Below are 56,212 nucleotides of genomic sequence, written 5' to 3' on the forward strand. Positions count from 1 at the left end.
AAGCTCCGCGAAGCCGCCCTCCCCTCCGACACCACGATCACGATCGGTCGCACCGACCTCGTGTTCCGCATCGTCCCCGTCGCCACCCCGTCGCGGTCGTCTCGCCCCGACGACGACGCGACCCGCGTGTTCGGAGCCCTCGGATGAGCGAACTGGTCCTGCTCCTGCTCCGCATCGGCTTCCTCGTGCTGATGTGGTTCTTCGTGTTCGGGGTCGTCTACTCCCTGCGCGCCGACCTGTTCGGGGTGCGGGCTCGGAAGCTCCCCGCCGAGGCGACAGCGGGAGCACCCGCCGCCGCTCCGGCCGCGGCACCGGCCGCTCCGCCCCGGCCCTCGTCGGCGCGACCGTCGACCGGTCCCGCCACCGTGGCCACGGCGAAGCGCCTCGTGATCACGTCCGGGCCGAAGGCGGGTCTCGAACTGCCCCTGGGCTCCGACGCGATGACGATCGGCCGCTCCAGCGAGTCCGCCCTGGTGATCCGTGACGACTACACGTCCAGCCATCACGCCCGGCTCCTGCTCCGCGGCGACACCTGGGCGATCCAGGACCTCGACTCGACGAACGGCACGTTCGTGGCGGGTCAGCGGGTGACGGGCGGCCCGGTCTCCCTCAGCCTCGGCACCCCGGTCAAGGTCGGCGCGACGACGTTCGAGCTGAGGGCCTGACGCCGGCATGGTCTTCGAAGGCTCGAGCGCCGCGATCTCCCACACCGGGAAGGTCCGCTCCAACAACCAGGACTCCGGGTACTCCGGGGCGAACCTGTTCGTCGTCGCCGACGGCATGGGCGGACACGCGGGCGGCGACGTCGCCTCCAGCATCGCCATCCAGCGCATGGAGCCGCTGGACCAGCCGTACTCCTCCACGGAGGACGCGCAGGCCGCCCTCCAGGCCGCCGCCACGACGGCCGCCGGCGACCTCATCCGCGCCGCAAAGGACCGCCCGGAGCTTGCCGGGCTGGGCACCACGCTCAGCGCCATCATCATGGTCGACGAGTACGCCGTCATCGGGCACATCGGCGACTCCCGCATCTACCTCTACCGCGACGACGCGCTGACGCAGATCACCGCCGACCACACCTTCGTGCAGCGGCTGGTTGACTCCGGCCGCATCACCCCGGAAGAGGCCAGGTACCACCCGCGGCGCTCTGTCCTCATGCGCGTGCTCAGCGACATGGACGCCGACCCCGAGCTCGACATGTTCGTCATGCATGCGCAGCCCGGCGACCGCTGGCTGCTGTGCTCCGACGGCCTCTCGGGAGTGGTGGACGAGGCCCGCATCCTCAAGGCCATGCAGCTCGGCCTCGCCCCGGGGCGCACGGCGGACAACCTCCTCAAGCAGGCCCTCGACGGCGGCGCCCCTGACAACGTCACGATCGTGATCGTCGATGTCGGCGGACAGCACCCCGTCCACTCCGGCACGGCCACGATCGTCGGCGCCGCGTCGAACCCGTCCGGGGTCTACGTGCCGCCGGTCCGCGCCCCGCGGAGCAACTGGCTGCACCCGGTGCGGCAGGCCGCGAACGAGCCGAGCCACTTCGAGCCGGCGCCTGAGTACCTCGAGGAGCTGATCGAGGAGGACCGCCGTCGCGCCAAGCGCCGTCGACTGGGCTGGATCGCCGGCGCGCTCGTCGTGCTCGCGATGCTCGCGTTCGCCGCCTTCGCGGCGTACAGCTGGACGCAGACGCGCTATTTCATCGGCGCCGACGAGGACAGCGTGGTGATCTTCCAGGGCGTGCAGCAGAACATCGGGCCGATCACGCTGTCGACCCCGGTCGATGACACGCAGATCCTCCTCGCCGATCTGCCGCCGTATCAGCGGGCCTCGGTGGAACGCACCATCAGCGCCCGCTCGCTCTCCGACGCGATGGCCATCGTCGACCGGCTCCGCTCCGGCGCCGAGGCGAACATCATCGAGCAGACGCCGCTGCCCACCCCGCTCCCCTCGCCGAGCGAGACGCCGTCGGGAGGTGCCGGATGAGCACCGACGTCCAGGCCGACACCACCGTCATCAAGGCTCTGCGCCGACTGCGCATGCCCCAGACGCAGCGCAACCGCGAGTTCTGGCTGCTCCTCTTCGCCTGTGCGATCAGCGGTGCCGCCCTCACGCTCGTCCAGCTCGGCGCTCTCGGCACGATCGACCCGATGATCCTGGCGATCGGCGGCGGGCTCGCCGCCCTCGCCTTCGCGCTGCACGTCGTGCTCCGCTTCGTCGCCGCCGACGCCGACCCGTTCGTGGTCCCGATCGCGACGCTGCTGACCGGCCTCGGCGTCGCGATGATCTATCGGATCGACATCGCGTTCGGGAACACCGGGTGGAACGCCTACTCCACCAAGCAGCTCGCGTGGACGGCCATCTCGCTCGCCGGTGCGATCGCGGTGGTCATCCTGCTGCGCAACTACCGGATCCTCTTCCGGTACACCTACATCTTCGGCCTCGCCGGCATCCTCCTGCTGCTGCTGCCGTTCGTGCCCGGGCTGCGGATCCCCGATGCGAACGCCCAGGTCTGGGTGTCGCTGGGGGGCATGTTCGCCTTCCAGCCCGGCGAGCTCGCCAAGATCTGCCTCGCGATCTTCTTCGCCGGCTACCTCGTGCGCACCCGCGAGAGCCTGACGTCGGTCGGCAAGCGGGTGCTCGGCATCACCTGGCCGCGCATGCGCGAGCTCGGTCCGGTCCTCGTCGTGTGGCTGGTCTCGCTCGGCATCATCGTCTTCCAGCGCGACCTCGGCACCGGAACGCTCATCTTCGGCATGTTCGTGGCGATGCTCTACGTCGCGACGGGCAAGACGAGCTGGGTGCTGATCGGTCTCGGCCTCGTGGTGGCCGGCGTCGCCGTCGCCTCGCAGATCCTCAGCTACGTGCAGGGCCGCTTCGTCAACTGGCTGTTCCTGTTCGACTCCTCGAAGGTCGACCCCGACGGCGCCGGCTACCAGCCGATGCAGGGGCTGTTCGGTCTCGCCCGTGGCGGTCTCATCGGCACCGGCTGGGGCCAGGGCCGCCCGGAGATCACTCCGCTGGCGCACAGCGACTACATCATCACGAGCCTCGGTGAGGAACTCGGCCTCATCGGCCTGTTCGCGATCCTCTGCCTCTACATGGTGTTCGTCAGCCGCGGCGTCCGCATCGGCCTCGCCGGTCAGGACGACTTCGGCAAGCTGCTCGCCACGGGGCTGTCGTTCACGATCGCCCTCCAGGTCTTCATCATGGTGGGCGGCGTGACCAGGGTCATCCCGCTGACGGGTCTGACCACGCCGTTCCTCGCTGCCGGCGGCTCCTCGCTCGTCGCGAACTGGCTCATCGTGGCGCTCCTGCTCCGCATCTCCGACGGCGTCCGCCGTCAGCCCCGGGTGGTGATCGGCTGACATGACCAAAGAGCTCCGCAGACTCAGCATCGTCATGCTGTTCATGTTCGTCGCGCTGTTCGCCGCGACGAGCTGGATCCAGGTCGTCGAGACCGATGCCCTGTCGCAGAACCCGCACAACAAGCGCACACGACTGGACAGCTACGAGATCCAGCGCGGCGCGATCATCGTCGACGGCACGGCCATCGCCAATTCGGTCCCGAGCGACGACCAGTATCGATTCCAGCGCGTGTACACGGACCCGGGCCTGTGGGAGCCCGTCACCGGGTACTTCAACCCCGCCCTGGGCTCGGCCACCGGCATCGAGGAGGCGATGAACGCCGACCTCTCCGGCACCGGCTCGAACGCCTTCTTCGCCGAGATCGAGCGCATCCTCTCCGGCCAGCCGCAGCGCGGCTTCAGCGTCGAGCTGTCGCTGAACACCGCCGCACAGCGCGCCGCCGTCGAGGCCCTCGACGGCCTGCAGGGAGCGGTCGTCGCGATGGACCCGAAGACCGGACGCATCCTCGCGATGGCATCCACCCCGGGTTTCGACACGAACCGCATGGCGACGCACGACGCGAACGCGGCCAACGCCACGTACGACGAGCTGGTGGCCGATCCGGGCAAGCCGCTCTCCAACCGGGCGATCGCGGGCGACCTCAACCCCCCGGGATCGACCTTCAAGATCGTCGTGGCGGCCGCCGCCTATGCGAGCGGGGACTGGACTCCGGAGTCGACCCTGCCCAACCCGACCTCGTACACGCTCCCCGGCTCGAACAATCGCGTCTCCAACGCCTGGGGAGGCGCCTGCGGGCCCGGGGACACCGTCACGATCGCCGAGGCGATCCGCCTGAGCTGCAACATCCCCATGGCCGAGCTCGCGGTCGAGCTCGGCGACGACACGATCCGGGAGATGGCGGAGAAGTTCGGCTTCAACCGCAGCTTCGACACGCCCCTCACCTCGACGCCCTCCAGCTACCCCCAGGGCCTGGACGACGCGCAGACCGCGCTCACCGGCTTCGGGCAGGGACAGGTCACCGCGACGCCGCTCCAGATCGCCATGGTCTCGGCCGGCATCGCGAACGACGGCGTGGTCATGAACCCGCAGATGGTGGATGCCGTGATCGGCAACGACCTCTCGGTGATCCGATCGTTCGACAGCACCGAGTTCGGCCGCGCGATGGACGCCGACGTCGCCGACGACGTCACCTCCGCCATGGTCGCGAGCGTCTCAAACGGTGCGGCGCAGGGTGCAAGAATAGACGGGGTCGACGTAGCCGGTAAGACGGGAACGGCGGAGAACGGAAACAGGCCGCACACGCTGTGGTTCACGGGGTTCGCCCCCGCGGACGACCCCGCGGTCGCGGTAGCGGTCGTCGTCGAGAACGGCGGCGGACAGGGTCAATCAGGAAGCGGGGACACCATCGCCGCTCCGATTGCGAAGAAGGTCATAGAGGCGGTGCTGGGCAGATGAGGCCGACGCAGGGTGTGTCGTTCGGTGGTCGCTACGAGCTGCAGTCGCGTATTGCGATCGGCGGCATGGGCGAGGTGTGGGAGGCGACGGATCACGTCATCGGTCGCACCGTCGCCATCAAGATCCTCAAGGACGAGTACATGGGGGACCCCGGGTTCCTCGAGCGGTTCCGCGCGGAGGCGCGTCACGCCGCGCTCGTCAACCACGAGGGCATCGCCAGCGTGTTCGACTACGGCGAGGAGAACGGCAGCGCGTACCTCGTCATGGAGCTCGTGCCGGGTGAGGCCCTGTCGACGATCCTCGAACGGGACGGCTCGCTGAGCGCGGACAAGACGCTCGACATCGTCGCGCAGACCGCTTCGGCGCTCCAGGCCGCGCACGCCGCGGGTCTCGTGCACCGCGACATCAAGCCGGGGAACCTCCTGATCACGCCCGACGGTCGGGTGAAGATCACCGACTTCGGCATCGCCCGCATCGCCGACCAGGTCCCGCTCACGGCGACCGGGCAGGTGATGGGCACGGTGCAGTACCTGTCGCCGGAGCAGGCGTCGGGTCACCCCGCCTCCCCCGCGACCGACACGTACTCGCTGGGCATCGTCGCGTACGAGTGCCTCGCCGGCAAGCGCCCCTTCACCGGCGAGTCGCAGGTCGCGATCGCCATGGCGCAGATCAACGAGCAGCCGCCGCCGCTGCCGCCGACGGTCCCGATCCCCGTGCAGAACCTCGTCATGGCGATGATCGCCAAGAAGCCGGCGGATCGCCCCTCCTCCTCGGCCACGGTCGCCCGTGCGGCTCAGGCCCTGCGTCGCGGCGACCTGAACTCCGCAGCCATCGCCGTGCCCGCCATCGCGACGGGCGGCATCGCCGGGGACGACGACGCCACGCGCATGCTCACCGCGACCGGTGACGACGGCACGACACGCATCCTCCCCACCACCGCGCAGCTTCCCACCGACGAGGCCGCCGCGGAGGAGCAGGAGAAGAAAAAGAAGAAGAAGAGCGCTTGGACGTGGCCGCTCATCGCGCTGCTCGTGCTGCTGCTCATCGTGGCCGGCGGCACGCTGTGGGCGCTGTTCGGCCCTCAGACCAAGGACGCGGATCCCGAGCCCACCGGGAGCTCGAGCCGCACCCCCACGCGGGTCGAGTCCGAGACGCCGACCCCGCCGCCGACTCCTCAGGAGACGCGGGTCGACGTGACGGCGCTCAACCTCACGGACATGGACTGCGCCACCGCCACGGCGACGCTCAAGGAGGCCGGCTTCAGCGACATCACGTGCGCCGACGGCGACCCCGCGCCGAGCGACGGCGAGGTGGGCAAGGTCTACCGCGTGCAGCCCTCGGGCAACGTCGCGACGACCACCCCGATCGCGTTGACCGTCTACGCCGGCCGCACGCCGCTCCCGACGCCGACGGACAAGCCGACGATCACCGGGGACCCGGTCGCGGGCAGCACCGTCACCATCTCCTGGGGCACCGGTTTCACGTGCCCCAGCGGCACGACCCTGTCCGGCTACGTCGTCTCGCTGCAGAACGGCACGTTCGCCGCGGGCGGTCCGAACTTCCAGCCGACCCAGCGCAACGCGCAGGTGACGGTCGGCGATGCCGTGGGCCAGCAGCTCATCGCCACCTACCAGGGCCTGTGCTCGGGTGGGGACCAGCGGACGTCGAACGCCTCGCCGCCGCTGTCCGTGACCATCGTCGCTCCGGAGGACGGCGAGGGTGACAGCGGGGAGAGCACCGAAGGGTAGCCTGAATATCCAGTCCAGCCGCAGTCGTTTCCAGGGGGTTCATCCGTGTCCACAGAGCCACGAGTCATCGCGGGCCGGTACCGCGTCGACGAGCTCATCGGGCACGGCGGGATGGCGAAGGTCTACCGCGGGTACGACCTGACCCTGGGCCGCGAGATCGCGATCAAGATCCTCGATCCGGAACTCGCCCGCGACACCAGCTTCCGGACGCGGTTCCGTCTCGAGGCCCAGTCGGCATCGCGCATGTCGCACCCGTCGATCGTCCGTGTGTACGACGCCGGCGACCCCTCGACGGTCGACAGCTCCTCCGACGAGCCGCCGTACATCGTCATGGAGCTCGTCAAGGGCACGCTCCTCAAGAAGATCATCGCCGACGGTCCGGTGCCCGTCGAGGACGCCGTGCGCTATGTCGACGGCATCCTCGAAGCACTCGACTACTCGCACCGCGCCGGCGTCGTGCACCGCGACATCAAGCCCGGCAACGTCATGGTCACCGACAAGGGCCAGGTGAAGGTGATGGACTTCGGCATCGCGCGTGCGGTGTCCGACTCCTCCTCCACCGTCGCCGAGACCACGCAGATCATCGGCACCGCCGCGTACTTCTCCCCCGAGCAGGCCAAGGGCGAGCCGGTCGACGCGCGTGCGGACCTCTACTCCACCGGGGTCGTGCTGTACGAGCTGCTGACCGGGCGGCAGCCGTTCCGCGGGGAGTCCCCCGTGGCCGTCGCCTACCAGCACGTGAGCGAGACGCCGGTGCCGCCCTCCGAGGTCAACGAGGAGTCGCCCGCCGCCCTCGACCCGATCGTCCTCCGCGCGCTCGCGAAGGACCCGTACCAGCGGTATCCGGACGCCGCGCATTTCCGCGCCGCCCTCGACGCCGCGGTGACGGGTGCCGCACCCACGCGCAAGCAGATCGGCGCCCTGACCAGCGAGCTCTACGGACCGAGCCCACGGCAGGCACAGGAGACCGCACGATCACTCCGTCAGCTCAGCACGGACACGACGATGGCCCGCACGCAGTCGGGTCCGCCCGTCGCGTGGATCTGGGCCGGAGTCGCGCTGCTCGCCGTCCTCCTGGCCTCCGTCCTGTTCTGGGTGTGGACGATCAGCATGCGGCCCGCCGACGTGCCTAGTACCTCGCGCGTCGTCCCCGACCTGACGAACGTCGCCTCGGAGCGCGCGCAGGACGACCTCGCCGAACTCGACCTCTCCTCCAAGATCGTCATCGAGTCGAGCCCTTCGATCGCCGAGGGCAACGTCATCCGCACCGACCCCGAAGGCGGGGTGTCCGTCGAGCAGGGCTCGACCGTCACGCTCTACGTGTCGTCGGGCGAGGAGACGGTCGTCGTGCCGAAGCTGGAGGGCATGTCCCTGGATGCCGCGACGAAGGCCCTCCAGGACGCCGGACTCGAGCTCGGCACCGTGACCCAGCGCAACGACAAGGGTCTCGCCGCCAACACGGTCATGACGGCCAGCGAAGAGGAGGACGCCGAGGTCGCCCCGGGCACGGTGGTGAACCTCGAGGTCGCCAGCGGCAAGATCACTCTGAACAACGTCGTCGGCTGGTCGATGGAGTCGGCCACGCAGGAGCTCGAGGATCTCGGGCTCACCCCGGTGCCGACGGAGGCCCCGGAGTGCCCGGCGACGGATCCGGCGACGGTGCACTCGATGTCCGTCGCGCCGGGCGACGTGCCCGTCGGGTCGTCGGTCGAGCTCCGCTACTGCACCGGATCCTGACGCGAGACGCGCCGCGGCTCAGCGGGTCAGCGGATCGAGGCGGCCGGAGCGGGCGACGGCCTCCCCGTCGCCGGCCAGCTCGAGCCAGTTCGCGAGCAGCCGATAGCCACCCCGGGTGAGCACGCTCTCCGGATGGAACTGCACCCCGTGCAGCGGCAGCGTCCGGTGCGCGAGGGCCATCACGGTGCCGTCGGGCGCGGTCGCGGTGACGATGAGGTCGTCGGGGAGGTCGTCGGCCGACAGGGCGAGCGAGTGGTAGCGCCCGACGTCGAACGGCGACGGGAGACCGGCGAACAACGCGGAACCGTCGTGCCGGACCGCCGAGACCATGCCGTGCATCACCGCGGGTGCCGAGCGGACGGGGGCCCCGAGCGCGGCCCCGATGACCTGGTGCCCGAGACACACGCCGAGCGTCGGCACGCCCCGCCGCATCGCGAGCCGGGCGGCCTCGACCGAGACCCCGGCGTCGCCGGGGGACCCGGGGCCGGGCGAGAGGAGAAGGGCGTCGTGGGAGTCCAGCATCCGTTCGACCGCCACGGCATCCGTCGCATCCGACTCCACGAGGGTGGTGTCCGCCCCGAGCTCCCGGAGGTAGCCGACGAGGGTGTGCACGAAGCTGTCGTGATTGTCGACGACGAGGACGCGCGTCATTCGACGTCGACCTCGCCGGGCGAGATCAGGGGGCTGACCCAGGGGAACACGTACCAGAACAGCGCATAGAGCACCGCGGCGATCACGACGAGCAGGATGAGGACGCGCAGCCACCACGGACCGGGAAGCAGGCGCCAGAGTGCGGCGTACATGGGTCTTCTCTCTCCTGGGGGCGGATCACACCGACGGCGCGGCCGGCGGCGGCGGGGGTTCGGTCAGGGCCGGCGGCGGCCCTTCGGCTCGCGGTTGGAAGCTCTCGAACACCCCGTACGCGACGATGCGCTCGGCGAGCGAGTACAGCGGTGAGCAGGCCGTCAAGGTGATGTACTGCTCCCCCGTCTGCTGCTCCGGCATCTGCGGCACGTCGGCGAGAACGTCGGTCTGCGTCGGCTTCACGTACTCCAGGGTGCGGAACCGGTAGGTGTACCAGCCGTCAGGGGTCTCCACGACGATCGCGTCACCCACGTGCAGCTTGTCGAGCTGGTTGAACGGCTTCCCCCAGGTCGTGCGATGGCCGGCGAGCGAGAAGTTGCCGACCTCTCCCGGCATCTTCGACTGCGTGTAGACGCCGATGCCCTTCTGATCCAGGGTGCGCGCCCGACTCGTCCCCCCATAGATCCCGAAGTTGTAGTCGGCGCCGAACCGGGGGATGTGCATCTGCCCGAACCACTCGCCGTCGGCCGGCGCCGCCGGGACCGGGGCCTGATAGACCGTCTCGCCGTCGTCCGTCTCGACGAGGGGTGGGGGCTCGGGTGCCTCGCCCGCGGCGAGCTGCTGGGAGATCGCGGCGCCCTCCTCGTTCTTCTGGGCGGCGATGATGATGTCGCCGATCCACATCTGCCACGCGACGAAGAGGAGCACGACCACGCCGGCGGTCAGGAGGAGCTCGCCGAGCACGCTCGCGAAGGTGGCTCGCGACCGTGGTCGCTGCCGCCGTCCGCGCCGCCCCCCAGGCACGACAGATGCAGTCATGGGCGTGATCATATCCGCCCGACCTGTGCACCCGGCATGCCTCCTCCCCGTTCGCGGCATCCGCGGCTCGTCGGCGCCGAGGTCTCCCGGGTACAATGACGGCATGGCACGTGACCGCAAGACCGAAGAACCCGCCGTCGAGCGCGCCGAGGGCGACGCCGCTCCCAACGCCGTCTGGTTCAAGCCGGTGATGATCGGCTTCATGCTCCTCGGCCTCGCCTGGATCCTCGTCTTCTACATCTCGGGCATGCAGTTCCCCATCCCGGGACTCGACAACTGGAATCTGGCCATCGGTCTGGGCATCGCCCTCATCGGATTCCTCATGACCACCCGCTGGCGCTGACCGGCCGGAACGACAAGAACCCCTCGCCTCTTCGGCGGGGGGTTCTTTCGTCTGTCCGGCAAGGCGGAAGTTATCCACAGGTTATCCCCACACTGGGGAGAATTACACCGATGTTATTCACAGGGGTTAACAACCCTGTTAACAACTCGGGATCAGGCCAAAAGGAGCAACGGCGGCACGACGGCCACGACGACGAGCAGCAGGACGACCAGGGCGGCGAGGAGGACGATCTGCCAGGTCCGCTGATCCCGGCGCTTCGTCCGCACGTAGACGAGCGCCACGAGAGCACCCGTGATCGCGCCGCCGAGGTGCGCCTGCCAGGAGATGCCGCCGGCGAAGAACCCGAAGGCGAAGTTGATCCCGAGGATGACGAGGATGCCGGTGACGTTGGCCCCGATGTGCCGCCCGATGATCAGGAGCGATGCGAGAAGCCCGAAGATCGCGCCGGAGGCGCCGACCGTCCACGTCTCCGGCGCGAGGAGGGCGACCGCGACGGAGCCGCCGAGACCGCTGATCAGATACAGCGCGAGATAGCGGACGCGACCGAGCATCGGTTCGAGATTCTGTCCGAGCATCCACAGGGCGAGCATGTTCAGCGCGAGATGCACGAAGCCGCCGTGCACGAACAGCACGGTCAGCAGTCGCCACGGCTCGAACGGCAGGAGGGAGAGGTTCGGGTAGAGGAACGGCGCGTAGAAGCCGAGGGCCTGGATGATCGGGGCGTTGAGCCCGGGGATGAGCTGCACGAGGCCGATGAACGACGTCACCGCCAGCAGCACGTACGTGACGACGGGTCTGCCGCTGCGCACCGCCCCCATGGTCGTGGCACCGCCGCCGCGCCACCGTCGCGCGGCCTTCTTCTGGGCGGGGGTGCGGTTCTTGCGTTCGGCGTCCATGCACTCCGGGCAGATCACGCCGACCGCGGCGGGTGTCTGGCACTCGGGGCAGATGGTGCGCAGGCATCGCTGGCAGAGCACGAAGGACTGCCGATCCGGATGCCGGTAGCAGAAGTTCTCACGATTGTTCGTGAACTCGGGCGTCGTCATCCGGATCGGCCGTCGCTGTCGTCAGGCGGCGACGATGTCGATCGACTGCAGCACGACGGGCTCGATCGGGCGGTCGCCCGCAGCCGTCGGGACCGCGGAGATCGCGTCGACGACCTTGCGCGACGCGTCGTCGGCGACCTCGCCGAAGATCGTGTGCTTGCCCTGCAGCCACGGCGTCGGGTCGGTCGTGATGAAGAACTGCGAGCCGTTCGTGCCCTCGACCTTGCCGGTGATGGCGTTGCGGCGGAGGCCCGCGTTGGCCATCGCGAGGATGTAGGGCTCGTTGAAGTTGAGCTCGTTGTTGATCTCGTCGTCGAAGTTGTACCCCGGGCCGCCCACGCCCTGGCCGAGCGGGTCGCCGCCCTGGATCATGAAGTTCGGGATGATGCGGTGGAAGATGACGTCCTTGTAGAGGGGACCCTCGCCCGGCTTGCCGGTGGCGGGGTGCGTCCACTCCTGGGAGCCGTCGGCGAGACCGACGAAGTTCTTGACCGTCTTCGGGGCGTGGTCGCCGAAGAGGTTGATGACGATGTCACCGTGGTTGGTGTGCAGAGTTGCGACGTGGGAAGCGTGAACCATGCCTTCATTCTCGCAGAGCTTCCGGTGAGCGGGCCGGGCATGTACAACGCAGGAGCCGATGATGCAAGGGGCGGGCGATTCCCTCGCCGCATCCAGCCTCTCGTGGCAAGATGGGGAACCCGTACTCCAATGGACAGGAGAGCATCGTGAGCCTCAGCCGCAAGCGGAAGAAGCAGCTTCGTCGTCTTCAGAAGGACGCGAACCAGCTGTGGGAAGACCAGCAGGTGCTCGTCGGCCACGCTGCCGACGTCGCTCGTGAGGCGGGTCGCCAGCTCGGCAACTTCAATCGCGAGCAGATCGTCCCGGTGGTCCAGGACACCTACAACCGCCGCGTCGCCCCGGTGGTCGACCGTTCGGTGAAGGCCGGCAAGCACGTCGTGGACGACAAGGTCGTCCCCATCGTCGGCGGAGTCGTGGGCACCGCGCTCACCGCCTGGGACGTCGCCAACGCGAAGCGTCACGGCGTCGAGTACAAGGCCCGCAAGGCCGTCTCGCAGAAGAAGGGTCCCGGTCTCGGATCCGTCATCGCCATCGTCCTGGGTGCTGCGGCTGCCGTCGGCGTGCTGTACGCCGCCTGGCAGGCGCTGCGGGCCGACGACGAGCTCTGGGTCGCCGACGACCCGCTGTCGGCTCCCGACGCGTGACCACTCCCGACCCGCACGCGCGGGTGAGGGATGCTGCGGCCGCCCGCGGACTCGACATCGAGATCCGCGAGCGGCCGCAGGCGCGTAGCCTCGTCGAGGCCGCCGAGATCCTCGGCATCCCGCCGTCCGGCATCGTGAAGACCCTCGTGGTCAAGCGCTCTGACGACACCTATCTGTTCGCGCTCATCCCCGGTGGGCGGTCCATCTCGTGGCCGAAGCTGCGGGCCGTCGTGGGGGTGAACAAGCTCCGCCTGCCCGAACCCGAGCTCGCCCTCGCGGCGACCGGCTACGAGCGCGGAACCATCGTCCCGATCGGCAGCACCACCGACTGGCCGGTCTACGCCGACGCGTCCATCGTCGGCGAGCGGGTCGCGATGGGAGCGGGCGCGCACGGCTACAGCCTTTTCGTCGACGCCGACGCCCTCATCGCCGCATACGGCGCGACCGTCGCCGACATCTCGGTTCCCGAGGAACGCTGAGGATCCTGCCGCGGCTCGTCAGAGCAGCCCGGCCATCCGCAGCGCGATGTCGACCAGCCGCACCCGCTGCAGGCCGGCGACGGCCGAGAGTGCGAACCACTCCGCCCGGTCGGTGGAGCCGTCCGTCTCCCAGCGCAGCTTCCCGCCGGTGACCTCCGCGCGATAGACGATCCGGAGGGTGTGCAGGGGATCAGGCGACTTCTGCACGCGCCGCCCGGCGGGGATGACACGGGAGTGGATGCCGAGGAGTGAGCCGACGCGGACGGTGTAGCCGGTCTCCTCTCGGAGCTCCCGGCGCACGGCATCCTCCGGGGCCTCACCGGGTTCCAGTCCCCCGCCGGGAAGCGTCCACGCGATGCGCCGACCCTCCGTCCACCGCGCCAGCAGCAGGCGTCCACCCTCGTCGGTGACGACCCCGTATGCGGCGACGCGCAGGTCCATGCGTCACACCCTATCCGGGTATCGAGCTGTCTCCCGCCGCGTGACGACGGGCGCGATCGATCAGGAATCGAGAAGCATGGCACCGCGCGCCGTCCTTACGCTGGGAGCATCATCCGGGCCGCACGAGAGGAACATCATGGCTGACACCGAGAAGAACTTCACCGCCGAGGAACGCGAGGCCATGCAGGCCGCCGCGAAGGAGGCGCGCACCCGACGTTCCCGTGCCAAGAAGTCGCCCGAGGAACTCCGCGCCGCCGGAGAGGCCGATCTCAAGGAGGCCGTCGCGAAGCTCAGCGACGAGGACAGGCTGCTCGCCGAGAAGCTGCACGCGCTGGTCACCGAGGTGGCGCCGGAGCTCGTGCCCCGGACCTACTACGGCATGCCGGCGTGGGGCCGCGACGGCAAGGTGCTGTGCTTCTTCCAGCCGGCTGGCAAGTTCAAGGTCCGCTACGGCACCTTCGGTTTCGAGCCGATCTCGAACCTCGACGACGGGACCGTCTGGCCGACCGCGTACGCGGTGACCGCGCTCACGGAGAAGGACCTCGAGTTCCTCGCCGGGCGCATCCGCCAGGCGATCAGCTGATCTCGAAGAGGGTCTGACGCCGCGGGGTCACGCGCGTTAGCGTGGTGCCTGTGAGCACCCTTCCCTTCTCCGCCGCCGTCTACGCCCGCCGCCTCGAGCGCGCACAGGAGCGCGCACGGACCGCCGGCCTCGACGCGATCATCGTCGGTCCCGGCCCCGACCTGCAGTACCTCCTCGGCGTCGAGGGCGACACCATCGAGCGCCTGACCGCCCTCGTGCTGCCACCGCACGGCGCGGCGACGGTCATCGTCCCCCGGATGGAGCTCGCCAAGGTGCGCAGCACGGCCGTCGGCGAACTCGGGCTGGCGGTCGCCGACTGGGTCGACGGCGACGATCCGTACGCCCTCGTCGCCGCGGCCACCGGTCCCGTCTCCCGCGTCGGTGTGTCGGATGCGCTTCCCGCGCTGCACGTCGTGCCGATCGGTGAGCGCCTGCAGGCCCGGCTCGAACTCGCCACGCCGGTCCTCCGGGAGGGGCGGATGACCAAGGACGAGGAGGAGATCGCCGAGCTGCGTCGCGCCGGCACGGCCATCGATGCCGTGCACCGCCGCGTGCCCGGCTGGCTGCGCGCCGGCCGCACGGAGCGCGAGGTCGCCGCCGACATCGCCGCGGCGATCGTGGAGGAGGGGCATCGGACGGTCGAGTTCGTCATCGTCGGGTCGGGGCCCAACGGGGCCGACCCGCACCACGAGGTCTCCGACCGGGTCATCGAGGACGGCGATGTGGTGGTCGTCGACATCGGCGGTGCCGTTCCGAGCGGCTACAACTCCGACAGCACGAGGACCTACGTCGTCGGAACGCCTGATCCGGCAGCCGCGGACCGGATCGCCACCCTCGTCCGGGCACAGCAGGCGGCCGTGGATGCGGTGCGCCCCGGGGTCACGGCGGAGGAGGTCGACGCGGCCGCCCGCTCGGTCCTCACGGAGGCGGGGCTCGGCGACGCGTTCCTGCATCGCACGGGTCATGGCATCGGCGTCTCGGTGCACGAGGAGCCCTACATCGCCCCCGGCAACGACCTCGTGCTCCGCGAGGGCATGGCCTTCAGCATCGAGCCCGGCATCTACTTCGCCGGCGAGTGGGGAGCCCGCATCGAGGACATCGTGGTCGTGACGGCAGACGGGGCCGAGCGACTGAACACGGCGCCGCACGAGCTCACGACGGCCGACCGGTGAGCGAGAGGATGGTGGAGCCTAGGAGATTCGAACTCCTGACATCCTGCTTGCAAAGCAGGCGCTCTACCAACTGAGCTAAGGCCCCGTGAGGGAATTCTTGAATTGAAAGGGTGGGGCTACCAGGACTTGAACCTGGGACCTCTTCATTATCAGTGAAGCGCTCTAACCGCCTGAGCTATAGCCCCGTCAACCTCCAGAACTTTACCGGAGTTTCGGCGAAAATCCGAATCGAGGGCGAGGACCCCTTCCGGGATCCTCGCCCTCGGCCGATTCACCGTCCCGGCTCGACGTCCACACTGCCGGCCGCCACCGACACGTCGATCGTGCGGCGCGCGCTCGGGGACTCGTCGACCCGCGCGTTGAAGGAACCCGCGTTGACGTCCTGACTGATCCGATACTCCACATCGGGGAGGGCCAGGTTCAGGGACCCCGCGCTCACGTCGATCGTGGTCGTCGTGGGCGCGTCGCCGGTCAGCTCCACCGTCAGATCGCCCGCCGCGATACCGAGATCCGCCTGGTCGACGCCGTCGAGAAGGACGTCCGCGCGTCCCGCGTTCATCTGCACGTCGAACGCCGTAGCCGCACCGGCGACGTCGAGGGATCCGGCGTTGATCTGCACCTCCAGGGTGCCGAACTCGCCGGACACGTCGAGGGCACCGGCATCGAGCGTGAGACTCGCGTCGAGATCCGACCCGCTGAGCTCCTCGGGCAGGGTGAGGACGGCGCGCTCATCGTCGCCGAACCAGTTGCCGAACCACCAGCCGAAGGCGGGTCGAGGGCTCCGGACGACGAGCTCGTCCGCCTCCCGCTCGAATGTCCATGAACCCCGCCCGTCGGTCACGGAGAGCTCCGCTGCGTCCACATCCCCGAAGTCGATGCGGACCATGCTCGCGTCGGCGTCCAGATCGATCGCGGTGACGCCGTCGACGTCCACCGTCTGCACCGAGTCCGGTCGGCTGGAGGAGAAGAGGGTGCCGGTCGCCGCGACGGCCGCCGTGCCTCCGGCTCCGAGGAGGGCGATGCCGCCGACCACGGCGGTGGCGATCATCACCGCCGTCGCTCCGGACGAGCGCTGGGGTCCCGGCGCGCCGGGCGCCGGCGTGGGTGAGGCCGCGGGCGGCGGCGGGGGAGGAGTGACCGGGGTGTGGCCGCCCTGCGCTCCGGTGTTGTCGGTGGTCATCGTGAGACTCCTGTCTGGCCGTTCGACGGCGTCGTGCCGCCCGTGTTCTCGAGGTGGGCGAGGGCGGCGAGCACGCGGCGGTTGCCCGACTCGTCCTGTTCGAAGCCCAGCTTCTGGAAGATGGAGGTGATGTGCTTCTCGACGCTCGCCCCCGAGAGGAACAGGAGGCCGGCGATCGCCTGGTTCGACTTGCCCTCGGCGAGCAGGGCCAGCACGGTGCGCTCCCGCTCGGTGAGCCGCATCATGCGGTCGTCGCGGTTCCGGCGGGTCAGGAGCTGGGCCACGACCTCCGGGTCCAGCACCGTGGCGCCGTCGGCGATGCGCTGCACCGAATCGATGAACTCGGCGACATCCGCCACCCGGTCCTTCAGGAGGTAGCCGAGGGGTCCGCCCTGGGCGGCGATGAGGTCGGACGCGTAGCGCTCCTCCACGTACTGCGAGAGCACGAGGATGGCGAGCGCCGGGTGCACGGCTCGGAGATCCAGCGCCGCGCGGATGCCCTCGTCCGTGAAGGTGGGCGGCAGCCGCACGTCCAGGATGCAGAGGTCGGGCGTGGTCGAGACCACGGCCTCGCGAAGACCGGTCGCGTCGGTGAGCGCGGCGACCACCTCGTGGCCCGCGTCCTCGAGCAGTCGCACGAGGCCCTCGCGCAGGAGGACGGAATCCTCGCAGATCAGGATGCGCATGGCACGTTCACCTCCAGGCTGGTCGGGCCGCCCTGCGGGCTGTCGAGACGGAAGGTCCCGCCGGCGGCGAGGATCCGGTTCGCGATGCCGTCGAGGCCTCCGCCCGGGATCACCTGGGCGCCGCCCAGGCCGTTGTCCTCGACCCGCGCCCAGAGGGTGTTCCCCTCACGGAGCCGGACGGTGACGCGCGCTTCACTCGCTCGGGAGTGCTTCGCCGCGTTGGTCAGCGACTCGGCGATGGAGAAGTACACCGCCGCCTCCGCATCGCGCCCCGGCCGCGCGGCCCCGGAGCCGTACCCCTGGGTCCCTGAGCCGCCACCCTGGTTCCCTGAGCCGCCACCCTGGGTCCCTGAGCCGCCACCCTGGGTCCCTGAGCCTGTCGAAGGGTCCATCCGCACGTCCAACTGCACGGGGATGGGGGAGCGGCTGGCGAGCGCCGACAGTGCGGCGTCCAGGCCGCGGTCGTCGAGCACCGACGCGTGGATGCCTCGTGCGAGCTGCCGCAGCTCGGTGATCGCCGCCTTCGTCGACGTGTGCGCCTCGGAGATGAGTTCCTTGGCCGCGTCGGGGTCGGTGTCGATCTTCTGCTGGGCGAGCCCGAGAGTCATCCCGACGGAGACGAGCCGCGGCTGGACGCCGTCGTGGAGGTCGCGTTCGATCCGCGTCCGTTCCAGATCGGCCGCGCGGACCGCTCCCTCACGCTGAGCGGTGGACGCCCGCACGCGCTCGGTGAGCTCGACCTCGCGAGCCCGGGCGACGATCGCCAGAGCGAGTGTGCGGGCCAGGAGCGCGAGGCCGACGATGCCGGCTGCCGACGCGAGCGCGCCGAGGATGCCGATCAGCGGCGCCCAGGACACCGGGATCTGCCCGCCGCCGAAGGGGCCGATGATCGTCTCGGCCGACGTCAGCGGTGCGAAGGCGATGATGAGCGACCAGAGGAAGGCCCAGAACAGCCGGAGCACCACGAAACCGAGGACGGCGGTGATGGCGAAGTTCGCGACCGCCCGCCACATCCGTCCGTCGATGGCCTGCCGCCCGAGGGAGCGGAGCCAGCCGCCGAAGCCGGGCCGGTCCCGCGGCTGGAGCCGCAGCGGGGCGTTCGGCACCCGGTACAGGCCGGCGACGCGTGCGATCTCGAACCAGCCGACGCCGAAAAGCGCGTACACGAGGCCCACGAGCACCACGATGCCGACGCCGAAGACGAAGAGGAGGCCGAGCCCGGTGCCGAGGAGCCCGCCGAGCATGCCGAAGATGCCGCCCCCGATCACCCCGACGCCGGCGAGATGCAGGATCGTGAGGGGGATGCGCAACGGCGGCTTCACCGTCGCAGCGGCCGCGGGAGTCGCAGTCTGTGTGGTCATGCTTCCACGGTAGGGCCGCCGCGCGCCCGCGCCCACGGAGTCAACCGGACACTCGCGTTCGGGTTTTCCCTACCCTCACCCGTCGAAACCCCGCTCTATCGCCGAAACCCCGGCCTGCATCGGTGCGCAGGCCGGGGTTTCGGCGGAAAGACGGGGCGTCGGAGGCTCAGTTCGACATGAAGCCGACGAGCAGCCCGCCCGTGACCTTGACGGCCAGGTTGTAGATGCCCGCGACGACCGCACCGAGCACCGTGAACACGATGAGGTTGAGGATCGCGACGACGGCCGCGAACGCCATGACCTGCGGCAGACCCACCAGCTCGGACAGCGGGATGGCGCCATCGGTGAAGCTGCGCACGAACTCGTCGGCGGTGGACATGATGCCGGTGGCCTGCAGCACGAGGAAGATCAGGAAGAACGACACCATCGTGACGACGGCCAGCGCGACCGCTCCGAGGAAGGAGAGCTTCACGGCGGACCAGAAGTCGACGTAGACGAGCCGCAGACGAACCTGCTTACCGCCGGTCTTCCGTGTCGACTTCTTCGCCAGCTTGTCGGCCACTGTGCTCATGCGTCTGTATCCTCGGGTGTCTCAGTCGTCTGGGGGGCCTCGGCATCGGCATCCGGCTCGGTCTCCTCTTCGGTGAGACCACGCTCGCCGTTCCGGGCGATGGCGAGGATGCGGTCGGCCTCCGTCGTGCGGGCGAACACCACTCCCATGGTGTCGCGACCCTTGGCGGGGACCTCGGCCACGGCAGAGCGTACCACCTTGCCGCTGGACAGAACCACCAAGACCTCGTCGTCCTCGGACACGATCAGACCGCCCGCGAGAGTGCCCCGATCGTCGTTCAACTTGGCGACCTTGATGCCGTATCCGCCACGTCCCTGGACGCGGTATTCCTCGACGGCGGTGCGCTTGGCGTAGCCCCCGTCGGTGACGACGAACACGTACTTGCCGGGTGCGGCGACCGAGGCGGACAGCAGGCTGTCGCCCTCGCGGAACTTCATGCCCTTCACACCGGCGGTGGCGCGACCCATCGGGCGCAGCGCCTCGTCGGTCGCCTGGAAACGCACCGACATCCCCTTGCGGCTGATGAGGAGGATGTCGTCCTCGGCGTTGACGAGGAGGGCGCTGACCAGCTCGTCCTCGTCGTTCAGCCGGATCGCGATCACGCCGCCCTGGCGGTTGGTGTCGTAGTTGTCCAGACGGGTCTTCTTGACCAGGCCCTCGCGGGTGGCGAGGACGAGGTAGTCGGCCACGGCATAGTCGCGGATGTCGAGGACCTGCGCGATGCTCTCGTCGGGCTGCAGCGCGAGGAGGTTCGCGACGTGCGTGCCCTTCGCGTCGCGCCCGGCCTCGGGGACCTCGTACGTCTTCGCACGGTAGACGCGGCCCTTGTCGGTGAAGAACAGCAGCCAGTGATGGGTCGTGGTGACGAAGAAGTGCTCGACGATGTCGTCGGCGCGCAGCTGGGCGCCCTTGACACCCTTGCCGCCGCGGTGCTGCGAACGGTAGTTGTCGCTGCGCGTGCGCTTGATGTACCCCTCGCGGGTGACGGTGACGACCATCTCCTCTTCGGCGATGAGGTCTTCCATCGACACATCGCCGTCGAAGCCGTGCAGGATGTGCGTGCGCCGCTCGTCGCCGAACTTGTCGACGATGGCAGTGAGCTCCTCGCGGATGATGGTCCGCTGCCGGCCCTCGTCGGCGAGGATCGCCTTGTAGTCCGCGATGAGCGCCTCGAGCTCGTTCGCCTGGTCGATGATCTTCTGGCGCTCCAGTGCGGCGAGACGACGGAGCTGCATCTGCAGGATCGCATCGGCCTGGATCTCGTCGATGTCAAGGAGCTTCTGCAGACCCTCGTTCGCATCCTGGGTCGTCTGCGACCGGCGGATGAGCGCGATGACCTCGTCGAGCGCGTCGAGCGCCTTCAGATAGCCGCGCAGGATGTGCATGCGCTTCTCGGCCTCGTTCAGCCGGAACTGCGTCCGTCGCACGATCACGTCGATCTGGTGGGCGATCCAGTTCGAGATGAAGCCGTCGATCGCGAGCGTCCGAGGGACGCCGTCGACGATCGCGAGCATGTTCGCGCCGAAGTTCTCCTGCAGCTGCGTGTGCTTGTACAGGTTGTTCAGCACGACCTTGGCGACCGCGTCGCGCTTGAGCACGACGACGAGGCGCTGACCCGTGCGGTCCGACGACTCGTCACGGATGTCGGCGATGCCGGTGATCTTGCCGTCGCGCGCGAGATCGCCGATCTTGACGGCGACGTTGTCGGGGTTCACCTGGTAGGGCAGCTCGGTGATGACCAGGCAGGTCCGCCCCTGGATCTCCTCGACGTTGACGACGGCGCGCATCGTGATCGAGCCGCGACCCGTCCGGTACGCCTCATGAACGCCCTTGGTGCCCAGGATCTGCGCACCGGTCGGGAAGTCCGGTCCGGGGATGCGCTGGATGAGCCCGTCGAGAAGCTGCTCGCGGGGGAGGTCCGGGTTGTCCAGCGCCCACAGCGCGGCGTCGGAGACCTCGCGCAGGTTGTGCGGAGGGATGTTGGTCGCCATGCCGACCGCGATGCCGACCGAGCCGTTGACGAGCAGGTTCGGGAAGCGGGACGGCAGGACCGTCGGCTCCTGGGTCTGGCCGTCGTAGTTGTCGGCGAAGTCGACCGTGTCCTCTTCGATGTCGCGCACCATCTCCAGCGCGAGAGGAGCCATCTTCGTCTCGGTGTACCGAGGCGCCGCCGCTCCCATGTTGCCGGGCGAGCCGAAGTTCCCCTGACCGAGAGCGAGCGGGTAGCGCAGCGACCACGGCTGCACGAGGCGGACGAGGGCGTCGTAGATCGCCGAGTCGCCGTGCGGGTGGTACTGACCCATGACCTCGCCGACGACGCGGGCGCACTTGGAGAACGACTTGTCCGGGCGGAACCCGCCGTCGTACATGCCGTAGATGACCCGGCGGTGCACGGGCTTGAGACCGTCGCGGACGTCGGGGAGCGCACGGCCGACGATGACCGCCATGGCGTAGTCGAGATAGCTGCGCTGCATCTCCGACTGGAGATCGACCTGGTCGATCTTGCCGTGCTCGTGGCCCTCGGTGATGTCGGGGCGTTCTTCGTCAGTCATGTGTCTTTCCTGGTTGGCTGAGCTTGTCGAGGCGTCGGGTCCCCTGGCACACGCTCGAGGACCCCGCGGTGATCAGATGTCGAGGAACCGGACGTCCTTGGCGTTGCGCTGGATGAAGCTCCGACGCGACTCCACGTCCTCGCCCATCAGCACGCTGAAGATCTCGTCCGCCGCGGCGGCGTCCTCGATGGTCACCTGGCGGAGCGTCCGGGTGGTGTGGTCCATCGTGGTCTCCCACAGCTCCTTGGCGTTCATCTCGCCGAGACCCTTGTAGCGCTGGATGCCCGCGTCCTTCGGGATGCGCTTGCCGTTCTCCAGGCCGTAGGCCAGCAGCGCGTCACGCTCGGCGTCGCTGAACACGTACTCGTGCGCCGCGTTCGACCACTTCAGGCGGTAGAGCGGGGGCATCGCGAGGTACACGAAGCCGGCCTCGATGAGTCCGCGCATGTAGCGGAACAGCAGCGTGAGCAGCAGGGTGGTGATGTGCTGGCCGTCGACATCGGCATCGGCCATCAGCACGATCTTGTGGTACCGCGCCTTCTCGATGTCGAACTCCTCGCCGATGCCCGTGCCGAAGGCCTGGATCATCGCCTGGACTTCCTTGTTGCCGAGCGCCTTGTCGAGACGCGCGCGCTCGACGTTGAGGATCTTGCCGCGCAGCGCGAGGATCGCCTGCGTGTGCGGGTCGCGACCCTGCACCGCCGAACCGCCGGCCGAGTCTCCCTCCACGAGGAAGATCTCACTGATCGACGGGTCCTTGCTCGTGCAGTCCTTGAGCTTGTCGGGCATGGCCGCGGACTCGAAGACGCTCTTGCGACGGGCCGTCTCGCGCGCCTTGCGGGCGGCGAGCCGCGCGGTCGCGGCGTCGATCGCCTTGCGGATGACGTTCTTCGCCTGGTTCGGGTTGCGGTCGAACCAGTCGCCGAGCTGGTCGCCGACCACCTTCTGCACGAACGCCTTCGCCTCGGTGTTGCCGAGCTTCGTCTTGGTCTGCCCCTCGAACTGGGGCTCGCCGAGCTTGATCGAGATGACGGCGGTCAGTCCCTCGCGCACGTCGTCGCCGGAGAGGTTGTCGTCCTTCTCCTTGAGGAGGTTGTTCGCACGGGCGTAGCGGTTGACGAGCGTGGTCAGCGCCGCCCGGAAGCCCTCCTCGTGCGTGCCGCCCTCGTGCGTGTTGATCGTGTTCGCGTAGGTGAACACGTTCTCGGTGTAGGACGTGGTCCACTGCATCGCGACCTCGAGGGAGATCTTGCGCGCCGTGTCCTCCGACTCGAAGGCGATGATCTCCTCGTTGACGACCTCGGCGTGACGCACCTTGTTCAGGTACTCGACGTAGTCGACGAGGCCACGCTCGTAGAAGAAGACGTCGCTCGGCTGCTTCGTGACCGCCTGGCCGTCCTCCTCGGTCTCGTACGCGGAGTCCGGACGCTCGTCGGACAGCTCGATGCGCAGTCCCTTGTTGAGGAACGCCATCTGCTGGAACCGGGTGCGGAGCGTGTCGTAGTCGAACTCGACGGTCTCCTGGAAGATCTCCGCGTCCGGCCAGAACGTGATGCTCGTGCCGGTCTCGTCGGTGGCCTCGCCCTTCTCGAGCTTCTGCTGCGGGACGCCGCCGTCTGCGAAGCTGTGGCGCCAGACGAAGCCCTTCTGCTTGACCTCCACGTCGAAACGGGTCGACAGGGCGTTCACGACCGAGGAGCCGACGCCGTGCAGACCGCCGGAGACGGCATACGCGCCGCCGCCGAACTTCCCGCCCGCGTGCAGGATCGTGAGCACGACCTCGACGGTGGACTTCGACGGGTCGGACGAGTGCGGGTCGACGGGGATGCCACGACCGTTGTCGACGACACGCACCCCGCCGTCAGCGAGGAGGGTGACGAAGATCGTGTCGGCGTAGCCGGCCAGCGCCTCGTCCACCGAGTTGTCGACGATCTCGTAGACGAGGTGGTGCAGTCCACGCGGACCGGTCGATCCGATGTACATGCCGGGGCGTTTGCGGACGGCCTCGAGGCCCTCGAGGATCTGGATCGAGTCGGCGCCGTACTCACCGGGCTGCTGCTTCTTCGGTGCGGGTGCCGCCGATCCTCCGGCCTGTGAGCCCGACGAAGCGTCGTTGTTCGGTTCCGTCTCGTCAGCAGGGGATTCAGGCGTCATCAGAGGGCATTCTCCAGATCGATATCTCGAACTCCCATTCTAGCGGGGTTTCGAGTCGAAATGCCGCTCAACGGCCGCGTGTGGCCCTCTGAGCGTTTCGGACCCCTCGCATGGTGCCCTACCCGTAGGTATCGCGCGGGCCCCGCCCTGGAACGGCTCTGGGACCCCATTTCCACGAGGGGACGTCCGGTCCGATGAAGCGGAGGTTCTCCACTCCCGCTTCCGGATACCGTCGACCGATCTCGGTGAGGATGGTCGCGCGCATGAACTGGAGGTTCTTCGCCCAGGCCGTGGAATCGCATTTGACCGTGAGCAGCCCGCGCTCGAGCGACACCGGTTCCGAGTGCTTCGCGGTGTCCGCCCCGGCGAGGTCGGCCCACTGGCGGACGAGATCTTCTCGGGCGAGCGTCGTCTCCCAGCCTGACTCGCGGCTGAGCGTGTCGAGGACAGCGCCGAGGCTTCCCGGATCGCGCCCGGGGGTGAACGGCGCGTTGTCGTCGTCGACGGAGATCCGTCGTTTCCGCTTCCAGTTCTTCGCGCTGGGCTTCAGACCGCGCAGGCGCAGGTAGGTGGCCACGGTCTCCGGCGCCTCCGCCGGAACCGCACTCTCGGTGACGACATCAGTCATGCTCCGCACCCTCCTCTCCCTGCGACCGGTCGCGTTCGTCGGTGATGGTGCCCGCCGCGATGCGGACCACGTGAGCATGGAGCACGTCGGGGATATCCTCCTCCACCGCCGCGGTGACCACCACCTGCTCGTAGCCCGCGGTGAGGGTGGCGAGCCGCTGGCGGCGATCCGCGTCGAGCTCGGCGAAGACGTCGTCGAGGATGAGCACCGGGTCGCCGGCGGGGGACTCGCTGCGCAGGAGCTCCGCGGAGGCGAGACGCAGAGCAAGTGCGACAGACCAGGACTCGCCATGCGAGGCATAGCCCTTCACGGGGAGGTCGCGGACGCGCAGCACGAGATCGTCGCGGTGGGGTCCGGTGAGGGTGAGGCCGCGGTCGAGCTCGTTCGATCGCTTCGCGGCGAGGGAGGCGCGGAACATCTCGGCGATGCGGCGGGTGTCTCCCCGCACGTCGTCGACGGGGGCGGAGCCCTCCGTGTCGTCCCGATCGTCGTCGTCCTCCGGATCGCCGCCGGCGACGGACAGCGCCCAGTCCAGTTGCGGCCGGTGGTCCGCGCCCGCGATCGCCGCGTAGGCGTCGGCCACCGGCTGCTGCAGGTCGGCGGCCAACCGCTGCCGCGCGGTGATGATCTCCGATCCGAGGGACACGAGCTTGTCGTCCCAGACGTCCAGGGTACTCAAGGCCTCACCGCGGATGCCGCGCGCCCGTGCCGACTTAAGGAGGGCGTTGCGCTGCTTGAGCACGCGGTCGTAGTCGGCCAGTACCGCGGCGAGACGCGGGGTGCGCTGGATGAGGAGCTGGTCGGCGAACCGGCGACGGGCCGACGGGTCGCCCCGGACGATCTGGAGGTCTTCCGGCGCGAACAGCACGACGTGCGCGTAACGAGGGAGCTCGTTGGTCTTCGACGGGGAGCCGTTGATACGGGCCTTGTTCGAGCCCTGCCGATTGAGCTGCACCTCGACGAGCACACGCCGCTCCCCATGGGAGAGCCGCGCCCGGATGACGGCGAAATCCTGGCCGTCCCGCACCATCGGCGCATCGGAGGACACGCGGTGCGACCCGAGCGTGGCGAGGAAGACCACCGCCTCGGCGAGGTTCGTCTTGCCCTGACCGTTCCGTCCGACGAGGACGTTCGGCCCTCGGTGCAGGGCGAGTTCCGCGGTCGCGTAATTGCGGAAATCGACCAGGCTGAGGTGCTCCACAATCACGGAGCCAGCCTACCTTCCGGGTCGGACACTCCCTCGAGGCGAGAGCTCGCGCTCAGCGCAGGAGCAGGTTGGGCTGCAGCAGGTACTTGAACGAGTCCAGGCCGGCCTGGTCGACCGAGGTCTGGCTGGTGATGAGGACCGGGCTGAGCTTGTTGGCGTTGTCGCTGGAGGTGAACGTGACCCGCACGAACTCGCTCTTGACCGCGCCGAGCGCTTCGATGAGGTACTGCGGGTTGAGCCCCAGCGTCACCTCGTCGCCACCGGAGAGGATCGCGTCGACCGACTCGGACGCGCGGGCGTGCTCGCTGCCGGACGCGTCCATCGTGACGCTGTCGGTCGAGAACGTGAAGCGGAGCGGAGCGGCACGATCGAGCACGAGGGACACGCGGCGGACGGCCTCGATGAGATCGGCGGTGTTGACGACGGCGTAGTGGTCGGTCTGCTCCGGGAAGAGGCGCCGGACCGGGGGGAAGTTGCCCTTGATGAGCAGCGAGGTCACGGTCTTGTTGCCGGCGGTGAAGGCGATGATCTCGCGGTCACCTGCCCCCGAGAAGGCGATCTGGATCGTGCCGGCGTGACCGAAGGTCTTCCCGACCTCGACCAGAGTACGGGCGGGGACGAGCGCGGTGGCCTCGACGGCCTCGCCGTCCCACGGTACGTCGCGGAGCGAGACCCGGTAGCGGTCGGTGGCGACGAGGCTGAGCGTGTGACCGGTGACCTCGAGCTGGACACCCGTCAGCACGGGGGTCACGTCGTCGCGGGATGCGGCGAAGCCGACCTGTGCGATCGCGGTGCCGAACTCGTCGGCCGGGACGACACCGGAGGATCCGGAGACCTCGGGGATCGACGGGTATTCCTCGACCGGCATGGCGGCGAGGGTGAAGCGCGCCGAGCCGCAGGTGACGGCGATCCCGCCGTCATCCTCGACGGCGATCTCGATGGGAGCGTTCGGGAGGCGGCTCGCGATGTCCGAGAGCAGACGACCGTGGACGAGGATCGTGCCCGGGGTCTCGACCGTCGCCTCGATGGTCGTCCGCGCGGAGGCCTCGTAGTCGAAGGCCGAGAGCGTGAGTCCGGAGCCGTCGGCCTCGATCAGGACTCCGGCGAGGATCGGCTGCGGATTGCGCTGGGGGAGGAGCTTGACGACGAAGGACACAGCCTCGCTGAAGACATCGCGGTTGACCTGAAACCTCACGGGTGCTCCCTTGTCGTCGAACATGACGGGTCGTCGTCGGGTCCTGCCAGTGCAGGGAATCCCATGCTAGCCCCACAGTCCTGCGCTTCCCTACGCCGGAGGTCTTGTCATGCCTCGGACGGTTCTCCCCACCGTCTGGTGATCGGATCGCACCCTGAATGACTTAACTCCTTAACGGTGTTAACAGCTGTGGATACTGTGGATAACTCGGTGGAAAGCAGGCGCGAGTAGGGAACTACAAGGCTGTCACTTGTGGAGACCCTGAGGAATCCGCGGGTGGACAGGCGGTGGTCAGCATTCCGCGGTCCCGCGGTTATCCACAGGTTTCCCCGATCGACCCACATTCGAGACGGCGCGTTCCACGGTCATCCACAAGTTATCCACATGTGCATAGACGCATCTATCCGGCCCTGCCGATGGCCGTGGAACGCCGAGAGGGACGCCGTCCGGATATCGGATGCGGCGTCCCTCTCGTGTGCGCAGGGCGTCAGCGACGGCCGAGCTGCGTGGTGATCTCGGTCACCTGGTTGTAGATGGAGCGACGCTCCTTCATGAGCTCGCTGATCTTCTTATAGGCATACATGACCGTGGTGTGGTCGCGGTTGCCGAAGAGCTGGCCGATCTTCGGGAGGGAGAGGCTGGTCCGTTCGCGACAGAGGTACATGGCGATCTGCCGGGCGGTGGCGATCTGCTGCGAACGGCTGGAGCCGTAGAGATCGTCGACGGTGAGCTTGAAGTACTGTGCGGTGGCCGTGATGATGTCGGTCGGCGAGATGATGTTGTCCTCGGCCGTGTCGATGATGTCCCGCAGAACGGTCTGGGCGAGGGAGATGTCGAGCGCCGAACGGTTCAGGCTCGCGAACGCCGACACCCGGATGAGTGCTCCCTCCAGCTCTCGGATGTTCGAGGACACCACCGTGGCGATGTACTCGAGCACCTCGTCGGGGATGTGGAGGGCCTCGCTCTGCGCCTTCTTGCGCAGGATGGCGATGCGGGTCTCGAGATCGGGCGCCTGCACATCGGTGATGAGGCCCCACTCGAAGCGGCTGCGCATGCGGTCCTCGAAACCGGTCAGGTGCTTCGGAGCGACGTCGCTGGTGATCACGACCTGCTTGTTGTGGTCGTGCAGCGTGTTGAAAGTGTGGAAGAACGCCTCCTGCGTCTCCGCGCGACCCTGGAGGAACTGGATGTCGTCGATGAGGAGGATGTCCACGTCGCGATAGCGGGCCTGGAACGCGGCACCGCGGTTGTTGGCGATCGAGTTGATGAAGTCGTTCGTGAACTCCTCGCTCGACACGTACCGCACCTTGACCCCGGCGTAGAGGGACTGCGCGTAGTCGCCGATGGCGTGGAGGAGATGGGTCTTGCCCAATCCGGAGTCGCCGTAGATGAAGAGCGGGTTGTACGCCTTCGCCGGCGCTTCGGCCACGGCCACGGCCGCGGCATGGGCGAACCGGTTGGACTGGCCGATCACGAAGTTGTCGAAGGTGTACTTCGGGTTGAGGCGCGACTCGTGACGCACAGCCGTGGGCTGCTCCATCGGGGATTCGGCGCGTGCCGGCTCCTGCCGACCGAAGTCCGCCACGGCGATGGGTGCGGTGGGCTGCTCGGCCAGCTCATGGTTCACGACGACCCGGTACGAGGTGACCTCCTCGCCGACGTGCGCGAGGGCTTCCATGATGGGCAGCCGGAGGCGCTTGTTGATCTGGGCGGCGGTGAGGTCGTTCGGCACCTCGAGGTACAGCGTCGCCGACATCACGCCGGCCGGCACCGCGAGACTCAGGAACCCCTGGAGCTGGGGGGTGACGCGGTCGTCGGCTTCCAGCAGCTCCTGCACCGTGGTCCAGATCGGGACTTCGGGCTGGGCTGGTGAGGACATGGTGCTCCGGACGACGGATCGGGTCGGGGTCGACATGCCGTTCCCCTGTGGATAACTTCGGATGCCACGGTAGTCACACCGGCTCCGAACGGCAACCTGCCCTTGAAAACACGCGGGCGTGTTGGATGTGGTGGACGCGTGCCGGTTGTGGATAATGGCTGTGCGGTACGCGTGGAACGACAAGCGGTGCAGGCTGCAGATTTGCCCTGTGCGCCGCCAAGACGTACCCTTAATCGGTTGACTTATGCCTGTACGGCAGTTCCCTATGTCTCCGGTCGAAGTGAATCCGGTGGCAGCATTCCCGGAGTGATCTCATGAGCAAGCGCACCTTCCAGCCCAACAACCGTCGTCGCGCCAAGAAGCACGGTTTCCGTGCCCGCATGCGCACCCGCGCCGGCCGTGCCATCCTCTCGGCACGCCGCGCGAAGGGCCGTACCGAGCTCTCCGCGTAAGCAGCTGTGCTCGCCCGCCCGTTCCGTTTGACCCGCGGGAGCGACTACCGACTGGTCGTTCGACGCGGATCGCGTTGTGGCGGAGCCCGCGTCCTCACCTCGATGTTGTCGACGGGCGAGAGCAGAGCGGCACGGTTCGGTTTCATCATCAGCAAGCAGGTGGGCACGGCCGTCGTGCGCAACACCGTCCGTCGGCGACTCAAAGCCGTCTGTGCGGAGGCGCTCCCGGGTGTTCCTCAGGGCACGGATGTCGTCATCCGTGCCCTTCCTGCGTCGGCGACGGCGTCGTATGCGGAGCTCCGCAGTGATGTGCATCGCTGCCTGGCACGACTCGCGCCGGTCGAGGCCGCATCATGACCGCGTTGCCGGCTTCGTCGGTGGGCACGGGAGAGTTGCACGGACGGGACGTGCTCCGGAGCGTCCCGCTCCTTCCGCGCAACGCCGTGCTGGCTTTCCTCGCGGGGTACCGCAAGGTGGTCTCGCCGATGTACGGGGACGTGTGTGCGTACTACCCCTCCTGTTCCGCCTACGCTGTAGGTGCGGTGCAGCAGCACGGCGCCGTGCGGGGGGCTCTGCTCTCGGTGTGGCGCATCCTCCGCTGCAATCCCTGGTCTCGCGGAGGCGTCGACGACGTCACACCGCATCGACACTTCCGCTACGACCTGACCGCACACGGTTTCGTCGTCCCCTCCCGAAAGGACTGATCGGTGGGTCTTGACCTTCTGTTCGCCAGTGCCACCCCCAGCCCGGAACCGGCATCCGGCGGATTCGATCTGCTCGGCACGATCCTGTGGCCGCTGAAGTGGGTCGTCGAGCTCATCCTCGTCGCCTGGCATTGGCTGCTGACCGCCGTCGGTCTTCCTGCGGCCTCGGGCATCACCTGGGTCCTCTCGATCGTCGGCCTCGTGATCGTGGTTCGTGCAGCGCTCATCCCGCTGTTCGTGAAGCAGATCAAGAGCCAGCGCAAGATGATGGAAATCGCTCCTGAACTGCGAAAAGTTCAGGAGAAGTACCGCGGCAAGAAGGACCAGCTCTCTCGTGAGGCGATGAGCCGCGAGACGATGGCGCTGTACAAGAAGCACGGCACGACGCCGATGTCGAGCTGTCTGCCGCTGCTCGTGCAGATGCCGATCTTCTTCTCGCTCTACAGCGTGCTGAGCGACGTCAGCAAGCACGCGACGCAGGGCATCGGCGGTGTCGGGCTGCTGAGTCCGGAGCTCACTCAGGAGTTCTACGACGCCAAGCTCTTCGGCGTCGCCTCGCTGCACGAGAACCTCGGCAATGCGATCGAGGCCCAGAACGTCACGGCGATCGTCATCCTCGTCACCCTGGTCGTCCTGATGATCGCGTCGCAGTTCTTCACCCAGCTGCAGATCATCTCGAAGAACCTCTCGCCGGAGGCCAAGACCGGCCAGGCGTACCAGATGCAGAAGATCATGCTCTACGTTCTGCCGCTGGGCTTCATCTTCTCGGGTGTCTTCTTCCCGCTCGGCGTCGTCGTGTACTGGTTCATCTCGAACCTCTGGACCATGGGTCAGCAGTTCCTCGTCATCCGTGAGATGCCGACTCCCGGCTCCGAGGCCGCCAAGGCGCGCGAAGAGCGCCTGGCGCGCAAGGGCAAGGCCATCGACTCCTCTGGCAAGGTGGTGCCGATGTCGGTGTACGAAGCCGAGCAGCAGCGTCTGCTGGAGCAGGCGGAGAAGGCGAAGGCGGAGGCCCCGAAGCGGCAGCAGCCGGTCGGCAAGAAGCGCGCGAAGAAGAAGGGGAACGCGTCATGAGCGAGGTCGTGACCGGGAACACGGAGCCCACCGTGGCTCAGCTCGAGAACGAGGGGGACGTTGCGGCGGACTACCTCGAGGAGCTGCTCGACATCGCTGACATCGATGGAGACCTGAACCTCGATGTCCGTCAGGGACGTGCGTACGTCTCGGTCGAGGCCGAGGGTGATGGCCTCGCGCTGCTCTCCGCTCCGGACACGGTGCAGGCGCTGCAGGAGCTCACGCGTCTCGCCGTGCAGAACAAGACCGGCTCGTTCTCGCGTCTCATCCTCGACATCGGAGGATCCCGCGACACCCGGCGCCGTCAGCTCGTGACGCTGGTCGAGGCCGCGGCCGCCAAGCTCGATGAGGGCTCGTCCCAGGCTTCCCTGCCGGCGATGTCGAGCTACGAGCGTAAGCTGGTCCACGACATCGCTGCCGAGCGAGGGCTCGTCTCCGAGTCGTACGGCGAGGGCGCGGACCGCCACACGGTCCTGCGTCGTCACTGACGTACGGAAGGCGAGTACTGGCGGGTGTCTGAGACGAGCGATTCCGGTGAGAAGACCGTCGAGCAGGAGCCGACTGTCGCTGCCGACCTGTTCGGAGACCGCCTGGAGATCGCTCGGCGGTTCACCGACTCACTCGCCCGTGAGGGGGAGGAGCGAGGTCTGATCGGACCGCTCGAACTGCCCCGCTTGTGGACCCGTCACATCCTGAACAGCGCGATCGCCGCACCACTGTTCCACGGCTCCGTGGCGGACATCGGGTCTGGTGCCGGACTGCCCGGTCTGGTGCTCGCCATCGCCCGCCCCGACGTGTCTTGGACACTGGTGGAGCCGATGGAGCGTCGGATCAACTGGTTGACCGAGCAGGTGAACGACCTCGGGCTCTCGAACGTCACCATTCTCCGGGCGCGTGCGGAGGACGTCCGTGCGAAGGGTGCCTTCGACGTCGTCACGGCTCGTGCGGTGAGCGCACTGCGTACCTTGATTCCGCTGACGGCTCCGCTGGTGCGCGATGGTGGTGAACTCACCCTCCTGAAGGGTATGAACGCCGCCAACGAGATCGAGGCGGCACGGAAGCAGATCGCGAAGTTCAAGCTCTCCGACGTTCGGGTCGAGGTTCTGGGTGAGGGACTACTCCCCGAGACGACTCGGGTCGTTCGCGCTCACGTGCGCTGAGCGCGTCGCCGTTTCACGTGAAACATCGCCGTTTGGGCGGTTCTCCTTCGTAGGCGCTACCTCTCGATCGACTGAGCCGACGTGGTCGTTCTTGCTCACGCATGGTGTCAGCCCCCGGCACGCGATGTTTCACGTGAAACAACGACGGGTCTTCGGTGGGGTGCGGTAGAACGCCTCTCACCAACTCGAAGGCGCGGGGTCGGGACTCGCGGTCACGAGCTGCATCGACAACGAAGGTATCTCGCCTGCTCCCGTCGCGATGACGTGAATCGGTGACGGCTCTCTGTCTGGCACGGTTATCGGGATCGCTGGGCTCGTTGGTAGGGCGAAGAGGCCCATTCATCGCGGGAGCATCTTCAGCGAGGTGGTCGGGGGGAGTGTCACGCCCTGGGCGGCCCACCTGGGAGGGGAGAGGTGTCTATAGGCGGTCTCCGACTCTTCACGGACTACGTGTGGGGGGACCGGTGGGCGTCCGCGGATCGAGCACGGGAGCGTGGGGAGCGGCCCAGGCCGGCCTAGAGGTCAAAGGTGGTGTGCTCCTGGGACCTCATCGGTGCACTCCTCGTCCAGTGCCGTTCCGCTCGACACCGGTGCCTGCCGTGCTGGTGAGTCAGCAGTGGGAGGGCTGCCGTCGTCACGGGCGCGATGTGGCGCTGCGGATCGCAGAACCTCCAGCGAGCACGACGCGCGATGAGGGGATCATGGTCGACCTAGTCGCATCGGAAACACCACCGTTTCACGTGAAACGTCGTTCGATTCGCTGGGGACGAGTTGTCGCGCGCTGCGTACCTCGTCCACTGACCGCCTCTGACCGTTTGACTTGCCGCATTCGGAAGTGGAGAAGGCGTCTCAAAGCGAATCAATCTTGCTGCGCGTTTCACGTGAAACATGCTGTCTATGGGATGCCTCCCCACAGGGCCCGGATGCCTGTCGTCGCGCTGACGAGCACCGTTCTTGCGTAGGTGCGCGGGAGGTGGTGACGGTGCGCCGGGTTCTGCGCCCTTGGTAGGAGTCGGCGCGGTGTGCGCTGGATCCTGCAAGATTCTGTGGGAGTGGAGGTAGCTTGCGGGGTTTCGACAGGCATGAAGGTCACCCGCTCGGCGAAACGACCCAGGGGCGCCCTGATGCCCCGTTTCCAACGCCGTTGGGGGAGAGGCGCGGGGTCACACCGGTGCAGGCAATGAAACTCGATGATGTGTCCCGATGTGTGTGGAGCCCGGCGACAGGCCTCGTTATGGGGAGTGGGCATTTGGAACTCTTGACTGCTGCACCACAGGGTTCCTCAGGCCGCGTCTCGTCTGTCGTCTGACGCGAGACGCGGTGTGACCGGGGTCGGCCTGGCGTTCGACGGTGTGTGTCGATGTGTAGAGGGCGCGGCGAGCGGCGCGCACGGGAGGAGTCGGCTTCGGTACCTTCGGCCGCTGCGGCAGAGGCGCTCATGCCGCGTCTCGTGATTCGTCCAGGGAACGAGTCCGGGAAAGCGGGTCTGGGATTGATCCTCGATGAGTGAGTCGGGCTGGGTGATCGGCCTTCCCGTGGAGGAGTGGGCAATGGTGTGACTCGCCTCCTGTGGCAGACGTGCCGTGATGCCTCCTCTCGATTGCCGTTCGCAGCGGATCTGCTGTGCCGGGCCCCGGTCTTCGCTTTGAACGGTGTGCAACGGAAGGGGAGTGGGGGCTGTGTGGGACGTTTGCGCGGGAGTCGAGCGCGAGTGCGCCGGGACGCTGACTCGGGGGCTACCGCCCACGTGACTCGCGTGTCATTCGAGCCGCGGTCATTCCACGCGCGGCGGGCACCCCCGCTGAGCGGTGCGCGTGGGTGGACGACGCCACATCCCTTGATGCCTCTCCCGTGAAGGGAACTCCGTCCGCGCCCAGAACCGCCCGGGTCTGCACCCGCATCGCGGGTCGACCGTACCAACGGCGGGGAACACGTATTGGTGTGCGTTCCTGAGGTGGCGAGCGGATGAGAAGAGGGCTGGACGGGTTGTGTTTCACGTGAAACGGACGGCGATCGGGCGGCGGATTCGCGGGCACCGACCGTCGCACAGCGGGAAATGATGGCCCGATCGGTGGTCGATGCCCCACGCGACCGGTGACTCGTCCTCCCTACCGGCGTCGAGGCGGGTGGAGACAAGCCGCCTGATGCCCCTGGGGAGTTGGGAGGGAGTCTGGAAGAGGCCGGGACGATGCGACGCGCTTGTCGCGGGGTCGTGCGGGGCACGGGGCGGGTGACGGTGAGGGCGGGCAGATCGATGACGGAGAAGAACGCGTCGTACGAGGTCTGGAGCTCCCATCACGGCAGGAGCGCACCGATGTGGTTGCCGAGGTGGAGGGGCATGAGCCGACCGGATCGGTGCCGCGCGATGCTGGCGTACTCCGGCAGAGGGTTCACGCGTGAAGGGCCCGCTCGCTCTGCAGGGGAGGCGTCCGGCAGTTCGGGGGGTTGTCGGTATCACGCAGCGGTCCCCAGAAGGGCACGGACGCGGACCCGCTCGACGGGAGGTGGACACCCCGCGCCCGAAGCCGGGGGAGGGTGCCCATGTGAAGTGGGAGAGCCCGAGGTACGCGAACACGGGGCTGGGCAACGAGGAACGGCCGGTTCAACCGCGCGGCGGAGACCGGCTACGCCGGGACGCCAGGCGTTCCCGTCGAGGACGGGCGCGATGCCGGCTCGCGAACACGCTTCGCTCCGGAGGTCGGGGTCCCACCTCGCGTGATTCGGGCATGAGTCGCGCCCGGAGTCGCCGGCGCACCAGTGCGGGATGCGTTTCTCCGCGTCTCAATGGCGTGAGGAAGCGCGAAAGCCGGCGGCGAAAGCGGTGTGCGGCCGACCGCGGCGGAAGGCCTCGTTTCACGTGAAACGAGGCGGGATGGGAGTCGCTGTCCGCAGATATACGGAGGGGTGCGGACGGGGAGCATCTCTGCCGCGCGGTCGCGCCTGTGATCCGACGTCGGTCGCTGCGATTAGAGTGGAACGCGGCCCCGAAAGGAGTGGATGTTTCACGTGAAACAGTCCGAGAAGGCATCGTCGAACGAATCGTTCGGGATGGACACCCCCCTCGCGCGAGAAATCGCGGATCTCTCCGTTCGCCGCCGCGCGCTCGAAGCAGTCACCGTGGAGTTCGGCGGAGACACGCGAATCCTGACGGTGTCGAACCAGAAGGGTGGCGTGGGTAAGACCACGAGCGCCGTCAACATCGCCTCCGCACTGGCCGGGCTCGGAGCGAAGGTCCTCGTCATCGACCTCGATCCGCAGGGCAACGCCTCCACTGCTCTCGGCGTGCCGCACAACGCCGACACACCGAGCGTCTATGACGTCCTCATCGACGAGTTCCCGCTTGCCGAGATCGTGCAGCCCAGCCCGGAAAGCCCGAATCTCTTCTGCGCACCGAGCACCATCCACCTCGCGGGTGCCGAGATCGAACTGGTCGCACAGGTCGCCCGGGAGCACCGACTTCGCCGCGCTCTGGAGGACTACCTCGTCGACAACCCTGTCGACTTCGTCATCATCGACTGTCCTCCTTCCCTCGGGCTCCTCACGATCAACGCGTTCACCGCGGCGAATGAGGTCTTCATCCCGATCCAGTGCGAGTACTACGCCCTGGAAGGCCTGAGCCAGCTGCTCGGCAGCATCCAGATGATCCAGAAGCACCTCAACCCGGGCCTCCATCTCTCGACGATCCTCCTGACGATGTTCGACGGCCGGACGCGGCTGGCGCAGCAGGTGGCAGAGGAAGTCCGGTCCCACTTCCCGTCTCAGGTGCTGGACACCGTGATTCCCCGTTCCGTGCGCGTGTCGGAAGCCCCCAGTTTCGGCCAGACGGTCATCGCCTACGACGGTCAGTCCGCCGGAGCGATCGCCTACCGTGAGGCCGCCGTCGAAATCGCGTCGCGACAGACGCAGAGCAAGGAGAAATAATGGCGAAGCGCACTGGACTCGGTCGCGGCATCGGTGCCCTCATCCCGACGGCGGACCAGACGGAACGTCCCGTCGACGTGTTCTTCCCCGGCGCGAAGATCGCCCCGGTGTCCGAGGCCCCCGCGACGACCGCCGACTCCGCGCCCGAGGCCGAACTCGAGGCGGTGCCCGGGATCCATCTGATCCAGGTCGATCCGCAGGCGATCGTCCCCAACCCGCGCCAGCCGCGGACACACTTCAACCCGGAGGACCTCGCGGAGCTCGTGCACAGCGTCCGCGAGTTCGGTGTGCTGCAGCCGGTGGTCGTGCGGAAGAACGGCGACGGCGAGTACGAGCTCATCATGGGGGAGCGGCGCACGCGGGCCGCCCGCGAGGCCGGACTCGAATCGATCCCGGCCATCGTCCGCGACACGGCCGACGAAGACCTCCTGCGGGACGCGCTGCTGGAGAACCTCCACCGCTCGGAGCTGAATCCCCTCGAAGAGGCGTCGGCCTACCAGCAGCTCCTCGACGACTTCGGCATCACGCAGGAGGAGCTCGCCACGCGCATCGGTCGTTCCCGGCCGCAGATCAGCAACACCATCCGGCTACTCAAGCTCCCGGTTCCGGTGCAGCAGCGGGTGGCCGCCGGTGTGCTGACCGCGGGCCACGCGCGGGCGATCCTCAGCCTGGACTCCCCGGAGTCGATGCAGCGTCTCGCGGACAAGGTCGTCAATGAAGACCTCTCCGTCCGTGCCACGGAAGAGGCGGCCAAGTCGCAGCCGTCCGCGGGGAAGACGCCCAAGCCGACGCCGGGCGCACGGAGGGCGTACCTCGACGAGGTCGCCGGCAAGCTCGGGGACCGCCTCAACACGCGGGTCCGGATCGCGTTGGGTGCCCGTAAAGGCCAGGTCACGATCGATTTCGCTTCGATCCAGGATCTGAACCGCATCCTCGAGGAGTTGGGCGAAGAAGGGTACGGCTCCGCGCGGTGACGCCGGCGTCAGCCGGGGGTGACATAGACTCGCGTCATCTTTGACGATGCGAGGGGATGTCATGTCCAGACCAGCTGACCCAGCGACCATCAAGCGTCGTGTGATCGCCGTCAGTATCGCGGCGGCCCTGGGCGGATTCCTCTTCGGATTCGACACCGCGGTGATCAACGGCGCCGTCGACGCTCTGGCCGGAGACGTCTCCGGTTTCGATCTCGGTACCGGCCTCAAGGGCTTCGCCGTGTCGTCCGCCCTGATCGGCTGTGCGGTCGGCGCCTGGTTCGCCGGCCCGGTGTCGAACAAGTTCGGCCGCATCCCGGTGATGGTGGTCGCCGCCGCCATGTTCTTCGTCTCCGCGATCGGCTCCGGCCTCGCTTTCAGCGTCGTCGACCTCATCGTCTGGCGCGTGATCGGGGGCCTGGGCGTCGGCGCGGCTTCCGTGATCGCTCCCGCCTACATCGCGGAGGTGTCGCCGGCCGCGATCCGAGGGCGCCTGGGATCGCTGCAGCAGCTGGCGATCGTCCTCGGCATCTTCGCCGCTCTGTTGTCCGATGCCCTGCTCGCCGGCATCGCGGGGGAGGCCGACCAGCCGCTCTGGGGCCTGACCGCGTGGCGATGGATGTTCATGGTCGCGGCCATCCCCGCGCTCGTCTACGGACTGATGTCGCTCCGGCTGCCCGAATCCCCGCGCTACCTGGTGCGCAAGGGCGAGGTGAAGCGCGCTGCCGAAGTGCTCCAGACCGTCACGGGGACGATCGACACCGAGGCGAAGATCAAGGAGATCACCGGCACGATCGACACGGAGCGCTCGGAGTCGCTGCGAGACCTGCGGGGCAGCCGTCTCGGACTCAAGCCGATCGTCTGGGTCGGCATCCTGCTGTCGGTTTTCCAGCAGTTCGTCGGTATCAACGTCATCTTCTACTACTCCACGACGCTGTGGCAGTCGGTGGGCTTCGACGAGTCCAGCGCGCTCCTCACCTCCGTCATCACGTCCGTCACGAACATCGTCGTCACGATCGTGGCGATCCTCCTCGTCGACCGCATCGGACGTCGGATCATGCTGCTCGTCGGCTCCGTAGGCATGACGGTGACCCTCGGGCTCATGGCGCTCGCCTTCTCGTTCGGCACGCTCGACGCCTCCGGAACCGCGACGCTCCCGGACCCCTGGGCCACCGTCGCCCTCATCTGCGCCAACGGCTTCGTCGTGTTCTTCGGTGCGAGCTGGGGTCCTCTGGTGTGGGTGCTCCTGGGCGAGATCTTCCCGAACTCGATCCGTGCCGGTGCTCTGGCCGTCGCCGCGGCGGCGCAGTGGGTGGCGAACTTCTTCATCTCGACGACGTTCCCCGCATTCGCCGAGATCGGCCTCACGTTCGCCTACGGCTTCTACGCGTTCTTCGCGCTGCTGTCGTTCTTCTTCGTGTTCTTCAAGGTGCCGGAGACCAAGGGCCGCGAGCTCGAGGACATGAGCGAGGATGCGAAGGTGGAGCGCCGCCCCCGTCGCGCACGCGCGTAGGCTGGAGGGATGACCGAGTCCGTCCCCCGTCGCGCCAGCCTGGAAGTGCTGCGCGCCGAGGCGTCGGACGAACTCGCGGTCCTCGTGCAGGAGCGCCTGCTCGGCGGCGAGGACCCGTGGGAGTTCATGGAGGAGCTGCCCAGCGTCGACGAACTCGTCGTCTACCTGCTCCGCGCCGACAACATCGCTGCGAACGACGGTGTGCGTCCGAACGCCGCGCGACACTACCGGGTGCTGCGACAGATCGCCCTCGAGTACCCGGAGCTCACACCGGCCGTGTGGGGGCTCCTGGACGAGAAGCAGCGCCATCGTCGCTGGGATCCCCGCATCGCGGACGCCTCCTGACGACCGATGCGCCTCGTGCCTTCCGACCCGTCGTGGCCGCAGCGGTTCGAGGAGTTCGCGACGACGATCCGCGCCGCCGGCGAGGACGGGTGGATCATCGAGCACATCGGCTCGACCGCGATCCCCGGGATGAGCGCGAAACCGGTCATCGACCTCGCGGTGCGCGTGGAGACGCGGGAGCGACTCGACGCTCGTCTGCCCGAGCTGGAGACGGCCGGGTGGCGCGTCGGCAGCGGGGTCCGCACGCATCCGGTGATGATCTGGGAGTCGGCGGGCGAGCGCCTTGCCATCGCACACTTCTTCCCTGCCCCGGAGTGGGATCTTGCGTCCCAGCGCCTGCTGCGGGACTGGCTGCGCACGCATCCCGCAGACGCAGCGCGCTATGAGCGCGCCAAGCATGACGCTGCGCGGGCGGCAGCGGACGGGGTGTCCTCCTACAACGCGGGAAAGACCGCCGTCATCCAGGGCATCGTGAACAGCGCACGGGCCGCGCGCGGTCTCGAGCCCGTGGACGTGTACGACAAGCGCTGACGAGTTCGGGCTGCCCGGGGAATGCGAGAAGGGCCGCACCCGGAGGTGCGGCCCTTCTCGTGGTCGTGGGGGATCAGCCGAGGAAAGCGGCGAGATCCTGCTCTAGGGCGAACTTCGGCTTGGCGCCGATGATCGTCGTCTTGACCTCTCCGCCCTGGAAGACCTTCATCGCCGGGATCGACGTGATCTGGTACTTCATGGCCAGCTCCGGGTTCTCGTCCACGTTGAGCTTGAGGATGGTGATCTTGTCGGGGTTGTCGGACTGGATCTCGTCCAGCACCGGCGCGACCATACGACACGGACCGCACCACTCGGCCCAGAAGTCCACCAGCACGGGACCATCGGCCTGCAGCACGTCCTGCTCCCAGGTCGCCTGGCTCGTTGCCTTTGCACTCATCAGAGTTCTCCTTGTTCGAGGTTCGCCTGTTGCAACAACGGGCGGGGGGAAAGTGTTCCCGGCCGTGGTCAGGCCGTGATGACCTCGGCGGCCTCGGCCGCGGGGACCTCGACGGAGGAGTCCTCGAGGTCGGCGAGGAAGTGCTCGGCGTCGAGGGCCGCGATCGTGCCCGTCCCGGCGGCGGTGATGGCCTGGCGGTAGGTGGGGTCGATCACGTCGCCGGCGGCGAAGACACCGGGGACCGACGTGCGCGAGGAGCGACCGTCGATCCAGATCGTCCCCTCGGGCGTGAGCTCGAGCTTCTCGTGGACGAGGTGCGTGCGCGGGTCGTTGCCGATGGCGATGAACAGGCCGTCGAGGGGCAGGTCGCGCAGCGAGCCGTCCTCCGTGGAACGCAGCTGCACGCCCGAGACGGCGTTGTCACCGAGGATCTCCACGACCTCGCTGTTCCACACGAACTCGATCTTCTCGTTCGCGAAGGCCCGCTCCTGCATGATCTTCGAGGCGCGGAGGGAGTCCTTGCGGTGGATGACGTACACCTTGTCCGCGAAACGCGTGAGGAAGGTGGCCTCCTCCATCGCCGAGTCGCCGCCGCCGACGACGGCGATCGTCTTCTGACGGAAGAAGAAGCCGTCGCAGGTGGCGCACCAGGAGACGCCGAAGCCGGAGAGGCGCTCCTCGCCCTCGATGCCGAGCTTGCGGTAGGCCGAACCGGTCGCGTAGATGATGGTCTTCGCCTCGTGGGTCGCGCCCGAGCCGAGGGTGACCTTCTTGACGGGGCCGGCGACGTCGAGCTCGGTGACGTCGTCGTAGAGCACCTCGGTGCCGAACTTCTCGGCCTGCTCCTGGAACTTGGCCATGAGCTCGGGGCCCTGGATACCCTCCGGGAAGCCGGGGTAGTTCTCCACCTCGGTCGTGTTCATGAGCTCTCCGCCGACCTCGACGGAGCTCGCGATGAGGAGCGGCTCCAGGTTCGCGCGCGCCGCGTAGATGGCAGCCGTGAATCCGGCGGGGCCGGAGCCGATGATGATGACCTGACGCATGTGATCTCCGTTAGAAAGGCGGTGCCGTCGAAAGACGTCCGACTGCTTCAACCCATGGTAACCGCGGGGCATTCCCGCGTCAGCGGCCGGGCAGGAAGCGGCGGATGAGCCCGCCGGCGGCCTTCAGCTCCGGGGCGCGGAAGACCGCGAGGATCGCGACGTAGACGAGCACGACGACGAGGCCGATGACGGCGGTGCCGAGCGCACCGGACATCGCGCTGCCCATCATCCAGCCGTCCGCTCCGCCGCTCAGCACGAACACGCCCCAGCCGGCGAGGCCTGCAGGCACTGCAGCCAGGCCGAATCGCCCCACGGCGGCCAGCCAGGAGCGCACTCCCAGACCACCGATCTTCCGGTGCAGGAGCCAGACGGCCAGGACGGTCTGCAGGATGCTGGCCACGGACTGCCCCAGGGCGACGGCGGCGGCCAGCAGGGACAGCGGCAGCACCTCGGCCTCGAACAGCGCCCACGCGAGGAGGGCGGTGGCCACGATGAGCGTGCACTGCACGATCGTGAACCAGAACGGGGTGCGGGTGTCGTCGTAGGCGTAGAAGGTGCGCTGGACGATGAAGAGAACGGTCAGGGGGATCAGGCTGAGCAGGTAGCAGAGCAGGACCAGCGCGGCGGACTTCGCCGCGTCCTCGGCGGTCACGAACTCGGTGTCCTTCGTGAAGACCCGCGAGGCCGGCACGGCGGCGGCGGCCACGGCGGCGACGGCGGCGGCGATGAAGAAGAGGAGCGTGCGGATGCTCCGCGAGATGTCGCCGCGGACCTCGTCGTCCCGGCCACTCGCGGCGTGCTCGCTGATCTGGGTGAAGTAGGGGGTGCCGATCGACAGCACGATCACCGAGTAGGGCAGCATGAAGATCAGCCAGGCGTTGGTCGTGACCGTGGCCGAGGCCTCGAGGCCCGCCGCCTCGCTGACGATGAAGCCTTGCAGGGTCCCCGCGGCCAGGCTCGCGAACGCCATCAGGAACGTCCACCCGGCGAGGCGGCCGACCGTGCCGAGCCCGACGCCGCGCCAGCGGAAGTCCGGCTTCAGAGCCAGCCCTGTGCGGCGCCAGAAGACCAGCAGCACCACAGCCTGCAGGGCGATGCCGAGGGTCGCGGTCCCGCCGAGGAGCGAGATCATGGTCGGCGTCCACTCCGCCGCGCGCGTGGGCACGGGTCCGAAGAGGGCGCCGAGCGCCAGGAACCCGATGATCGAGACGACGTTGTTGACGACCGGCGCCCACGTGAAGGGCCCGAAGATGCGGCGCGCGTTGAGTGCCTCGCCGATCATCGCGTACAGGCCGTACAGCAGGATCTGCGGGAGGCACCAGTACGCCAGCGCGGTGGCGAGGGCCAGCAGCTCCGGGTTCGCACGACCGGCCACGATGTGCACGAGCCACGGTGCGCACGCCGTGGCGATACCGGTGACCACGACGAGGACGACCGTTCCGAGCGTGAAGAGCTTGGAGATGAACGCGTTGCCGCCATCCGCATCCGCCGTGGCCTTGACGATCTGCGGCACGATGACGGCCGTGAGGATGCCCACCGAGATCAACGAGAAGACGCTGTTGGGCAACTGGTTCGCGTAGGTGAAGGCGTCAGCGGCCTCGGAGGCGACGGAGCCGAGCACACCGACGAGGACGATGCTGCGCAGCAGCCCGGTCACGCGGGAGACCAGGGTGCCCGCGCCGATGATGGCGCTGGCGCGCCCGAGACTAGTCACGCGACTCCTTCGCGGAAGGAGCGTCCCGGCCGTCGCGGCGCTCCTGCGCCGCGGCCTCCGCCTCCTTCTCCTCGATCAGTTCCTCGACGGCGGCCTCGACGGCCTGTTCCTCGATCGCCTCTCGGCGTTTCCGACGCACGGTGCGGATCACGCCGAGAGCGATGAGCAGCACGGCCAGGCCGCCGAAGACGACGAGTCCGATGGTCTCCCACTCCGCACGCACCGCCACGCGGACGGTCTGCTCCGACTGGATCGGCACCCCCGTCGGACTGGTCAGGGCGAGACGCAGATCCAGCTCACCGCTGCCTACGCGGGCCGAGACGGGCACCTTCGCCCGTGTGGTCGAGTTCGCCTGCACCTCGACGTCGATCACGGGCTTCACCTCGAGGCGCGGATCGCTCGGAGCGGCGAACAGCCGCACGGTCACGGGCCATGGGAGGTCGTTGCGGACCGCGATCGGGAGATCGGCGTTGGCCGTGAGGAGCTGGATGGTGCTGGAGTCGGGGATGCTGACCGCGCCGAGCGTCTCGGTGGTGCGGGCACGATGGGCCGCGACCTTCTCTGCGAAGGCCTCGTCGGAGGAACCGACCGCGATGGTGCGGAGGATCCGGATGCGCTCCGGGCTCAGCAGCACCAGCGGGTCGTCGAGGATGGTGGCGAACGCGGTGAGGGCGCCTTCGTCCGTGAGCAGGTTCGTGAGGTCGGGGGCCCTGGTCGCCGCAGCGGCGTCCGGGACACTGACCGTGGCGGCGGGGGCCGCGCGCACCGCGGAGAGCTCGAATCCGACGGAGTCCGCCGCCGAGATCGCGTCGCGGAGCGCGTCGGCCGAGCGGTTCTCGTCGCGATCCAGACCGACGAGGAGCGGGGCACCGGGCGCACGGGCGCCCGCGAGGAACAGTCGCGCCGCGGCCTCGGCCAGGTGCGCCTGACGCGGAGCGGAGGCGGATTCCGCCGCGGCGGCCGACAGCGCGGCGGACGTGGCGGCATCGATGACGAGCAGGTCCTGACCACCCGACGTCGCATGCGCGGAGCTCTGCCCACCGACCGTCGTCGACGACACCACCGTCGTCGTCTTCCGGTCCAGATACCCGGAGAAGGCGGCGAGATCGCCCTGTGCGAGGTCGCTCTCGGGCCAGACGATCCCGGGGAGGGCCCCGTCGATCTCCGCCAGCTCGTCGTCCGTGGGGAGCGCGGGGCCGTCGGTCGGCGTCGGCGTCGGCGACGCCGTGGTCCCGGGGGTGCTCGTCGGCGTGACGGCGCGCTGCTGCGGGAAGGCGGCGGGGTCGAGCAGGGAGGTCAGGGGGAGCGGCGCCAGGGCATCCGGGAGACCGGCCTGCGCCTGCACGGTGAGGTCGGCGTCGCCGAACTGCAGGGCGAACCGGGCGTTGGGGAGCTCGTCGAGCCTTTCCAGCCAGTCCGTGGCGGTCGACGGCGCTGCCGTGCCGAGGGCGCGGATGGCGGCGGGGATGGCGGGATCGAGGGCGAGCACGGCCGTCGTCCCGGCCACGCCGTCGAGCTGTGCGGTGAGGTCGCCGTCGGGGGCGGTGAGGTCGGTGAGCTCCTCCGCGCTCAGCAGGGCGCCGCCGGCGGGGGTCGCGGTGATCGGGACGAGCACCCCGATCGGACTGGTGGGAGTGGAGGTGACGACGAGGACACTCGTCGCGCTCGCCTCCCAGGTGGTGGTGCGCTGCCCCGCGGTGTCCTTCGTGCGGGCATCGCTCAGGACGGCCCGCAGGGGGTACACACCGGGTGCGAGGGGCTCGAGGGTCTCCTGCGGCACGAACACCGTCGTGGTCGCGGATCCTCCGGCCTCGGCCGTCTTCGTGGTCTCGTCGCCGAGCGGCAGGAACGAACCGGCGGCACGGCCCTCGTCCAGCCACTCCGTGACGGCGGCATCGTCGCCGAGCGGCGTGCTGCCGAGCTCGACCTCGACCCGGCCCGTGGAGAGCTCGGACTCGGTCTCGTTGTCGATCGTGACCACCGCCGATGTCGACGTGCCCGGCGCGACGGTGCCGCGCAGGCCCGCCGTGACGTGCAACTCCACCCGCTGGTCGTCGTCCGCGGGGGGCTGGTCGGCCGCCATCGCCGGTCCGCCGACCCCCAGGGCGCAGACGCCGGCGGCGACCACGAACGCCGCGAGCCGGCGCACGCGCGCGCGGAGGCCCGTCTCGGGAGTGATCGCGGTCATGAAGGTCTTCCTCGAACGCCGGGAGGAGGCGGATCGTGAGTACTGACCCTGCGATTCTAGGAGGCCGGAGGGAGGAGAACCCTGAAGACGCGTAGAGTGACGGCCGTGTCCGACACCCCCGCCCCCCATCCCGACCCGCTCCGCAGTGCCGCGTTCGCCGCGGATCTCGACGCCGCCGACCTCCGATCCGAGCCCCTGCGTCGCCTCTGGGGAGAGGAGGCGGACGATGCCCTGGCCCGCGGCCTGCGCGAACCCATCCTGCGGGCGATCGCGGGGGATGAGGGCGTGCTCGCGACGCTCGGACGTCTCCTGGTGCTCGGGCTTCCGCAGCCCCGAGCGGCGGTGGAGCGCGCCCTGCCCACCCTCGGCGTGGACGGTCTGGAGGCCCTGGGTCTGGCGACGAGCGACGCCGACTCCGTGACGCCGATCGCGCTGCTGCGCCCGCAGTCGTTCGTCGACGAGGACGGCGTCGGGGAGTGGTGGATCGCCAGCGACCTGGACGAGGTCGCCCTCGACGGTCCGCTGCCGGCCGATCACGTCCTCGGCGTGGGCGGCGCCTCCCGCACCCTCGCCGAGACGGTCGTGCCGCTCGCGGTGGATCGTGCCCTCGACCTCGGCACGGGCTGCGGCATCCAGGCGCTCCTCGTGGCGCGGCGCGCCGGCCGGGTCGTCGCCACCGATGTCTCCCGCCGTGCTCTCGCCTACGCCGCGCTGAACGCGCAGCTCAACGGGGTGACGAACATCGAGTTCCGTCACGGGAGCATGTTCGAGCCGGTCGCCGGGGAGGCGTTCGACCTCATCGTCTCGAACCCGCCGTTCGTGATCACCCCGCGGACGGAGGGGGTTCCCGCTTACGAGTATCGCGACGGCGGTCTGGTCGGCGACGCGCTGGTCGAGCAGTTCGTGCGCACGGCACCGGCACACCTCACCCCGGGCGGCATCGCCCAGCTTCTCGGCAACTGGGAGTCCCGCACGGGGGTCACCGGCCTGGCCCGGCTGGACGCGTGGGTGCCCGCCGACCTCGACCTGTGGGTGGTGGAGCGGGAGGAGCTGTCACCCCTCGCGTACGCGGAGCTGTGGATCAGGGACGGCGGCATCACACCGCGCGACGCCGCCTTCACCCCGCTGCTGACCGCGTGGCTCGACGACTTCGCGGCGCGGGGCGTGACCGCGATCGGCTTCGGCTACGTGCTGCTCCGCCGGGGGCAGGGGGAGCCGCTGCGGCGGTCGGAGCGGATCTCGCAGCCCGTGGCCAACGTGGGGGCGGCCCTCGGCCTCGGCCTCACGGCTCACGATGCGCTCGCCGACGGACTGCCCGACACGCTCGTCGTGGCCCCCGACGTCACGGAGGCGCGTCACCTGCTCCCCGGCAACGACGACCCGAGCGTGATCGAGCTGCGTCAGGGTGGCGGCTTCGCGCGGACGGTCGCGGTGGACCCGGCGCTGGCCGGGTTCGTCGGCGCCTGCGACGGGGAACTCCAGGTGCTGCAGATCGCCCCCGCTCTCGCCGACCTCTTCGAGGTGCCTTTCGGGCAGCTCTGGGCGGAGCTCGAGCCGCGCATCCGGGGACTCGTGCTCGACGGCTTCCTCCTCCCGGGGGAATAGTCCCGGCTTCCATGCGTTCGAATACACCATGAAGGCTTTCGGATTCCTCTCGTTCGGTCACTACGCCGACGTGCCCGGCTCGGCCACCCGCACCGCGGGCGACATGCTGAAGCAGACCATCGAGATCGCGGAGGGCGCGGACGAGCTCGGCGTCAACGGCGCCTACGTCCGCGTGCACCACTGGGCCCGCCAGGCGGCGTCCCCGATGCCGTTGCTGACGGCCATGGCCGCGCGCACCGAGCGGATCGAGGTCGGAACCGGCGTGATCGACATGCGCTACGAGAACCCGTTCCAGTTCGCGGAGGAGGCGGCCGCGCTCGACCTCATCGCGGACGGGCGCATCGCGCTCGGCGTGAGCCGCGGGTCACCCGAGACGGCGCTGCGCGGCTACGAGACCTTCGGCTTCCGCGACGAGGAGGACCCGGAGCGCGGCAGCGTGCTCGCGCGGGAGAAGTTCGAGATCTTCCTGCGGGCCATCGACGGCGAGCGACTCGCTCCCGGCGACCCCCGGATGGTGGGCGCGGGACAGTACCTCGCGATCGAGCCGCAGTCGCCCACGCTGCGCGACCACATCTGGTGGGGCTCGGGTTCGCGTGCCACGGCCGAGGAGACCGGACGCCAGGGGCTCAACATGATGAGCTCGACGCTCGTGACCGAGGCCACGGGGCAGCCGTTCCACGAGCTGCAGCGCGAGCAGATCGAGCTGTTCCGCTCCGCCTACCGCGAGGCCGGTCACACCGGGGTGCCGCGGGTGTCGGTCAGCCGCAGCGTGTTCCCGCTCGTTTCGGACACGGACCGCGCCTACTTCGGGCTGCGCAGCGAGGAGAACGGCGACCAGATCGGCATCATCGACGGGTTCCGCTCCACGTTCGGCAAGACCTACGCCGCGGAGCCCGACGTTCTCATCGAGCAGCTCCGGCAGGACGAGGCCGTCATGGCCGCGGACACCCTCATGCTGACGATCCCGAACCAGCTCGGGCCGGAGTACAACCTCCACGTCCTCGAGGCGTTCGCGGAGCACGTGGCGCCGGCCCTCGGGTGGAAGCCCAACACGGAGGGACCGGTCCAGGGCGACCCCGTGGCCTGATCCGGCACGGCGGTCCGACCGATAGTGTCGGATCCATGTCCGCAGGAAGTTCCCCGCTCACCATTCGGCCGTGCCGAGGGGAAGAGGAGTACGCGGCGCTCGTCGAGATCTGGCGCCGTGCCGTTCGTGCCACGCATGACTTCCTCGACGAGGCCGACTTCGCCCGGATCGAATCGCATCTCGCGTCCGACTACTTCCCCGCGGTGACCCTCACCGTCGCCGAGCAGGACGGGATCCCCGTCGGGTTCGCCGGTGTCCACGACGGGGGACTGGAGATGCTCTTCGTCTCCGATGCCGTCCGCGGCCGCGGCGTGGGCTCCGCCCTGCTCGCCGAGGTGGTCGCCCACCAGGGCGTGGTCAGGGTCGATGTGAACGAGGACAACCCGGGCGCGCGCGGTTTCTACCGCAGCCGCGGCTTCGTGGAGGTGGGTCGGAGCGCGCTCGACGGCGACGGTCGTCCCTATCCGATCATCCACATGGCGCTGCCGGGAGACCCCGGCGGCTCTTGACAGCGGCCGCGGGACGCCCGACGCTGGGGACGGCGCGCCGACCGGCGCCCGTCCCCACCGCTTCGGAGGCACCATGACCCGCGTGCGCGTCGACCTCAACATCACCCTCGACGGCTTCGCCACGACGACCGATCAGACCCCGGAGAACCCCTTCGGCGAGGACTGGGGACGACTCACCGCGGCCTACACGGCGACCCGCACCTTCCAGGAGCGCGTCTTCCACGACACGAGCGGTGCGGGCACCACCGGGGTGGACGAGAAGTACGCGGCGCAGTACTTCGAGGGCATCGGCGCCGAGATCATGGGGGCCGGGATGTTCGGGCTCCACGCGAACCCGGACGACCCGGAGTGGCGCGGCTGGTGGGGCGAGGAGCCGCCGTTCGAGGTACCGGTGTTCGTCCTCACGCATACTCCGCGCCCGCCGATCGAGTTCGCCAACGGCACGAGCTTCCGCTTCCTCTCCGCGACTCCGGAGGAGGCGTTGCGGGAAGCCGTGGCGGTGGCCGGAGGACGTGACGTGCGCGTCGGCGGCGGGGCGACCACGGTCCGGGAGTTCCTCCGTGCCGGGCTCGTCGACGACCTGCACGTCGGCATCACCCCCATCCTCACCGGCAACGGCATCCGGCTGTGGGACGACCTGCGTGGCCTCGAGGCCGGCTCTCGCGTGACGTCCGAGGTCGCGGAGTCCGGGGTGACCCACATCACGTTCTCCCGCGAGGGCTGAGTCACCGGCGCGCGGTCGCAGAATCGCACCGGAGTCGCGGGGATTCCGGGAAACTCTGCGACCTCGTGCGGAAGTGCGCTATCAGAGCGGAGGGCCGAACAGCTCCTCGCCGTGCTCGTGGAGGAGCCGGTACGCGTCGGCGAAGGTCTCCGGTTCCTTCTCACCCGCCGCGCCGTAGCGGGCGAGGAGGAGCCCGAGCAGGCCGCGGGCGGGAGGCGTGAGCGGCTTGAGGTGATCCGCCTCCTTCGGCTGCGGGGTGCCGCCCTCGGGATTCGGCGGCGTGTACGCGGGCGTGGTCACGGGCCAGTCGGCCGGGTGCCGCGGCTTGTCGAGGTTCACGACGTTGAGCAGCGTGTTGGCCGACTGATCGCGGTCGTTCAGCGGCTCCAGGCCGTGCAGGCGCGACAGCGTGGCCGTGACCGACCCGTGGTGCATCTCGTCGTGGATGATCGTGCCGCGCCGCGTGTACGCCGACACCGCGATCGCCGGGACACGACAGCCGAGCCGGTCGAACGTGAAGCCCATCTCCCCGGCGCCGGTGTCCTTCGTGGGTTTCGTGGCTGCGGGCGGCGGCACGTGGTCGTAGCAGCCGCCGTGCTCGTCGAAGGTGATGAGCAGCAGCGTGTTCACGGCGTTCGAGCCGCCGGGCGTCGCACTCGTGCGCACGGCCTCGTAGACGTCGTGGATGAGCCGATCGCCCGCCCGGACGTCGGAGATGGCGCTGTCGTACACGGGCTCACCGTCCACCACGCTCTCCCGCGGCTTCCCGAACGGCGGATGGAAGTCGTTGTGGTCGTAGACCATCCGCGGCTCGATGAACGCGTACGCCGGGAGGGTGCCGTTCTTCGCGTCGGCGTAGAAGTCCTCCATCGTGCCGAAATGATCCGTGCGCCAGTACTTCTCCAGCACCGCCGCATGCAGCATCCCCGTGAACGAGACGAGCTGGAGCTCGTCGATGTAGATCCGCCAGCTCACCTTCCGGTCTTCCAGGCGGTTGAACACGGTCGGCGCGGCCGGGGCGTCGAGCCACTTCCGGTAGCCGCCGCCGGCCTGGTTCGTCACGAAGCCGTGCGAGGTCGACGCATGGAAGAAGGAGCGGTTGCAGAAGGTCTGGGAGGGCACTCCGGCGTACCAGTGGTCGAACACGGCGAACTCGGCGGCGAGGGTGGAGAGCACCGGGAGCATCTCCGGTGAGAACGAGCCCATGATGTGCCGCGCTTCGTCCCGGCCCGGTTCCTTCCCGTCGCGCAGTCGGCGGACGTTGATGATGTAGTCCTCGAGGAAGCCGGACATCGTCGCCTTCTCGCCGTGGGTGGGGGCGTTGAAGGGCGTGGTCATCTGGTCGACGAACAGGTCGGCGTTGGTCTTCGGGTCGACGGTGCCGAAGATCTGCGTGTTGACGTGCGGGTACTCCTCACCCGGGTCCGGATCGGGGAGGCTCATGATGCGGTCGGTGTCGCCCCGGTAGACGTGCGCCTCCACGACGGTGCCGTCCGGGGCGGTGTTGCTGTGGGTGCCGAACGCGAGACCCTCGAAGGTCTCGCCAGCCGGCAGCGTCTCGGCCGTGTAGAGGTAGCCGAGGAGGTTGTCGAAGGAGCGGTTCTCGCCCATCACCACGACCACGTGATCGAAGCCGGGCTCGGAGCGCGGCGTGAGTGCGGCGAACGGATCCGGATCGTCGGCGAAGCCGTCCCGGCCTCCGGCCCCGGCGACGGAGGCCCCGATCGCCGCCCCTCCCGCGCCGCCGATCACCGCTCCGGCCAGGGCGGCGCCGCCGACGGTGAGGAATCCGCGCCGGGAGGGGTCGCGGGGAGAGGCGTCGGAGGGGTTGTCGGCGTCGACCATGCCGCGATCCTACGGCCGGGCGGGCCCACTCAGCATTCCGGTGTTCCAGGAAAGTCGCGGAACGGGTCTGGAAGGATCGGGGAGTGCATTCCGCGGTCGTCCCCTCCGAAACCGTCCGTCTGCCCGTTCGTCGTTCCGTGGTGCTCGCCTTCTTCCTTCTCCCGCTGGCTCTCGCGATCGTGCTGTTCACGCTCGAATCCGGGCCCGTCTTCCTCCTGTGCCTCGCCGCCGTTCTGCCCGCGGCGGCCGTGACGATGTTCGCCGCCCGCTGGATCGCTCCGCGGACGTCGCGGTCCTGGACCTCCTCGCTGCTCGCCGTGGCCTGGGGCGCCGGCGCCGCCGTGCTCCTCGCGACCGGGATCGGTGCGTGGTCTGCCGAGCAGGCGATGTACGTGGACGATCAGGGCATCCTCCGGGAGGCGATCCCCACGATGTGGGTGCTGACGCCCGTCGTGGAGGAGGTGGGGAAGGGTCTCGGGGTGCTGATCGTCCTTCTGCTCGCACGGCGCCTCGGCCTGCGCGGCGTGCTCTTCGGCGCGATGGTCGGCGCGCTGGTCGGCGTGGGCTTCGCAGCGGTGGAGGATGCCTCCGCGATCGCGGCGGACATCGCGGCGAACGACCTCGGCTCCGGCATCGTGACGGGGATCGTCCGCATCCTGACGTTCCCCACCCATGCCGCGCTCACCATCTGGACCGGCGCGGCGCTCGGACTCGCCCTCGACGCCCCACGTGCCTGGACGCGCCCGCTCCTCGCGCTCGCCGGGCTCCTGGTGGCGATCGGGGCCCACGGGGCGATCAACTACGGGAACGTCGCCGGTGCCACCGATCAGGCCTCCTTCTTCACGGCCCTGGGCACGGCCTTCGGCTGGATCCTGGTGTCGACGGTCGTCGCCGTGACCCTCCGTCTCGTGCTGACCCGCCGGGTCTGAGTCGCGCGCCGGCCGGACGGGGCACAGCTTCGGAGATCGCGGCCGACACGGCGCCGTGCGGGGGGGCCGTCCGGCGTGTCCGGACTGATCTCCGAAGCTGTGCCCGCGGCGGCTCAGGCGGCAGGGATCCAGAGGACGGCGCCGTCGCGCCAGCCGAGGCCGGCCGCACCCTCGGGGAGCGGGTCCTCGTGCCGCGGACGGACCACGCGGACGCGGCGCCCGGCGAGCTCGACGATGTAGACGACGTCGGCGCCGCGGTAGACGTGCGCGATGACCTCGACCGGGACGGGGGCCCCCGGACCCGCCGCGGGCGACAGATGCAGATCCTCCTGCCGGAGCACGACCTCGCCGGACCCGTCCGGCCCGGCGCCGGTGAGCGGGACCTGCACGGCGGTGCCGTCGAGGGTCGCGACCGCGCCGGAGCGCGTGGCGGGGAGGAGGTTCGCCGCACCGATGAAGTCGGCGGCGAAGGGGGTGAGCGGGGCGCTGTACAGCTCGGCCGGGGCACCCTCCTGTTCGATGATCCCGCCGTTCATGAGCACGATGCGGTCGGAGAGGCTCATCGCCTCCTCCTGGTCGTGCGTGACGAACACGGTCGTGAGGCCGAGGGTGCGGTGCAGTTCCTTGAGCTCGACCTGCATGTCCTCGCGCAGACGCGCATCGAGGTTCGACAGCGGCTCGTCGAGGAGGAGCACGCGCGGCTCGAACGCGATGGCGCGGGCCAGGGCGACGCGCTGCTGCTGTCCGCCGGAGAGCTGCGCGGGCATGCGATCCGCGAGGTGGCCCATCTGCACACGCTCCAGCGCCCGGACGGCGAGCTCCTTCTGCTCGGCCTTCGACTTCTCCCCGGACATCCGCAGCCCGAAGCGCACGTTCTCGGCGACGCTCATGTGCGGGAAGAGCGCATAGCTCTGGAACATCATGCCGAGGTGACGCTTCTCGGGCGGCAGCTTCGTGACGTCCTGCCCCGCGATCTCGATCGTGCCGCTCGTGGGCGACTCGAGCCCGGCGATGCAGCGGAGCAGCGTCGTCTTCCCGCAGCCCGAAGGACCGAGGAGTGAGACGAACTCGCCGGACCGCATCGAGAGGTCGATGCCCTTGAGCACCTTCGTCCCCTTGAAGTCCTTGGTGAGTGAGGTGATGGTGAGCGTTGTCATCAGACGAACAACCTTCCCAGGCCGATGATGCGTTCGAGGACGATCATGAGGACGACGGTGAGCAGGACCATCAGGGTCGAGACGGCCGCCACGGTGGGCGACGTGCTGAACTCCAGCTGGCCGTAGATGGCGATGGGCAGGGTCTCCAGCTGCGGGGTGCGCAGGAAGAGGGCGATGACCGCATCGTCGAAAGAGATGTTGAAGGCGAAGAACGCTCCGGCCGCGATGCCCGGACGCGCGATGGGCAGCACCACGAGGCGGTAGCGGTTCCAGGTGCCGGCGCCGAGGGTGCGCGCGGCCTCCTCGGTGAAGTGGTCGGCACGGGTCATCACGCCGGTCACGGTGCGCATGACGTAGGGGATCGCGATGACCACATGGATCGCGATGAGCACGCCCACGTTCGGGGAGCCGATCGTGAGCGAGGCGATGGAGAGGGCGCCGATCGCGAGGATGATCGTGGGGATCGTCAGTGGCGACATCAGCAGCGCCTGGATCGCCGCGCCTCCCGGAACGCGGAACCGCGTCAGCGCGAGGGCGGCCGCGGTGCCGATGGCGGCGGCGAGGATCGCGACCGTCACGCCCACCACGAGGCTCAGACGGAACGGCTCCAGGTAGGTGTCGGAGGTGAGGGCCTCCACGTACCAGTCGAGCGTGAAGCCCTGTCCGGGGAACGTGAGGAACCGGTTCTCGCCCACCGAGGCGCCGGCGACGACGAGCAACGGGACGAGCATGTACAGCGTCACGATGACGCCGAGGAGGATCGCGAGGATACGGCCGAGGATCGGGACGGAACGGACCATGGTCACACCTTCTGCTTCCCGAGCCGGGACGTGGCCGCGAGCACGAGCATCACGCCCGCGAACAGCAGCACGGCCTGCGCCGCCGCGAACGCCCAGTCGAGGTTGGTGGTCGCGTCGACGTAGATCGTCTGTGCGAACACGGGGATCTGCGAGCCGCCGATGAAGCGGGGGGTGATGAAGGAGCTCACCGAGAGCACGAACACCAGGGAGGCGCCGGCGACGATGCCGGGCACCGACAGCGGCAGCACCACGTGCCGCAGCGTGCGCCAGAATCCGGCGCCGAGCGTGCGTGCGGCCTCTTCGAGCTGCGGGCGGATGCCGGAGACGACGCCGAGGATGCTGAGCACGGCGAACGGCAGCAGCACCTGCACCATCGCGATCACGACGCCGGTCTCGGTACCGAGGAATCCCTGGGTGCCGCCGACGAGGAACTCCGCGCCGGGGATCTGCATCATCAGGCCGGACGGCCCCATGAGCACCACCCAGCCGAAGGTGCGGACGACGACGCTCGTCATCAGCGGCAGGATCACGACGATGAGGAGGAAGGAGCGCACCTTGGAGCCGGCGCGCGCCATGATGTACGACAGCGGGATGGCGATGACGAGGGTGATCACCGTCTGGATCACCCCCAGGCGGAGCGATCGCAGCGCCGCCTGGAGGTGATACTCGCTCGCGAACAAGCGGGTGAAGTTGTCGAGGGTGAACCCGCCTGCCGGCGATTGCACGCTCATGAGCAGCATGCCGGCCACCGGGGTGACGAAGGCGAGCGCGAGCAGCACGATCGCCGGCAGGAGCAGGAGCCAGGGCTCCTTACGGGTTCGGACGCTCATTTGGTGATCAGCGCATTCCACTCATCGGTCCACGCCTGACGCGACGCGGCGATGTCGCCCGGGGCGTAGACCACGACGTCGTCGAGCTCGTCGCCGGTGAGCACGGCCGCGGCCGCCTCGTCCGACAGCTCGGCCTTCGTGTTGACGGGGGAGTAGCGCATGTTCTCGGCGAAGACGGTCTGCGCTTCGGGGCGCAGTTCGTAGTCGATGAAGAGCGTCGCCAGCTCGGGGTTGTCCCGGCCCTCGACGACGTTCGCCGTGATGAGCGACGCGGTCGCGCCCTCCTCCGGGACGATGAACTCGACGGGCAGACCCGCGTCCTGCAGGGTGCCCGCGTAGTCCATCGCGTACGGCGCCAGCCACGTGCCGCGCTGGGCGAAGGCGGTCTGCAGGTCCGGCGAGGTCGGAACGACGATCGCGTCGCCCGAGGAGGCCAGCGCCCCGAGGTCGGCGATGGCCGCGGACGGGTCGTCGATGCCACCCCCGAGGGCGTCGGCCACGCGGAGCATCGACAGCACCCCGTAGGTGTTCGAGAAGTCCGTCAGGGCGACGTGACCGGCGTAGGCGTCGTCGAAGAGGTCTTCCCAGGACGTCGGCGCCGGGGCGTCGGCCTCGGTGTTGTAGACGAGCCCGATGGGCGCGAGCTGGATGACCGGACCCTCGCCGCGCTCGAGGCCGGCGGTCGCGATGTCGACGAGTTCCCCCGCTGCGGACAGGTCGTCCGCGGCGATCGGGGCGATGAGCCCCTGCTCCGCGGCGGTGAACTCCTGCCCGCCGGAGAAGTGCACGACGTCGATCTGCGGGCTCGCCTTCTGGGCGGTGACCTGGGCGAGGGCGTCGGCGCTGTACAGGGTGATCAGCTCGACCTTCGCTCCGGTCTCCTCTTCGAACGGGTCGACGACGGCCTCGATGAAGGCCTTCTCCCAGTCTCCGCCGAACGACGTGACGACCAGGGTCTCGCCGGCGAACTCCTTGTCACCACCGGACGAGGACTCGCCGTCGCCGGATGCGCAGCCGGCGAGGACGAGGGCACCGGTGGCGACGAGCGCGCCGGCGGTGAGGATTCTACGGGTGTTCATGCACTGCTCCTTCGGGATGGGTCCAGCACGGGGGTGGACGCCTAGACCAGGCGTCCGATGGTGAGCTGCTTCGCTCCGTCGATGCGGATCGCGGCGCTCTCCTGAGCGAACTCCGCGAGTCCTTCGGTGATGCCGGCCCAGATGTTGACGGGTGTCCATCCGAGGGGGCCGAGAATACGGGCACCACGATCGTAGAAGACTCCGATCTCGTACCACTCGAACGGCAGTCCGCCCATCTGCATGGGACGCTGCCAGTACCACTGCAGGTCACCCGGTGCGGGCACGACCTGCTGGTTCTCCGCGGGCACGGCCTCGGGGTCGAAGTTCTGGGCCTCCTCCGGCAGGCCGACCATGACCTCGGGCCCGGCGTACATCGCGTGCATCGCCTGCATCGTGACCGGCTTCTCCAGCGCGCCCCACATCGCCTCGCACGTGCGAGGGGCGAGGTCCTCGAACAGGGTGGCGACGGCGCGGACGCCGTTCTCGTACTCGAGGAAGACCTGCTTGGTCATCGTGTTCCTTTCTGGGCAGCGGACGGTTCCGCTGCGCGTTCGCGGGCGGCCGCGACGAACGCCGCGAACAGCGGTCGCTCCTCGGCGGCCTCTTCGGGGGCTGTCATCTTCTCGGGGTGCCACTGCACCGCCCAGAAGGCCCAGTCGTCGTCCGACTCGACGGCCTCGACGATGCCGTCGGGCGCCCACGCGACGGGGCGCAGCCCGGGGGCCGGGGTGTCGACGGACTGGTGATGGATGGTGTTGACCGTCCTCGCCGTCGTCCCGTAGAGCGCGGCGAGTCTGCTGTCCTCCGCGAACGTGACGGCGTGCCGGGCGGAGAGCTGCTCGTCTGCTCCTCGCACCGGGTGATGGTCGGCCGTGGCGGGGATGTCGACGATGAGGGAGCCGCCGAACGCGACGGTGCAGACCTGGAGCCCGCGGCAGATCGCCAGCACCGGCAGGCCGCGTTCCCTGGCACCGAGGGCGAGCGCGATCTCGTAGCCGTCGCGGGCCGAGT

The 56,212-nt window shown here is 68.9% G+C and carries 55 protein-coding genes and 2 tRNA genes (2 of these 57 running past the window's edge); 28 read left to right on the top strand and 29 right to left on the bottom strand.

The window, feature by feature from the left end; all coding sequences use genetic code 11:
• The 7 genes in view from ACIQID_RS10465 to pknB are tightly spaced (at most 45 nt apart) and all read left to right on the top strand, a layout consistent with a single transcriptional unit that may run on beyond the window.
• On the top strand, positions 1-147 hold the end of the coding sequence (locus ACIQID_RS10465; protein WP_025102897.1) for a DUF3662 and FHA domain-containing protein. 579 nt of this gene lie to the left of the window's left edge; the window shows 147 of its 726 coding nt (coding positions 580-726); its start codon lies off the left edge, out of view; its stop codon occupies positions 145-147.
• Complete coding sequence (locus tag ACIQID_RS10470) at positions 144-665, top strand: FHA domain-containing protein (RefSeq protein WP_025102896.1); 522 nt, start codon at positions 144-146, stop codon at positions 663-665. Before ACIQID_RS10465 ends, ACIQID_RS10470 begins: the two co-directional genes overlap by 4 nt.
• A gap of 7 nt (positions 666-672) precedes the next feature.
• Positions 673-1,977 carry a protein phosphatase 2C domain-containing protein gene (locus tag ACIQID_RS10475; protein ID WP_312674384.1) on the top strand — a complete coding sequence of 435 codons (1,305 nt, stop codon included), beginning with the start codon at positions 673-675 and terminating at the stop codon, positions 1,975-1,977.
• Positions 1,974-3,359 (top strand): FtsW/RodA/SpoVE family cell cycle protein, encoded by a 1,386-nt coding sequence (locus ACIQID_RS10480; protein ID WP_312674386.1) that lies wholly within the window; start codon positions 1,974-1,976, stop codon positions 3,357-3,359. The genes ACIQID_RS10475 and ACIQID_RS10480 overlap by 4 nt, the downstream gene beginning before the upstream one ends.
• 1 nt (position 3,360) lies before the next feature.
• A complete protein-coding gene (locus ACIQID_RS10485; protein ID WP_312674388.1) occupies positions 3,361-4,815 on the top strand; it encodes a penicillin-binding transpeptidase domain-containing protein in 1,455 nt (484 codons plus the stop codon).
• Complete coding sequence (locus ACIQID_RS10490; protein WP_400284600.1) at positions 4,812-6,563, top strand: serine/threonine-protein kinase; 1,752 nt, start codon at positions 4,812-4,814, stop codon at positions 6,561-6,563. The genes ACIQID_RS10485 and ACIQID_RS10490 overlap by 4 nt, the downstream gene beginning before the upstream one ends.
• A gap of 45 nt (positions 6,564-6,608) precedes the next feature.
• Positions 6,609-8,300 carry a Stk1 family PASTA domain-containing Ser/Thr kinase gene (gene pknB / locus ACIQID_RS10495; protein WP_400284603.1) on the top strand — a complete coding sequence of 564 codons (1,692 nt, stop codon included), beginning with the start codon at positions 6,609-6,611 and terminating at the stop codon, positions 8,298-8,300.
• 18 nt (positions 8,301-8,318) lie between these two features.
• On the opposite strand, the gene ACIQID_RS10500 is transcribed toward pknB, so the two are convergent.
• From ACIQID_RS10500 to ACIQID_RS10510, 3 genes are read right to left on the bottom strand one after another with little or no spacing between them, the layout of a single operon-like run.
• Positions 8,319-8,951, bottom strand: coding sequence for an anthranilate synthase component II (locus tag ACIQID_RS10500; RefSeq protein WP_400284606.1), 633 nt, complete (start codon positions 8,949-8,951; stop codon positions 8,319-8,321).
• Complete coding sequence (locus ACIQID_RS10505) at positions 8,948-9,103, bottom strand: membrane protein (RefSeq protein ID WP_036292274.1); 156 nt, start codon at positions 9,101-9,103, stop codon at positions 8,948-8,950. The genes ACIQID_RS10500 and ACIQID_RS10505 overlap by 4 nt, the downstream gene beginning before the upstream one ends.
• Positions 9,104-9,128: 25 nt before the next feature.
• The gene (locus ACIQID_RS10510; RefSeq protein ID WP_312674396.1) at positions 9,129-9,923 is read right to left on the bottom strand and encodes a class E sortase; all 795 of its coding nucleotides are present in this window, start codon (positions 9,921-9,923) and stop codon (positions 9,129-9,131) included.
• 103 nt (positions 9,924-10,026) lie between these two features.
• Here ACIQID_RS10510 and ACIQID_RS10515 point away from each other — a divergent pair, with 103 nt between their 5' ends.
• The gene (locus ACIQID_RS10515; RefSeq protein ID WP_025102888.1) at positions 10,027-10,266 is read left to right on the top strand and encodes a cell division protein CrgA; all 240 of its coding nucleotides are present in this window, start codon (positions 10,027-10,029) and stop codon (positions 10,264-10,266) included.
• Positions 10,267-10,418: 152 nt separating this feature from the next.
• Here the strand turns inward: ACIQID_RS10515 and ACIQID_RS10520 are convergent, their stop codons facing one another.
• Positions 10,419-11,312 (bottom strand): rhomboid family intramembrane serine protease, encoded by an 894-nt coding sequence (locus ACIQID_RS10520; protein WP_400284611.1) that lies wholly within the window; start codon positions 11,310-11,312, stop codon positions 10,419-10,421.
• Between the two features lie 21 nt (positions 11,313-11,333).
• Positions 11,334-11,891, bottom strand: coding sequence for a peptidylprolyl isomerase (locus ACIQID_RS10525; RefSeq protein WP_025102886.1), 558 nt, complete (start codon positions 11,889-11,891; stop codon positions 11,334-11,336).
• A gap of 146 nt (positions 11,892-12,037) precedes the next feature.
• On the opposite strand from ACIQID_RS10525, the gene ACIQID_RS10530 reads away from it, so the two are divergent.
• The gene (locus ACIQID_RS10530) at positions 12,038-12,535 is read left to right on the top strand and encodes a hypothetical protein (RefSeq protein WP_025102885.1); all 498 of its coding nucleotides are present in this window, start codon (positions 12,038-12,040) and stop codon (positions 12,533-12,535) included.
• Entirely contained in the window at positions 12,532-13,014 is a 483-nt protein-coding gene (locus ACIQID_RS10535; RefSeq protein ID WP_231919545.1) for an aminoacyl-tRNA deacylase, read from the top strand. Before ACIQID_RS10530 ends, ACIQID_RS10535 begins: the two co-directional genes overlap by 4 nt.
• A gap of 18 nt (positions 13,015-13,032) precedes the next feature.
• On the opposite strand, the gene ACIQID_RS10540 is transcribed toward ACIQID_RS10535, so the two are convergent.
• Positions 13,033-13,455, bottom strand: a complete 423-nt coding sequence (locus tag ACIQID_RS10540) for an NUDIX hydrolase (protein WP_136051338.1) — start codon at positions 13,453-13,455, stop codon at positions 13,033-13,035.
• Positions 13,456-13,591: 136 nt separating this feature from the next.
• On the opposite strand from ACIQID_RS10540, the gene ACIQID_RS10545 reads away from it, so the two are divergent.
• Both ACIQID_RS10545 and ACIQID_RS10550 read left to right on the top strand, forming a co-directional pair.
• The gene (locus ACIQID_RS10545) at positions 13,592-14,038 is read left to right on the top strand and encodes a hypothetical protein (protein ID WP_312674401.1); all 447 of its coding nucleotides are present in this window, start codon (positions 13,592-13,594) and stop codon (positions 14,036-14,038) included.
• A gap of 50 nt (positions 14,039-14,088) precedes the next feature.
• Positions 14,089-15,210, top strand: a complete 1,122-nt coding sequence (locus tag ACIQID_RS10550) for a M24 family metallopeptidase (protein ID WP_400284617.1) — start codon at positions 14,089-14,091, stop codon at positions 15,208-15,210.
• 9 nt (positions 15,211-15,219) lie between these two features.
• Here ACIQID_RS10550 and ACIQID_RS10555 read toward each other — a convergent pair.
• From ACIQID_RS10555 to dnaA, 12 genes are all read right to left on the bottom strand, one after another.
• Positions 15,220-15,295, bottom strand: a tRNA-Ala gene (locus tag ACIQID_RS10555).
• Between the two features lie 26 nt (positions 15,296-15,321).
• A tRNA-Ile gene (locus ACIQID_RS10560) sits at positions 15,322-15,395 on the bottom strand.
• Between the two features lie 86 nt (positions 15,396-15,481).
• Entirely contained in the window at positions 15,482-16,390 is a 909-nt protein-coding gene (locus ACIQID_RS10565) for a DUF4097 family beta strand repeat-containing protein (protein ID WP_400284620.1), read from the bottom strand.
• Positions 16,387-17,076, bottom strand: a complete 690-nt coding sequence (locus ACIQID_RS10570) for a LuxR C-terminal-related transcriptional regulator (RefSeq protein ID WP_400284623.1) — start codon at positions 17,074-17,076, stop codon at positions 16,387-16,389. Before ACIQID_RS10570 ends, ACIQID_RS10565 begins: the two co-directional genes overlap by 4 nt.
• A complete protein-coding gene (locus ACIQID_RS10575; RefSeq protein ID WP_400284626.1) occupies positions 17,064-18,437 on the bottom strand; it encodes a sensor histidine kinase in 1,374 nt (457 codons plus the stop codon). Before ACIQID_RS10575 ends, ACIQID_RS10570 begins: the two co-directional genes overlap by 13 nt.
• Positions 18,438-18,603: 166 nt before the next feature.
• Positions 18,604-19,008: a DUF3566 domain-containing protein gene (locus ACIQID_RS10580; RefSeq protein WP_025102877.1), complete on the bottom strand. Its 405-nt coding sequence runs from the start codon at positions 19,006-19,008 to the stop codon at positions 18,604-18,606.
• Positions 19,005-21,560: a DNA gyrase subunit A gene (gene gyrA / locus ACIQID_RS10585; RefSeq protein ID WP_400284630.1), complete on the bottom strand. Its 2,556-nt coding sequence runs from the start codon at positions 21,558-21,560 to the stop codon at positions 19,005-19,007. The genes ACIQID_RS10580 and gyrA overlap by 4 nt, the downstream gene beginning before the upstream one ends.
• Before the next feature lie 72 nt (positions 21,561-21,632).
• Positions 21,633-23,714, bottom strand: a complete 2,082-nt coding sequence (gene gyrB, locus ACIQID_RS10590) for a DNA topoisomerase (ATP-hydrolyzing) subunit B (RefSeq protein ID WP_312674410.1) — start codon at positions 23,712-23,714, stop codon at positions 21,633-21,635.
• Positions 23,715-23,832: 118 nt separating this feature from the next.
• Entirely contained in the window at positions 23,833-24,342 is a 510-nt protein-coding gene (locus tag ACIQID_RS10595) for a DciA family protein (protein WP_312674412.1), read from the bottom strand.
• Positions 24,335-25,549 carry a DNA replication/repair protein RecF gene (recF, locus tag ACIQID_RS10600; RefSeq protein ID WP_400284635.1) on the bottom strand — a complete coding sequence of 405 codons (1,215 nt, stop codon included), beginning with the start codon at positions 25,547-25,549 and terminating at the stop codon, positions 24,335-24,337. The genes ACIQID_RS10595 and recF overlap by 8 nt, the downstream gene beginning before the upstream one ends.
• A gap of 52 nt (positions 25,550-25,601) precedes the next feature.
• Positions 25,602-26,744, bottom strand: coding sequence for a DNA polymerase III subunit beta (gene dnaN, locus ACIQID_RS10605; protein WP_025102872.1), 1,143 nt, complete (start codon positions 26,742-26,744; stop codon positions 25,602-25,604).
• 487 nt (positions 26,745-27,231) lie between these two features.
• Positions 27,232-28,659: a chromosomal replication initiator protein DnaA gene (gene dnaA / locus ACIQID_RS10610; RefSeq protein ID WP_400284639.1), complete on the bottom strand. Its 1,428-nt coding sequence runs from the start codon at positions 28,657-28,659 to the stop codon at positions 27,232-27,234.
• 278 nt (positions 28,660-28,937) lie between these two features.
• Here dnaA and rpmH point away from each other — a divergent pair, with 278 nt between their 5' ends.
• From rpmH to ACIQID_RS10665, 11 genes are all read left to right on the top strand, one after another.
• Positions 28,938-29,075, top strand: a complete 138-nt coding sequence (gene rpmH, locus ACIQID_RS10615) for a 50S ribosomal protein L34 (protein ID WP_022879826.1) — start codon at positions 28,938-28,940, stop codon at positions 29,073-29,075.
• 6 nt (positions 29,076-29,081) lie between these two features.
• The gene (rnpA, locus tag ACIQID_RS10620) at positions 29,082-29,432 is read left to right on the top strand and encodes a ribonuclease P protein component (RefSeq protein ID WP_331201535.1); all 351 of its coding nucleotides are present in this window, start codon (positions 29,082-29,084) and stop codon (positions 29,430-29,432) included.
• On the top strand, positions 29,429-29,779 hold the full coding sequence (gene yidD / locus ACIQID_RS10625) for a membrane protein insertion efficiency factor YidD (protein WP_312674421.1): 351 nt from the start codon (positions 29,429-29,431) through the stop codon (positions 29,777-29,779). The genes rnpA and yidD overlap by 4 nt, the downstream gene beginning before the upstream one ends.
• Before the next feature lie 3 nt (positions 29,780-29,782).
• Positions 29,783-30,853 carry a membrane protein insertase YidC gene (gene yidC / locus ACIQID_RS10630; protein ID WP_136051224.1) on the top strand — a complete coding sequence of 357 codons (1,071 nt, stop codon included), beginning with the start codon at positions 29,783-29,785 and terminating at the stop codon, positions 30,851-30,853.
• Entirely contained in the window at positions 30,850-31,341 is a 492-nt protein-coding gene (locus tag ACIQID_RS10635; protein WP_312674422.1) for a R3H domain-containing nucleic acid-binding protein, read from the top strand. The genes yidC and ACIQID_RS10635 overlap by 4 nt, the downstream gene beginning before the upstream one ends.
• A 24-nt stretch (positions 31,342-31,365) precedes the next feature.
• Positions 31,366-32,013, top strand: coding sequence for a 16S rRNA (guanine(527)-N(7))-methyltransferase RsmG (gene rsmG, locus ACIQID_RS10640; protein ID WP_400284647.1), 648 nt, complete (start codon positions 31,366-31,368; stop codon positions 32,011-32,013).
• 2,997 nt (positions 32,014-35,010) lie between these two features.
• A complete protein-coding gene (locus tag ACIQID_RS10645) occupies positions 35,011-35,934 on the top strand; it encodes a ParA family protein (RefSeq protein WP_331201532.1) in 924 nt (307 codons plus the stop codon).
• Entirely contained in the window at positions 35,934-36,908 is a 975-nt protein-coding gene (locus ACIQID_RS10650; RefSeq protein WP_331201531.1) for a ParB/RepB/Spo0J family partition protein, read from the top strand. The genes ACIQID_RS10645 and ACIQID_RS10650 overlap by 1 nt, the downstream gene beginning before the upstream one ends.
• 61 nt (positions 36,909-36,969) lie before the next feature.
• Positions 36,970-38,418: a sugar porter family MFS transporter gene (locus ACIQID_RS10655; RefSeq protein ID WP_400284652.1), complete on the top strand. Its 1,449-nt coding sequence runs from the start codon at positions 36,970-36,972 to the stop codon at positions 38,416-38,418.
• A gap of 9 nt (positions 38,419-38,427) precedes the next feature.
• Positions 38,428-38,763: a hypothetical protein gene (locus ACIQID_RS10660; RefSeq protein WP_025102860.1), complete on the top strand. Its 336-nt coding sequence runs from the start codon at positions 38,428-38,430 to the stop codon at positions 38,761-38,763.
• Positions 38,764-38,769: 6 nt separating this feature from the next.
• On the top strand, positions 38,770-39,294 hold the full coding sequence (locus ACIQID_RS10665) for a GrpB family protein (protein ID WP_400284656.1): 525 nt from the start codon (positions 38,770-38,772) through the stop codon (positions 39,292-39,294).
• Between the two features lie 73 nt (positions 39,295-39,367).
• Here ACIQID_RS10665 and trxA read toward each other — a convergent pair whose 3' ends face one another.
• From trxA to ACIQID_RS10685, 4 genes are all read right to left on the bottom strand, one after another.
• A complete protein-coding gene (trxA, locus tag ACIQID_RS10670; RefSeq protein ID WP_025102859.1) occupies positions 39,368-39,691 on the bottom strand; it encodes a thioredoxin in 324 nt (107 codons plus the stop codon).
• Between the two features lie 68 nt (positions 39,692-39,759).
• Positions 39,760-40,734, bottom strand: a complete 975-nt coding sequence (gene trxB / locus ACIQID_RS10675; RefSeq protein WP_400284660.1) for a thioredoxin-disulfide reductase — start codon at positions 40,732-40,734, stop codon at positions 39,760-39,762.
• A 79-nt stretch (positions 40,735-40,813) separates the two neighbouring features.
• Positions 40,814-42,448: a murein biosynthesis integral membrane protein MurJ gene (gene murJ, locus ACIQID_RS10680; RefSeq protein WP_400284663.1), complete on the bottom strand. Its 1,635-nt coding sequence runs from the start codon at positions 42,446-42,448 to the stop codon at positions 40,814-40,816.
• Positions 42,441-44,636: a DUF6049 family protein gene (locus ACIQID_RS10685; RefSeq protein ID WP_400284666.1), complete on the bottom strand. Its 2,196-nt coding sequence runs from the start codon at positions 44,634-44,636 to the stop codon at positions 42,441-42,443. Before ACIQID_RS10685 ends, murJ begins: the two co-directional genes overlap by 8 nt.
• A gap of 96 nt (positions 44,637-44,732) precedes the next feature.
• On the opposite strand from ACIQID_RS10685, the gene ACIQID_RS10690 reads away from it, so the two are divergent.
• The 4 genes from ACIQID_RS10690 (at position 44,733) to ACIQID_RS10705 (ending at position 48,561) form a co-directional block, all read left to right on the top strand.
• Positions 44,733-46,241 (top strand): class I SAM-dependent methyltransferase, encoded by a 1,509-nt coding sequence (locus ACIQID_RS10690; RefSeq protein ID WP_400284669.1) that lies wholly within the window; start codon positions 44,733-44,735, stop codon positions 46,239-46,241.
• 28 nt (positions 46,242-46,269) lie between these two features.
• The gene (locus ACIQID_RS10695) at positions 46,270-47,328 is read left to right on the top strand and encodes an LLM class flavin-dependent oxidoreductase (RefSeq protein ID WP_312674431.1); all 1,059 of its coding nucleotides are present in this window, start codon (positions 46,270-46,272) and stop codon (positions 47,326-47,328) included.
• A gap of 35 nt (positions 47,329-47,363) precedes the next feature.
• Complete coding sequence (locus tag ACIQID_RS10700) at positions 47,364-47,837, top strand: GNAT family N-acetyltransferase (RefSeq protein WP_331201526.1); 474 nt, start codon at positions 47,364-47,366, stop codon at positions 47,835-47,837.
• A gap of 73 nt (positions 47,838-47,910) precedes the next feature.
• On the top strand, positions 47,911-48,561 hold the full coding sequence (locus tag ACIQID_RS10705) for a dihydrofolate reductase family protein (protein WP_400284673.1): 651 nt from the start codon (positions 47,911-47,913) through the stop codon (positions 48,559-48,561).
• Between the two features lie 81 nt (positions 48,562-48,642).
• On the opposite strand, the gene ACIQID_RS10710 is transcribed toward ACIQID_RS10705, so the two are convergent.
• A complete protein-coding gene (locus ACIQID_RS10710; RefSeq protein ID WP_400284676.1) occupies positions 48,643-50,406 on the bottom strand; it encodes an alkaline phosphatase family protein in 1,764 nt (587 codons plus the stop codon).
• 83 nt (positions 50,407-50,489) lie between these two features.
• Between ACIQID_RS10710 and ACIQID_RS10715 the strand changes: the two genes are divergently transcribed.
• Positions 50,490-51,335: a PrsW family glutamic-type intramembrane protease gene (locus tag ACIQID_RS10715; protein WP_400284679.1), complete on the top strand. Its 846-nt coding sequence runs from the start codon at positions 50,490-50,492 to the stop codon at positions 51,333-51,335.
• Between the two features lie 113 nt (positions 51,336-51,448).
• Here the strand turns inward: ACIQID_RS10715 and ACIQID_RS10720 are convergent, their stop codons facing one another.
• The 6 genes in view from ACIQID_RS10720 to ACIQID_RS10745 are tightly spaced (at most 41 nt apart) and all read right to left on the bottom strand, a layout consistent with a single transcriptional unit that may run on beyond the window.
• Positions 51,449-52,492, bottom strand: coding sequence for an ABC transporter ATP-binding protein (locus tag ACIQID_RS10720; protein ID WP_312674436.1), 1,044 nt, complete (start codon positions 52,490-52,492; stop codon positions 51,449-51,451).
• Positions 52,492-53,292, bottom strand: a complete 801-nt coding sequence (locus tag ACIQID_RS10725; RefSeq protein WP_025102849.1) for an ABC transporter permease — start codon at positions 53,290-53,292, stop codon at positions 52,492-52,494. Before ACIQID_RS10725 ends, ACIQID_RS10720 begins: the two co-directional genes overlap by 1 nt.
• Before the next feature lie 2 nt (positions 53,293-53,294).
• A complete protein-coding gene (locus ACIQID_RS10730) occupies positions 53,295-54,122 on the bottom strand; it encodes an ABC transporter permease (protein WP_400284684.1) in 828 nt (275 codons plus the stop codon).
• Positions 54,119-55,201: an extracellular solute-binding protein gene (locus ACIQID_RS10735; protein WP_400284687.1), complete on the bottom strand. Its 1,083-nt coding sequence runs from the start codon at positions 55,199-55,201 to the stop codon at positions 54,119-54,121. The genes ACIQID_RS10730 and ACIQID_RS10735 overlap by 4 nt, the downstream gene beginning before the upstream one ends.
• Before the next feature lie 41 nt (positions 55,202-55,242).
• Complete coding sequence (locus tag ACIQID_RS10740; RefSeq protein WP_025102846.1) at positions 55,243-55,713, bottom strand: DUF3830 family protein; 471 nt, start codon at positions 55,711-55,713, stop codon at positions 55,243-55,245.
• A protein-coding gene (locus ACIQID_RS10745; RefSeq protein WP_400284691.1) for a gamma-glutamyl-gamma-aminobutyrate hydrolase family protein crosses the window boundary here: on the bottom strand, positions 55,710-56,212 show its 3' portion. 256 nt of this gene lie beyond the right edge of the window; the window shows 503 of its 759 coding nt (coding positions 257-759); its start codon lies off the right edge, out of view — the gene reads right to left on this strand; its stop codon occupies positions 55,710-55,712. The genes ACIQID_RS10740 and ACIQID_RS10745 overlap by 4 nt, the downstream gene beginning before the upstream one ends.

This window comes from Microbacterium sp. NPDC091676 (genome assembly GCF_044756645.1).
Classification (GTDB): Bacteria; Actinomycetota; Actinomycetes; order Actinomycetales; family Microbacteriaceae; genus Microbacterium; species Microbacterium paraoxydans_D.

Coding starts and splice junctions, on each gene's coding strand:
- ACIQID_RS10665 (WP_400284656.1), top strand. CDS start 38,770: ATGCGCCTCGTGCCTTCCGACCCGTCGTGGCCGCAGCGGTTCGAGGAG.
- ACIQID_RS10735 (WP_400284687.1), bottom strand. CDS start 55,201: ATGAACACCCGTAGAATCCTCACCGCCGGCGCGCTCGTCGCCACCGGT.
- ACIQID_RS10520 (WP_400284611.1), bottom strand. CDS start 11,312: ATGACGACGCCCGAGTTCACGAACAATCGTGAGAACTTCTGCTACCGG.
- ACIQID_RS10580 (WP_025102877.1), bottom strand. CDS start 19,008: ATGAGCACAGTGGCCGACAAGCTGGCGAAGAAGTCGACACGGAAGACC.
- ACIQID_RS10725 (WP_025102849.1), bottom strand. CDS start 53,292: ATGGTCCGTTCCGTCCCGATCCTCGGCCGTATCCTCGCGATCCTCCTC.
- ACIQID_RS10695 (WP_312674431.1), top strand. CDS start 46,270: ATGAAGGCTTTCGGATTCCTCTCGTTCGGTCACTACGCCGACGTGCCC.
- ACIQID_RS10515 (WP_025102888.1), top strand. CDS start 10,027: ATGGCACGTGACCGCAAGACCGAAGAACCCGCCGTCGAGCGCGCCGAG.
- ACIQID_RS10730 (WP_400284684.1), bottom strand. CDS start 54,122: ATGAGCGTCCGAACCCGTAAGGAGCCCTGGCTCCTGCTCCTGCCGGCG.
- ACIQID_RS10540 (WP_136051338.1), bottom strand. CDS start 13,455: ATGGACCTGCGCGTCGCCGCATACGGGGTCGTCACCGACGAGGGTGGA.
- ACIQID_RS10565 (WP_400284620.1), bottom strand. CDS start 16,390: ATGACCACCGACAACACCGGAGCGCAGGGCGGCCACACCCCGGTCACT.
- ACIQID_RS10505 (WP_036292274.1), bottom strand. CDS start 9,103: ATGTACGCCGCACTCTGGCGCCTGCTTCCCGGTCCGTGGTGGCTGCGC.
- ACIQID_RS10645 (WP_331201532.1), top strand. CDS start 35,011: ATGTTTCACGTGAAACAGTCCGAGAAGGCATCGTCGAACGAATCGTTC.
- ACIQID_RS10470 (WP_025102896.1), top strand. CDS start 144: ATGAGCGAACTGGTCCTGCTCCTGCTCCGCATCGGCTTCCTCGTGCTG.
- ACIQID_RS10490 (WP_400284600.1), top strand. CDS start 4,812: ATGAGGCCGACGCAGGGTGTGTCGTTCGGTGGTCGCTACGAGCTGCAG.
- ACIQID_RS10705 (WP_400284673.1), top strand. CDS start 47,911: ATGACCCGCGTGCGCGTCGACCTCAACATCACCCTCGACGGCTTCGCC.
- ACIQID_RS10685 (WP_400284666.1), bottom strand. CDS start 44,636: ATGACCGCGATCACTCCCGAGACGGGCCTCCGCGCGCGCGTGCGCCGG.
- trxB (WP_400284660.1), bottom strand. CDS start 40,734: ATGCGTCAGGTCATCATCATCGGCTCCGGCCCCGCCGGATTCACGGCT.
- ACIQID_RS10525 (WP_025102886.1), bottom strand. CDS start 11,891: ATGGTTCACGCTTCCCACGTCGCAACTCTGCACACCAACCACGGTGAC.
- ACIQID_RS10545 (WP_312674401.1), top strand. CDS start 13,592: ATGGCTGACACCGAGAAGAACTTCACCGCCGAGGAACGCGAGGCCATG.
- yidD (WP_312674421.1), top strand. CDS start 29,429: ATGACCGCGTTGCCGGCTTCGTCGGTGGGCACGGGAGAGTTGCACGGA.
- ACIQID_RS10480 (WP_312674386.1), top strand. CDS start 1,974: ATGAGCACCGACGTCCAGGCCGACACCACCGTCATCAAGGCTCTGCGC.
- gyrA (WP_400284630.1), bottom strand. CDS start 21,560: ATGACTGACGAAGAACGCCCCGACATCACCGAGGGCCACGAGCACGGC.
- ACIQID_RS10485 (WP_312674388.1), top strand. CDS start 3,361: ATGACCAAAGAGCTCCGCAGACTCAGCATCGTCATGCTGTTCATGTTC.
- ACIQID_RS10740 (WP_025102846.1), bottom strand. CDS start 55,713: ATGACCAAGCAGGTCTTCCTCGAGTACGAGAACGGCGTCCGCGCCGTC.
- gyrB (WP_312674410.1), bottom strand. CDS start 23,714: ATGACGCCTGAATCCCCTGCTGACGAGACGGAACCGAACAACGACGCT.
- ACIQID_RS10700 (WP_331201526.1), top strand. CDS start 47,364: ATGTCCGCAGGAAGTTCCCCGCTCACCATTCGGCCGTGCCGAGGGGAA.
- ACIQID_RS10655 (WP_400284652.1), top strand. CDS start 36,970: ATGTCCAGACCAGCTGACCCAGCGACCATCAAGCGTCGTGTGATCGCC.
- ACIQID_RS10660 (WP_025102860.1), top strand. CDS start 38,428: ATGACCGAGTCCGTCCCCCGTCGCGCCAGCCTGGAAGTGCTGCGCGCC.
- ACIQID_RS10510 (WP_312674396.1), bottom strand. CDS start 9,923: ATGACTGCATCTGTCGTGCCTGGGGGGCGGCGCGGACGGCGGCAGCGA.
- ACIQID_RS10635 (WP_312674422.1), top strand. CDS start 30,850: ATGAGCGAGGTCGTGACCGGGAACACGGAGCCCACCGTGGCTCAGCTC.
- rpmH (WP_022879826.1), top strand. CDS start 28,938: ATGAGCAAGCGCACCTTCCAGCCCAACAACCGTCGTCGCGCCAAGAAG.
- ACIQID_RS10500 (WP_400284606.1), bottom strand. CDS start 8,951: ATGACGCGCGTCCTCGTCGTCGACAATCACGACAGCTTCGTGCACACC.
- ACIQID_RS10595 (WP_312674412.1), bottom strand. CDS start 24,342: ATGACTGATGTCGTCACCGAGAGTGCGGTTCCGGCGGAGGCGCCGGAG.
- dnaA (WP_400284639.1), bottom strand. CDS start 28,659: ATGTCGACCCCGACCCGATCCGTCGTCCGGAGCACCATGTCCTCACCA.
- ACIQID_RS10475 (WP_312674384.1), top strand. CDS start 673: ATGGTCTTCGAAGGCTCGAGCGCCGCGATCTCCCACACCGGGAAGGTC.
- ACIQID_RS10720 (WP_312674436.1), bottom strand. CDS start 52,492: ATGACAACGCTCACCATCACCTCACTCACCAAGGACTTCAAGGGGACG.
- ACIQID_RS10710 (WP_400284676.1), bottom strand. CDS start 50,406: ATGGTCGACGCCGACAACCCCTCCGACGCCTCTCCCCGCGACCCCTCC.
- ACIQID_RS10650 (WP_331201531.1), top strand. CDS start 35,934: ATGGCGAAGCGCACTGGACTCGGTCGCGGCATCGGTGCCCTCATCCCG.
- ACIQID_RS10570 (WP_400284623.1), bottom strand. CDS start 17,076: ATGCGCATCCTGATCTGCGAGGATTCCGTCCTCCTGCGCGAGGGCCTC.
- ACIQID_RS10575 (WP_400284626.1), bottom strand. CDS start 18,437: ATGACCACACAGACTGCGACTCCCGCGGCCGCTGCGACGGTGAAGCCG.
- trxA (WP_025102859.1), bottom strand. CDS start 39,691: ATGAGTGCAAAGGCAACGAGCCAGGCGACCTGGGAGCAGGACGTGCTG.